Annotated in this window: 57 protein-coding genes and 1 other annotated feature (1 of these 58 running past the window's edge); of the genes, 22 read left to right on the plus strand and 35 right to left on the minus strand. The window is 45.6% G+C overall.

Going from position 1 to position 57,671, the window contains the following annotated elements; all coding sequences use genetic code 11:
- A partial coding sequence (locus tag KNP94_RS07905; RefSeq protein ID WP_215115527.1) for an RNA-guided endonuclease TnpB family protein occupies positions 1–457 on the plus strand: 457 nt, incomplete at its 5' end.
- 71 nt (positions 458–528) lie between these two features.
- Here KNP94_RS07905 and KNP94_RS07910 read toward each other — a convergent pair.
- On the minus strand, positions 529–1,839 hold the full coding sequence (locus KNP94_RS07910; protein WP_029331154.1) for a DRTGG domain-containing protein: 1,311 nt from the start codon (positions 1,837–1,839) through the stop codon (positions 529–531).
- A 153-nt stretch (positions 1,840–1,992) separates the two neighbouring features.
- Between KNP94_RS07910 and KNP94_RS07915 the strand changes: the two genes are divergently transcribed.
- Positions 1,993–3,096: a M24 family metallopeptidase gene (locus KNP94_RS07915; RefSeq protein WP_215115528.1), complete on the plus strand. Its 1,104-nt coding sequence runs from the start codon at positions 1,993–1,995 to the stop codon at positions 3,094–3,096.
- A gap of 58 nt (positions 3,097–3,154) precedes the next feature.
- On the opposite strand, the gene KNP94_RS07920 is transcribed toward KNP94_RS07915, so the two are convergent.
- Positions 3,155–3,880, minus strand: coding sequence for an SDR family oxidoreductase (locus tag KNP94_RS07920; protein WP_088837617.1), 726 nt, complete (start codon positions 3,878–3,880; stop codon positions 3,155–3,157).
- A gap of 152 nt (positions 3,881–4,032) precedes the next feature.
- Between KNP94_RS07920 and KNP94_RS07925 the strand changes: the two genes are divergently transcribed.
- Positions 4,033–4,470: a universal stress protein gene (locus tag KNP94_RS07925; RefSeq protein ID WP_088837618.1), complete on the plus strand. Its 438-nt coding sequence runs from the start codon at positions 4,033–4,035 to the stop codon at positions 4,468–4,470.
- A 90-nt stretch (positions 4,471–4,560) separates the two neighbouring features.
- Here the strand turns inward: KNP94_RS07925 and KNP94_RS07930 are convergent, their stop codons facing one another.
- The 4 genes from KNP94_RS07930 to tpx all read right to left on the minus strand — a co-directional run bounded on the left by KNP94_RS07930 (position 4,561) and on the right by tpx (position 8,632).
- Entirely contained in the window at positions 4,561–5,166 is a 606-nt protein-coding gene (locus tag KNP94_RS07930) for a 3D domain-containing protein (protein ID WP_029331158.1), read from the minus strand.
- A gap of 622 nt (positions 5,167–5,788) precedes the next feature.
- Complete coding sequence (locus tag KNP94_RS07935; RefSeq protein ID WP_088837619.1) at positions 5,789–7,000, minus strand: acetate kinase; 1,212 nt, start codon at positions 6,998–7,000, stop codon at positions 5,789–5,791.
- Positions 7,001–7,122: 122 nt separating this feature from the next.
- Positions 7,123–8,031: a class I SAM-dependent methyltransferase gene (locus tag KNP94_RS07940; RefSeq protein WP_088837620.1), complete on the minus strand. Its 909-nt coding sequence runs from the start codon at positions 8,029–8,031 to the stop codon at positions 7,123–7,125.
- Between the two features lie 103 nt (positions 8,032–8,134).
- Positions 8,135–8,632, minus strand: a complete 498-nt coding sequence (tpx, locus tag KNP94_RS07945; protein ID WP_215115589.1) for a thiol peroxidase — start codon at positions 8,630–8,632, stop codon at positions 8,135–8,137.
- Positions 8,633–8,799: 167 nt separating this feature from the next.
- Between tpx and KNP94_RS07950 the strand changes: the two genes are divergently transcribed.
- On the plus strand, positions 8,800–9,615 hold the full coding sequence (locus tag KNP94_RS07950; protein ID WP_029331162.1) for an NAD kinase: 816 nt from the start codon (positions 8,800–8,802) through the stop codon (positions 9,613–9,615).
- A gap of 247 nt (positions 9,616–9,862) precedes the next feature.
- Here KNP94_RS07950 and KNP94_RS07955 read toward each other — a convergent pair whose 3' ends face one another.
- A complete protein-coding gene (locus KNP94_RS07955; protein WP_215115529.1) occupies positions 9,863–11,428 on the minus strand; it encodes an amidohydrolase in 1,566 nt (521 codons plus the stop codon).
- Between the two features lie 67 nt (positions 11,429–11,495).
- Positions 11,496–13,202 carry a septation ring formation regulator EzrA gene (ezrA, locus tag KNP94_RS07960; RefSeq protein WP_088837623.1) on the minus strand — a complete coding sequence of 569 codons (1,707 nt, stop codon included), beginning with the start codon at positions 13,200–13,202 and terminating at the stop codon, positions 11,496–11,498.
- Between the two features lie 224 nt (positions 13,203–13,426).
- Here ezrA and KNP94_RS07965 point away from each other — a divergent pair, with 224 nt between their 5' ends.
- From KNP94_RS07965 to KNP94_RS07975, 3 genes are all read left to right on the plus strand, one after another.
- Complete coding sequence (locus tag KNP94_RS07965) at positions 13,427–13,912, plus strand: GAF domain-containing protein (protein WP_088838511.1); 486 nt, start codon at positions 13,427–13,429, stop codon at positions 13,910–13,912.
- Positions 13,913–14,137: 225 nt separating this feature from the next.
- A complete protein-coding gene (rpsD, locus tag KNP94_RS07970; RefSeq protein ID WP_026827721.1) occupies positions 14,138–14,737 on the plus strand; it encodes a 30S ribosomal protein S4 in 600 nt (199 codons plus the stop codon).
- 148 nt (positions 14,738–14,885) lie between these two features.
- A complete protein-coding gene (locus KNP94_RS07975) occupies positions 14,886–15,413 on the plus strand; it encodes a biotin transporter BioY (protein WP_088837624.1) in 528 nt (175 codons plus the stop codon).
- 51 nt (positions 15,414–15,464) lie between these two features.
- Here KNP94_RS07975 and tyrS read toward each other — a convergent pair whose 3' ends face one another.
- Positions 15,465–16,712, minus strand: coding sequence for a tyrosine--tRNA ligase (tyrS, locus tag KNP94_RS07980; protein ID WP_088837625.1), 1,248 nt, complete (start codon positions 16,710–16,712; stop codon positions 15,465–15,467).
- A 50-nt stretch (positions 16,713–16,762) separates the two neighbouring features.
- Positions 16,763–16,964, minus strand: a binding site (T-box leader).
- 152 nt (positions 16,965–17,116) lie between these two features.
- On the opposite strand from tyrS, the gene KNP94_RS07985 reads away from it, so the two are divergent.
- Positions 17,117–19,639 (plus strand): transglycosylase domain-containing protein, encoded by a 2,523-nt coding sequence (locus KNP94_RS07985; RefSeq protein ID WP_215115530.1) that lies wholly within the window; start codon positions 17,117–17,119, stop codon positions 19,637–19,639.
- A 126-nt stretch (positions 19,640–19,765) separates the two neighbouring features.
- On the opposite strand, the gene acsA is transcribed toward KNP94_RS07985, so the two are convergent.
- Positions 19,766–21,469 carry an acetate--CoA ligase gene (gene acsA / locus KNP94_RS07990; RefSeq protein ID WP_088837627.1) on the minus strand — a complete coding sequence of 568 codons (1,704 nt, stop codon included), beginning with the start codon at positions 21,467–21,469 and terminating at the stop codon, positions 19,766–19,768.
- A 145-nt stretch (positions 21,470–21,614) separates the two neighbouring features.
- Between acsA and KNP94_RS07995 the strand changes: the two genes are divergently transcribed.
- The 4 genes from KNP94_RS07995 to KNP94_RS08010 all read left to right on the plus strand — a co-directional run bounded on the left by KNP94_RS07995 (position 21,615) and on the right by KNP94_RS08010 (position 24,948).
- On the plus strand, positions 21,615–22,247 hold the full coding sequence (locus KNP94_RS07995; protein ID WP_214766586.1) for a GNAT family N-acetyltransferase: 633 nt from the start codon (positions 21,615–21,617) through the stop codon (positions 22,245–22,247).
- Positions 22,248–22,259: 12 nt separating this feature from the next.
- On the plus strand, positions 22,260–22,892 hold the full coding sequence (locus KNP94_RS08000) for an acetoin utilization AcuB family protein (RefSeq protein WP_214768754.1): 633 nt from the start codon (positions 22,260–22,262) through the stop codon (positions 22,890–22,892).
- Positions 22,889–24,082, plus strand: a complete 1,194-nt coding sequence (locus tag KNP94_RS08005; protein WP_215115531.1) for an acetoin utilization protein AcuC — start codon at positions 22,889–22,891, stop codon at positions 24,080–24,082. Before KNP94_RS08000 ends, KNP94_RS08005 begins: the two co-directional genes overlap by 4 nt.
- 110 nt (positions 24,083–24,192) lie before the next feature.
- Positions 24,193–24,948, plus strand: coding sequence for a FixH family protein (locus KNP94_RS08010; RefSeq protein WP_215115532.1), 756 nt, complete (start codon positions 24,193–24,195; stop codon positions 24,946–24,948).
- A 74-nt stretch (positions 24,949–25,022) separates the two neighbouring features.
- Here the strand turns inward: KNP94_RS08010 and ccpA are convergent, their stop codons facing one another.
- The 4 genes from ccpA to KNP94_RS08030 form a co-directional block, all read right to left on the minus strand.
- Positions 25,023–26,033, minus strand: coding sequence for a catabolite control protein A (gene ccpA, locus KNP94_RS08015; RefSeq protein ID WP_088837632.1), 1,011 nt, complete (start codon positions 26,031–26,033; stop codon positions 25,023–25,025).
- A 156-nt stretch (positions 26,034–26,189) separates the two neighbouring features.
- On the minus strand, positions 26,190–27,275 hold the full coding sequence (locus KNP94_RS08020; protein ID WP_088837633.1) for a bifunctional 3-deoxy-7-phosphoheptulonate synthase/chorismate mutase: 1,086 nt from the start codon (positions 27,273–27,275) through the stop codon (positions 26,190–26,192).
- A 184-nt stretch (positions 27,276–27,459) separates the two neighbouring features.
- Positions 27,460–28,023 (minus strand): YtxH domain-containing protein, encoded by a 564-nt coding sequence (locus KNP94_RS08025; RefSeq protein WP_214768758.1) that lies wholly within the window; start codon positions 28,021–28,023, stop codon positions 27,460–27,462.
- A complete protein-coding gene (locus tag KNP94_RS08030; protein ID WP_029331178.1) occupies positions 28,020–28,592 on the minus strand; it encodes a DUF948 domain-containing protein in 573 nt (190 codons plus the stop codon). Before KNP94_RS08030 ends, KNP94_RS08025 begins: the two co-directional genes overlap by 4 nt.
- Positions 28,593–28,732: 140 nt before the next feature.
- Here KNP94_RS08030 and KNP94_RS08035 point away from each other — a divergent pair, with 140 nt between their 5' ends.
- A complete protein-coding gene (locus KNP94_RS08035) occupies positions 28,733–29,845 on the plus strand; it encodes an aminopeptidase (RefSeq protein ID WP_088837635.1) in 1,113 nt (370 codons plus the stop codon).
- A gap of 54 nt (positions 29,846–29,899) precedes the next feature.
- On the opposite strand, the gene KNP94_RS08040 is transcribed toward KNP94_RS08035, so the two are convergent.
- From KNP94_RS08040 to KNP94_RS08070, 7 genes are all read right to left on the minus strand, one after another.
- On the minus strand, positions 29,900–30,340 hold the full coding sequence (locus tag KNP94_RS08040) for a Dps family protein (protein ID WP_215115533.1): 441 nt from the start codon (positions 30,338–30,340) through the stop codon (positions 29,900–29,902).
- Positions 30,341–30,454: 114 nt separating this feature from the next.
- Positions 30,455–30,970, minus strand: coding sequence for a DUF5698 domain-containing protein (locus tag KNP94_RS08045; RefSeq protein ID WP_088837636.1), 516 nt, complete (start codon positions 30,968–30,970; stop codon positions 30,455–30,457).
- A gap of 165 nt (positions 30,971–31,135) precedes the next feature.
- Complete coding sequence (gene murC / locus KNP94_RS08050) at positions 31,136–32,431, minus strand: UDP-N-acetylmuramate--L-alanine ligase (protein ID WP_214766592.1); 1,296 nt, start codon at positions 32,429–32,431, stop codon at positions 31,136–31,138.
- A gap of 78 nt (positions 32,432–32,509) precedes the next feature.
- On the minus strand, positions 32,510–33,301 hold the full coding sequence (locus tag KNP94_RS08055) for a hypothetical protein (protein WP_215115534.1): 792 nt from the start codon (positions 33,299–33,301) through the stop codon (positions 32,510–32,512).
- Positions 33,302–33,338: 37 nt separating this feature from the next.
- Positions 33,339–33,947, minus strand: a complete 609-nt coding sequence (gene ytpR, locus KNP94_RS08060; RefSeq protein WP_214892298.1) for a YtpR family tRNA-binding protein — start codon at positions 33,945–33,947, stop codon at positions 33,339–33,341.
- A 53-nt stretch (positions 33,948–34,000) separates the two neighbouring features.
- On the minus strand, positions 34,001–34,798 hold the full coding sequence (locus KNP94_RS08065) for a DUF1444 domain-containing protein (RefSeq protein ID WP_088837640.1): 798 nt from the start codon (positions 34,796–34,798) through the stop codon (positions 34,001–34,003).
- 55 nt (positions 34,799–34,853) lie between these two features.
- A complete protein-coding gene (locus KNP94_RS08070) occupies positions 34,854–35,162 on the minus strand; it encodes a thioredoxin family protein (protein ID WP_029331186.1) in 309 nt (102 codons plus the stop codon).
- A 126-nt stretch (positions 35,163–35,288) separates the two neighbouring features.
- Between KNP94_RS08070 and KNP94_RS08075 the strand changes: the two genes are divergently transcribed.
- A complete protein-coding gene (locus KNP94_RS08075) occupies positions 35,289–35,579 on the plus strand; it encodes a hypothetical protein (RefSeq protein ID WP_029331187.1) in 291 nt (96 codons plus the stop codon).
- A gap of 164 nt (positions 35,580–35,743) precedes the next feature.
- Here KNP94_RS08075 and KNP94_RS08080 read toward each other — a convergent pair whose 3' ends face one another.
- Together KNP94_RS08080 and KNP94_RS08085 are read right to left on the minus strand one after the other, a co-directional pair.
- Positions 35,744–36,757: a PTS sugar transporter subunit IIC gene (locus tag KNP94_RS08080; RefSeq protein WP_088837641.1), complete on the minus strand. Its 1,014-nt coding sequence runs from the start codon at positions 36,755–36,757 to the stop codon at positions 35,744–35,746.
- Between the two features lie 147 nt (positions 36,758–36,904).
- Positions 36,905–37,975 carry a M42 family metallopeptidase gene (locus KNP94_RS08085; protein ID WP_088837642.1) on the minus strand — a complete coding sequence of 357 codons (1,071 nt, stop codon included), beginning with the start codon at positions 37,973–37,975 and terminating at the stop codon, positions 36,905–36,907.
- 123 nt (positions 37,976–38,098) lie between these two features.
- Between KNP94_RS08085 and KNP94_RS08090 the strand changes: the two genes are divergently transcribed.
- Positions 38,099–38,401, plus strand: coding sequence for a PepSY domain-containing protein (locus tag KNP94_RS08090; RefSeq protein WP_029331190.1), 303 nt, complete (start codon positions 38,099–38,101; stop codon positions 38,399–38,401).
- A 58-nt stretch (positions 38,402–38,459) separates the two neighbouring features.
- The gene (locus KNP94_RS08095; protein ID WP_214810602.1) at positions 38,460–38,816 is read left to right on the plus strand and encodes a DUF1304 domain-containing protein; all 357 of its coding nucleotides are present in this window, start codon (positions 38,460–38,462) and stop codon (positions 38,814–38,816) included.
- Positions 38,817–38,887: 71 nt separating this feature from the next.
- Here KNP94_RS08095 and KNP94_RS08100 read toward each other — a convergent pair whose 3' ends face one another.
- Both KNP94_RS08100 and trmB read right to left on the minus strand, forming a co-directional pair.
- Positions 38,888–39,403, minus strand: coding sequence for a hypothetical protein (locus KNP94_RS08100; protein ID WP_029331192.1), 516 nt, complete (start codon positions 39,401–39,403; stop codon positions 38,888–38,890).
- Positions 39,404–39,519: 116 nt separating this feature from the next.
- The gene (gene trmB, locus KNP94_RS08105; RefSeq protein ID WP_088837643.1) at positions 39,520–40,161 is read right to left on the minus strand and encodes a tRNA (guanosine(46)-N7)-methyltransferase TrmB; all 642 of its coding nucleotides are present in this window, start codon (positions 40,159–40,161) and stop codon (positions 39,520–39,522) included.
- 175 nt (positions 40,162–40,336) lie between these two features.
- Here trmB and cydS point away from each other — a divergent pair, with 175 nt between their 5' ends.
- The 3 genes from cydS (at position 40,337) to budA (ending at position 43,026) form a co-directional block, all read left to right on the plus strand.
- Positions 40,337–40,438 carry a cytochrome bd oxidase small subunit CydS family protein gene (gene cydS / locus KNP94_RS16120; protein ID WP_371816015.1) on the plus strand — a complete coding sequence of 34 codons (102 nt, stop codon included), beginning with the start codon at positions 40,337–40,339 and terminating at the stop codon, positions 40,436–40,438.
- A 164-nt stretch (positions 40,439–40,602) separates the two neighbouring features.
- Positions 40,603–42,297 (plus strand): acetolactate synthase AlsS, encoded by a 1,695-nt coding sequence (gene alsS, locus KNP94_RS08110; protein WP_215115535.1) that lies wholly within the window; start codon positions 40,603–40,605, stop codon positions 42,295–42,297.
- A 15-nt stretch (positions 42,298–42,312) separates the two neighbouring features.
- Complete coding sequence (gene budA, locus KNP94_RS08115; protein ID WP_029331195.1) at positions 42,313–43,026, plus strand: acetolactate decarboxylase; 714 nt, start codon at positions 42,313–42,315, stop codon at positions 43,024–43,026.
- Between the two features lie 330 nt (positions 43,027–43,356).
- On the opposite strand, the gene KNP94_RS08120 is transcribed toward budA, so the two are convergent.
- From KNP94_RS08120 to pepV, 6 genes are all read right to left on the minus strand, one after another.
- Positions 43,357–44,154 (minus strand): phosphotransferase, encoded by a 798-nt coding sequence (locus KNP94_RS08120; protein ID WP_214769055.1) that lies wholly within the window; start codon positions 44,152–44,154, stop codon positions 43,357–43,359.
- A 51-nt stretch (positions 44,155–44,205) separates the two neighbouring features.
- Complete coding sequence (pulA, locus tag KNP94_RS08125) at positions 44,206–46,374, minus strand: type I pullulanase (protein WP_251132183.1); 2,169 nt, start codon at positions 46,372–46,374, stop codon at positions 44,206–44,208.
- A gap of 38 nt (positions 46,375–46,412) precedes the next feature.
- A complete protein-coding gene (locus tag KNP94_RS08130; RefSeq protein WP_088837646.1) occupies positions 46,413–47,279 on the minus strand; it encodes a hypothetical protein in 867 nt (288 codons plus the stop codon).
- Between the two features lie 9 nt (positions 47,280–47,288).
- Complete coding sequence (gene thpR, locus KNP94_RS08135) at positions 47,289–47,804, minus strand: RNA 2',3'-cyclic phosphodiesterase (protein WP_215115536.1); 516 nt, start codon at positions 47,802–47,804, stop codon at positions 47,289–47,291.
- A 5-nt stretch (positions 47,805–47,809) separates the two neighbouring features.
- Complete coding sequence (locus KNP94_RS08140; RefSeq protein ID WP_214802049.1) at positions 47,810–48,955, minus strand: MFS transporter; 1,146 nt, start codon at positions 48,953–48,955, stop codon at positions 47,810–47,812.
- A gap of 64 nt (positions 48,956–49,019) precedes the next feature.
- Positions 49,020–50,417: a dipeptidase PepV gene (gene pepV / locus KNP94_RS08145; protein WP_215115537.1), complete on the minus strand. Its 1,398-nt coding sequence runs from the start codon at positions 50,415–50,417 to the stop codon at positions 49,020–49,022.
- A 307-nt stretch (positions 50,418–50,724) separates the two neighbouring features.
- On the opposite strand from pepV, the gene KNP94_RS08150 reads away from it, so the two are divergent.
- Both KNP94_RS08150 and KNP94_RS08155 read left to right on the plus strand, forming a co-directional pair.
- The gene (locus tag KNP94_RS08150; RefSeq protein ID WP_029331202.1) at positions 50,725–50,943 is read left to right on the plus strand and encodes a DeoR family transcriptional regulator; all 219 of its coding nucleotides are present in this window, start codon (positions 50,725–50,727) and stop codon (positions 50,941–50,943) included.
- Positions 50,944–51,053: 110 nt separating this feature from the next.
- Positions 51,054–51,686: an SDR family oxidoreductase gene (locus KNP94_RS08155; protein ID WP_088837650.1), complete on the plus strand. Its 633-nt coding sequence runs from the start codon at positions 51,054–51,056 to the stop codon at positions 51,684–51,686.
- A 74-nt stretch (positions 51,687–51,760) separates the two neighbouring features.
- Here the strand turns inward: KNP94_RS08155 and KNP94_RS08160 are convergent, their stop codons facing one another.
- Both KNP94_RS08160 and KNP94_RS08165 read right to left on the minus strand, forming a co-directional pair.
- A complete protein-coding gene (locus KNP94_RS08160; protein WP_029331204.1) occupies positions 51,761–52,480 on the minus strand; it encodes a pseudouridine synthase in 720 nt (239 codons plus the stop codon).
- Entirely contained in the window at positions 52,467–54,131 is a 1,665-nt protein-coding gene (locus KNP94_RS08165; protein WP_088837651.1) for a putative polysaccharide biosynthesis protein, read from the minus strand. The genes KNP94_RS08160 and KNP94_RS08165 overlap by 14 nt, the downstream gene beginning before the upstream one ends.
- Before the next feature lie 379 nt (positions 54,132–54,510).
- On the opposite strand from KNP94_RS08165, the gene KNP94_RS08170 reads away from it, so the two are divergent.
- On the plus strand, positions 54,511–55,776 hold the full coding sequence (locus KNP94_RS08170; RefSeq protein WP_088837652.1) for a BaiN/RdsA family NAD(P)/FAD-dependent oxidoreductase: 1,266 nt from the start codon (positions 54,511–54,513) through the stop codon (positions 55,774–55,776).
- 61 nt (positions 55,777–55,837) lie between these two features.
- On the opposite strand, the gene KNP94_RS08175 is transcribed toward KNP94_RS08170, so the two are convergent.
- Both KNP94_RS08175 and leuS read right to left on the minus strand, forming a co-directional pair.
- Positions 55,838–56,818 (minus strand): hypothetical protein, encoded by a 981-nt coding sequence (locus tag KNP94_RS08175; protein WP_214767961.1) that lies wholly within the window; start codon positions 56,816–56,818, stop codon positions 55,838–55,840.
- Between the two features lie 132 nt (positions 56,819–56,950).
- A protein-coding gene (gene leuS, locus KNP94_RS08180; RefSeq protein WP_214767963.1) for a leucine--tRNA ligase crosses the window boundary here: on the minus strand, positions 56,951–57,671 show its end. Its footprint extends 1,685 nt past the window's final position; only the last 721 of its 2,406 coding nucleotides appear in the window; its start codon lies off the right edge, out of view; it ends in the stop codon at positions 56,951–56,953.

Genomic DNA, 57,671 nt, shown 5'->3' on the forward strand with positions numbered 1-57,671 from the left:
GAAGAACTATCAGAAGCAGAAGCGGAAGGTCGCCCGCATCCACGAGAAGATCGCGAACAAGCGAACCGATTTCCTGCACAAGGTATCGATCGAGATCGTCAAAAACCACGACGTCATCGGCATCGAGACCTTGCAGGTGAAGAACATGCAGAAGAATCGCAAGTTGAGCAAGTCCATCTTGGATGTCAGTTGGTCGGAGTTCTTCCGCATGCTCGGATACAAGGCGGCATGGTACGGGAAGACCGTCGTGAAAGTCGGCAAGACCTTCGCCTCTAGTCAACTGTGCTCCAGTTGCGGACATCAACACAAAGACGTGAAACACCTTGGCTTGCGTGAATGGACATGCCCAAGTTGCGGCATCCTTCACGACCGCGATGTGAACGCAGGACTGAACCTCAAACAAGAAGCTGAACGCCTCTTAGCTTCTTCAACCGTCGGGACGACGGGGTTAGCCTGATCAATTTTCGACCGTTAGGTCGGATCACTCAGGAACCCTCCACCTCTAAGCGAAGCCTATGTGGAGGTAGTTCAACGATCGATCAGTTGTGAAGTCACAAGTGCCTTCGCAACAATTTGGGTTCCTTGGTACATCTCGACGTCGACTTTACCGAACTTCCGGCCAACATCAAATACATTTGCCCGAATCGTAATCGTACTCTCAATCTGAACCGGCTTGATGAAATAGATGCTGACATTTTCGATGACGAGGTCACCCTTCTTCATATGCCGTAACATCCGTGTCGCACCCTCGACAAGCAGCGTCGTCAGGACGCCACTCGACGCCGTCCCCATGAAATTCGTCATCTGCGGTGAGACTTCAAGCGACAGGTACTGCCCACGATCATCTTCCGCCGTCTTAATTTGCCCTGTAATCAAATCATCAAACGTTTCGCCGACTTGCGGCTGACGATTTGCGAGTTGGAGTGCCTTCAAGACATCTTGCCGACTGATGATGCCTAGCAACCTGCCGTACTGGTCGATGACCGGCAACATTTCGATCCCTTCCCAAACCATCTGGTGCGCCGAGTTCGTTACGCTCGTCCGAATACCGACCGTGATCGGATGGCGGGTCATGACTTTTTCAACCGGCCAATCATGCGGTCGGTCAATGATGTCTTTCGCCGTGACAACGCCGACGACCTTCATCTGTTCATCGATGACAGGATACCGATTGTGTTTCGTCTGTTCGTTCAATTCATGCCATCTTGAAATCGGGTCGTTCGTCTGTAAATAAAAGGTATCATGCAACGGAATCAAAATATCGGAAACGAGCAAAATCTCTTTTTTGATCAGGCGATCATAAATCGCCCGGTTAATCATCGTCGCAACCGTAAACGTATCGTACGACGTCGAAATGATAGGAAGTTCCATTTCATCTGCCAAGCGCTTCGCATCTTCCGTCGTATCGAAACCGCCTGTGATTAAGACTGCCGCTCCCGCCTCGAGAACCAGTTCATGCGCCTTCTCTCGGTTACCGATAATGACGAGACTATCGACGTCGATGTATCGCATCATCGCCTCTAACTTCATCGCACCGATAACGAATTTCGTTAACGTCTTGTGTAGACCGTTCCGTCCGCCGAGAACTTGTCCGTCAACGATGTTGACAACTTCTGCAAACGTCAGTTTTTCAATATTTTCTTTCTGTTTTTTCTTAATGCGAATCGTCCCGACCCGTTCAATCGTCGAAACAAAGCCTAGATTTTCGGCTTCTTTAATCGCACGGTATGCCGTACCTTCCGATACCGTTAAATCTTTCGCAATCTGCCGGACGGATATTTTTGCGCCAACATCGAGATCTTCAATGTGTCGGATGATCTGTTCGTGTTTCGTAGGCATGCTGTATCCCTTCTTTTTCCTATATTCTACTCTTCTGTCATTATACTGTACTACTCGAAAGAATGAAAAGTGTACTAGTCCGATTTGCGAGAAATGTTTTCCAAAAGCAAGGATGTTATACTGAAAAGTGACTATAAGAGAGGTGGGAATAAGATGTTAGAACGTACGAATCAAATCAGCCAAGTATTAAAAGAATCAGGCATCGATGTCGCCTTGATTACTTCAAAAGCCGGTGTATTCTATTTTTCTGGTGTCTACGCTGAACCACACGAACGTGTCACGGCCGTCATCGTTGACGCGAATGGAAAACGAGCACTCTTCTGCCCAGCACTCGAAGCAAGTATCGTAGCAGCAAGTCCATGGGATGGTGAAGTCGTCACTTATGCCGATCATGAAAATCCATTCGACAAAATCGCGCAATTGCTCGGCTCGTTCGCCGTCTCAAACAACCGACTCGGGATTGAAGGGGAACACATGACGTTCAGCCGTTTCAAAGAGCTTGAGTCTCGTTTGGAAAATGCGGCAATTCTCGATATCGGAGATAAGCTCCAAGCATTACGCCTCCAAAAAGATTCAGAAGAAATCACGATTTTACGCGAAGCCGCTCAACTCGCAGACGAAGCAATCGAAATCGGGAAAAATGCAATTCGCCCCGGCGTAACTGAAATCGAAGTCATCGCACAAATCGAATTCGAGATGAAGAAAAAAGGCGTCCGCGAAATGTCTTTTGATACACTCGTCTTATTCGGTGCAAACAGCGCTGATCCGCACGGTGTCCCTGGCGACCGCGTCATTAAAGAGGGCGATTTCGTTTTGTTCGACCTCGGTGTCGTTTGGAAAGGATACTGCTCTGATATTACACGGACGTTCGTTTATGGAACTCCGAGTGCGGAACAGGAAAAAATGTATCAAACTGTTTTAACTGCGCTTGAAGCAGCGACAGATGCGAGTCGTGTCGGCATCACACTCGGTACACTCGACGAAGCGGCACGGAACGTCATCGACCAGGCTGGTTATGGCGAATACTTCACGCACCGCGTTGGTCACGGTCTTGGAATCGACGTCCATGAATTCCCGTCACTTGCATCGAATAATCTTCTGACAGCTGAGCCTGGTATCGTCTATACACTTGAGCCTGGCATCTACGTCCCTGACGTTGGTGGCGTTCGAATCGAAGACGACATTCATTTAACAGCAGACGGTCCAGAAGCATTGACGCGCTATCCGAAACACTTACAATCAATCGAAGCCAACTAAACATCTACTAAAAAAGGTTAGCTCAACCGACTGAATTCTTCGGATGAGATAACCTTTTTTATTTTCGCGACTGATGAACGACGTTGACGCCACCTGTCACATCGAGAATCGCACCCGTAATCAGACTCGCATCTTCTGCAAGTAAAAATGAAATGGCGCGGGCGATATCGCCCCCGACACCGGTCCGGCCGACAGGCGTTTGATCGTCTGCGACTGCTTCATCAATCCACTTCGTCTTGTTGTCTCCGACGATGTTTCCGGGATTGACCATATTCGCCGTAATCCCGTACTCCGCCTCTTCTAACGCAACACTTTTCGTTAAGCTGACCATCCCACTCTTCGCAGCAGCGAAAGCAGCTCGATAAATCCATCCTGGTGCTGTCGCACTTTCCGGAAAACCATATGTGATGACACGTCCATAGCGTTGCTCCCGCATGATTGGAATCACTTTCCGTAGTAACCAAAAGCTCGCCGTCAAATTCCCTGCGACGACTTCGTCCCACTCTTCGTCTGAATAATCGACGAGTGATTTCCGTTCAAAAATATACGGTCCCGCATTAAGTATCAATGCATCAATCCGCCCATGCTTTTCCATCGCTTCATCTACTGCTTTAAGCAATTCGGTTTGTTTCGTCACATCTGCTTGAATTGGATAAAGACGTTCATGTTCAAACTCCGGCTTCGATCGGTGCAATGCTGTCACATACCATCCTTCGTCTAACAGACGGCGTGTCACCATTTCTCCAAGCCCTTTCGTTCCTGCTGTAATCAACGCGTGCCTCATCTTGGCATCGCCCCCTTTCACCTTGTTCTATCTTACGATGTTCACGTTTGAAGAACAATTTTTAGAACTCTAACAATGTTCAACACTTTCCATTTGTGGGAATGGTATAATAAGGACGTAGTATCAGCCGAATACGAAGGGATGGATTCATCATGGCAATCGTATATCATAACGTACTAGTAGCAGTTGACGGATCAAAAGAAGCAGAACGTGCATTTGAGACCGCAATCGACGTCTCACTTCGAAATGACGCCAAGTTAGTCATCGCCCATGTCATCGATACACGGACGTTCGCGACTGTCGAAGCATATGACCGCACAATCACAGAGCGTGCCGAGTCTTATGCAAAAGAATTATTAGACGAATATGTCAAAACGGCGCAAGAACGTGGAGTCAAAGATGTGGAAGTCGCAATCGAGTACGGTTCACCGAAAGTCACGATCGCGAAGAAACTCGCTCCAAATCATGATGTCGATTTAATCATTTGTGGTGCGACCGGTCTGAATGCCGTCGAACGTTTCTTCATCGGTAGTGTCTCTGAAAGCATCACACGTTACGCCAAATGTGATGTTTTGATCGTCCGTCTGTAATTGAATTCATTATTTTCTCCGCACCTTCTCACGAGGGTGCTTTTTTTCGTAAAAAAATCCATCGAGCCGATGCCCGATGGATAGATGTGCTTATTTAAATTTAACGGTGACGTTACGACGTCCCCAGCTGAATGCTTCTGAGCGCGAGTAGTACAAGATATCAAGTTTTTTCCCCTTGATGGCTCCACCTGTATCCGCTGCCGTGTACGTACCTTTTAATTTCCCTTTATAATACACTTTGACCGTCGAACGAAGCGGGATGACACGCGGGTCGACCGCTACGACTTTTTTCTTCGAACTCTTGATGTTCCAACCAATCGCTGTCAAGTTGCCGCTGCCTGGATCGTACGGCGTGTAAGCTGTCGCACTGACGTTTGTTAGTGTTTTCCAACCGCTTGACGATTGTTTTTTAGAAGACGAGCTCTTGACGACCTTTGAATAACGTGCGCTTAAGTATGCTGTTTTTCCTTTGTAGCTTACTTTGTACCAGTTACCTGTTTTTGCTTTGTACGGTAAAGTTTGATTTTTATAAAGAAGACCTAATTTTTTCGATGACGTGGTTGCTTTTTGACGAACAACTAGGCTATTGACCGACGATTTAACATTCTTTTTAGTAGCAGCTTCTGCTTGAAGACCTGCAAACGAACTGAGTGCTAACAACATTGCTAAAACACTAGCGAGTATTCGTTTCATCATGTAATCTCTCCTCCATAATTGTTCCCGATTTGTTAACTGAGATTAATATACATGACAAAAAGGGGCAGTGCCGTTACATATAGACCACAAAAAAATGTCGTTACTATTACTATTATGTTACAAAAGGCTCATATTTATGTTTTCAAACCTTATTTACGACTTATTTTTGAAATGAAGACAGATTTCAGAACGTTATATGACAAGGACTGTAACATAACTAAAAAACGAGAACAAAAGTTCTCGTTAAAAAAATCATTGTTTTAGCTTTATCAATACAAAAAAAGACCGGACATGATGTCCGGTCTTCGTGTAGATAAACTCTTATGAAACGTGAACATACGATATCGAGGCGGATTGCGCTCTAAAGTGTCTGCATGACTGGATTTCCGTCATGGTATTCCCTAAAAAGCGTCATGTTTCGTTGACTCCTACGGGGAAAAGTGCGTGTTTAACGCACGTTCAGAGGCAGGCAAGACCCTGCTCGTTGTCCGCTAGGATCCAAGGAGCAACGGCTTGCGCCTCGCCCGAGGAAAGCAACGAAAAAAGACGCTTGATCTCCCGATAGCACGTTGTCTACAGTCAGAAGACCGGACATGACGTCCGGCCTTCTGCATGTTAGTACTTATGCATTTTGTTCAATCAATCCACCGACACGAACTGTGTCACGTGCGATCATCAATTCTTCATTCGTTGGAATGATGATGACTTTGACTGGTGAGTGCGGGTAGTTGATGAAGAGTTCTTCTCCACGCGCTCCGTTGTTAAGCGATGGATCCCAGTAGACGCCCATGAACTCGAGTCCACGGAGAACACGCTCACGAATCGAGTCAGAGTTTTCACCGACACCTGCCGTGAAGATGATGGCATCGACGCCGTTCATCTCTGCAGCATATTGTCCGATGTATCCATGAATCCGGTTCGCGAAAATACGAAGTGCCATTTCAGAACGGTGGTTTCCTTCTGTTGCTGCTGATTCAACATCACGTAAGTCACTTGAAAGACCAGATAATCCGTAGATTCCTGATTCTTTGTTCATGACGTTCAAGACGTCTTCTGCCGACTTCCCTGTTTTCTCCATCAGGAACGGAATCAAGGCCGGGTCAAGCGAACCAGAACGTGTTCCCATCGTAATTCCTTCAAGTGGCGTGAAGCCCATCGTCGTATCGAGTGACTCACCGCCAGCAACTGCTGCAATCGATGCCCCACTACCGAGGTGACAAGAAATCAAACGAAGGTCTTTAAGCGGACGTCCGAGCAACTCAGATGCACGTTCCGTAACATATTTGTGGCTCGTACCGTGGAAGCCATATTTCCGAATGCCGTATTCCGTATAGTATTCGTACGGAAGGCTGTAAAGGAAGTTTTCTTCTGGCATCGTTTGGTGGAAGGCCGTATCGAAGACAGCCACTTGCTCGACTTCCGGCAAGATTGCTTGGAACGCACGAATCCCAATCAAGTTTGGTGGGATGTGGAGTGGACCGAGCTCTGTATAGGAATCGATATCTTTAATGACATCTTCCGTAATCACGACAGAATCCGCATACTTTTCTTTACCATGAAGGACACGGTGTCCAACACCTTTGATTTCATCGTAAGAAGAAATGATGCCAAACTCCATCAACTTTTCAAGTGAGAGTTCTACTGCTTCTTTATGTGTTGCAAGCGGAAGGACGTCTGTATACTTTTGCCCTTCACCATATTTAATTGTAAAGATTGCATCGTCTTTCCCGACACGCTCTACTAAACCGATTGCTACTAACGTTTCACTCGGCATCTCAAGTAGTTGGAACTTAAGCGACGAACTACCAGCATTTACCGCCATAATTTTTGCCATGATCTATTTTCCCCTTTTCCATTCAAAATCAGTAGACATTCACATCTGTGTGGGTGTTCTATTTTTTCTGTCTTACATTAGAATAGTCAAATTAACAATAGAATTCAATTACTTTTCACTTTTCATTTTAATTCTGTATTAATCCATTCATCAATCTGTTTCACCATTCCACCAAATGCACGTGCATCGGTGAATGACGGGAGTTCAGCAAGTAATGCTTGTTTTGGCATCGTCATTCCCGCTAGGTGATTTCGGACGATTAAATAACTTTTTGCTGCCTGTTCTTGCTTGAACATGGTTAATGGCAGTTGCAAGATGCCGACGACATGTGCCTTCGTCTCAAAATACTGCTTCAATTTCCCTTCCGTATCGTGCTCAAATAATCCATTCGGGATGACAAAGACACCGAATCCGCCTGGTTTAACATAATTCATCGCCTGTTCAATCAAAAGAAAGTGGCTGTAACTCATTCCTTCTTCTCGTTTTAACACATACTCTTTTGATACTTCTTCGTCCGGATAGTAACCAATCGGCAAGTCTGCCATCGCGAGATCGACCGGATCTAACAGTAGAGGACGGAGTGCATCTTGATGCGTGTAAGTGACGGGATAATTGAGTAATTCCGTGATTGAAGCCGATAACCGGACTAACGTTTCATCGACTTCGACTGCTTCTGCTGCCGTCCCCGTCGGAAGTTGACTCATGACGGCATGAAGCATCCCACCTGTTCCACTACCAAGATCAAGTAACCGAGCGTCGTCCTTCTTGATTAGTTTCCCGATTAAATAACCTGCAAACAATGCAACGCTGTCCGGTGTCGGCAAATGATTCGGTTGTGCCTGTTTCATTCCTTCGAGAACAGCAAGCGAAACAGCTTTCCGAATGACTTCCGGATCGACTTTTTCAGTATGGCGGTCATTTAAGCGATCAATGACCTCCGTCAGCGCCTCTAAATAGGGCATATCAAGGTCGCGTTCTAATTTTCTCGTTTGTTGCGTTAGTTCCTTATATAATTTTTCTAATGCTTCCATCGTCAGTTCATCCTTTCAAAACGAAACGGCCCCCCATATTTCCTGGGAGCCGTTCTTCTCATTACATCCATTGTATCTGTTTTACGTCGTTTGTAAACTATTCTTACTTCGCAGCTTTTGCTGCGGCGATCGCCGCATCAAAATTCACTTCGTCTGTCGATTCTGGCATATATTCGACATAGACGACTTGATTTGCTGAATCAATAACGAATACCGAACGAGCTAGCAAACGAAGTTCTTCAATCGCGACGCCATAGCTATGCCCAAACGATAAATCACGGTGATCCGATAATGTTACGACATTATCAAGCCCGCTTGCGGCACACCAGCGACGTTGTGCGAACGGAAGGTCGTTTGAGATTGTCAACACTGTCACGCCATCGATTTGTGCTGCTTCTTCATTGAACTTACGTGTTTGAGCGTCACAGACGCCCGTATCGATCGATGGAACGACGCTAATCATACGAATTCCTTTGTATGTATCGCGCGAAACCGGCGAAAGATCGTTAGCGAGTACCTCGAAGTCTGGTGCTTGTTGTCCGACTTCAACTCGTGTACCAAGTAATGTAATATCATTTCCTTTAAACGTTGCCATGTGTATTCCCCATTTCCCCATGTTGTCTTTCAAATGCATTTCCAATCTTACTATAGGAATGTTCGCCTTATAACGCAAGCTTTCTGACGAACTTCCTAGCTATCGGTTCCCGATTTCTGAAAAAACAGTTATAATGAAAGAGTACATGAAACGCTTTCAAGGGGGAATTGACCATGGCTCGAAACAATGTCTACCTGTATTACCGAAATAAACAAAGACACGAGACGCAGGTACGTAAATTAGTTGAAGTCGGCAAGCGATACGGATTGAATGTCGTCCAGGATCATAAACAAGCAAATATCATCGTTTCAATCGGTGGTGACGGCGCGTTTCTTCAAGCAGCTCGCTTTACAGGCTTCCGTGACGATGCCATCTATGTCGGTTTCGCAGAAGGTCCAAATTCCTTTTACTGTGACTTCGACATTAATGACCTGTCCTCCGTCGAAGCCATTTTCAAAGAAACAGGCGATCGCGTCTCGAATGGCGAAATTGAAGTCCGACGTTATCCATTGCTTGAAGCATCGATCAATGGCGGGCCAGGTATGCTTTGCCTCAATGAATGTTCCGTTAAATCGAGCATCATTAAATCACTCGCAATTGAAGTCTACATTGATGGATTCTTATTTGAAACGTTCCGTGGCGATGGTATGGTCATTTCGACGCCGACCGGATCGACCGCTTATAACAAGTCCTTGTCTGGTGCAATCGTCGATCCATTGATTCACTGCCTCCAAGTCAGCGAAATCGCATCCGTCAACAATAACCGCTACCGGACGCTCGGATCGGCTTTCCTCTTGAACCGTGGTCGTAAATTATCGCTTCGCATCATCGAAGACGGAAACGACTATCCGATCATCGGGATGGACAATGAAGCGTTAAGCTTAAAACGAACGGACTCCGTCGACATCCAATTGTCCGATAAAGAATTAAAAACCGTCAAATTAACGAACAATACATTTTGGCACAAAATCCAACGGTCATTCTTATAAAACAAACAAAAACTTCCCTGTCCACCAAGGACAAGGAAGTTTTTTTATCACCTAAGGAACGTACAGAAAAGAACGTCTTGAATCGCTTTAAACCGCGAAAAGCGGATCATCGGTCATTTGATTGATAGAGGACGGAAACGTTCATCCTCGACTCCGAGGGGAAAGGAAGCGCGTCCGTCACAAGGGGTGGTGTTCATCTGACTATGAGTCATCCCCTTTTGAGGATTTACGGAACGAACGCAACCTCTTAAGTCGTTGTCAAAGATGCTTCCTGGCGATAGACCGTTTTTCCTTGTTGTACCGTTTCGACTAGTCGATTCGTAAGAATCTGTTCATCTGCAATACGATAAAAATCTTCTTCGAAGATGACGAAGTCTGCATCATATCCAGGCAATAACATTCCTTTTCGTCCATGTGTCTCTGTTGCGACATGTGGATTTTTTGTGAATAATAACAATGCTTCGTACATTGAAAGAACTTCGTTCGATTTATTAATCCGCCCTGCTTTCCCCACGGTCGCTGCATAGAGCGCTCGGCGAACATCGGGACTTGAAATCGGCGCGTCAGAGCCGCCACACATTAAGGCTCCTGTGCCCGCTAGCGACTTCAAGCGATAGGCCGAGTCGAGACGCTTCAAACCGAGACGTGCTTCAGCAAAATCAGCATCATCTAACAAGAAGACCGGTTGCACATCAATTAAGACGGGCAACTTCCGAATCCGTGCCAATAATTCAGGTCGTACGACCGTTGCGTGAATAATACGATCGCGCGTCCCTTTCGGAGCCGGATACTTTTCAAGCACATCCACGAAACGTTCGATTGCAAGATCTCCGATGACGTGCGCCGCGACAGTGAAACCGTAGCTTCGTGCTCGCTTCACGAGTTGTTCAAGTTGGTCCTGCGAGTGAACTTCAATGCCACGCGTCGTCGGGTCGTCCGAATAGCCACGATGCAATAATGCCGTTCTTCCACCGAGGGCACCATCGACAAATAATTTCATCGCTCCAATTGAGAGCGTGTCAGGGAGAACAGGGTTTGCTTGAATGAATTCATCAAGGACGAGATGATGCACGAGAAGATGGGCATGAAAACCCGTTTCTTCCGTCACTTCTTTATAAGCTGATAAGACTTCGTTTAATGCACCGTGATAAGATAAATCCTCTGTATGTGCCGCCACGATCCCATGACGATATAAGTCTTTGATTGCCGCGCGCAACGATGATTTGTTTCGTTCCGTCGATCCTGCTTGCAACGCATAGAGCGGTTCCATTGCTGCATCATAAAGAAAACCATCTGCTTCCCCTGAATCGAGCAAACCGATTTTCCCACCCTCGATGACCGTTGATGCTTTATATCCCAATTGTTCAAACAATACGTCATTGACGAGTACCGTATGCCGATCCGTCCGCTTTAGTAAAGCTGGTTCTGTCGGGAACAGTTGATTCAACCAAGCTTTTGTTGGCGCTTGATCTAGCTTGGTCTCGTCGTAGCCTTCTGCCACATGAATTCCATTGATCGCTTCCGCTTTTAAAAAGGCCTGTCCGAGTTCTTCTAGCGTCATGTAACGCGAAGCATCGACACGACCTATCGCTTCGCCATATCCAATGAGGTGGATGTGCGCATCGGTAAAGGCAGGATAGACGGCTTTGCCATTCAGATTCTCAATCGACTCGACGCGTTTACCGAAACGTCGCCGTAACTTCCCCTCATCCCCCATGGCTACAATCCGACCTGCTTCGATAAACATCGCCGGATGAACATCATGTTCATGCGCCATCGTTCGAATGATTCCGTTTACATAAAGTATTCCCATCTTAATCGCTCCTTTTTTTTACGAAAACAGGGTGACCGCGGCGGCCACCCTGAGTTGTCAGTGATGATTACATATGAATCGTTTCTTGCTTGGCACATGCTTGTTTGATTCGTTCAATTGACTGTGGATCAAATTGTTCGAGGACGCGTTCCCCTAGTAAAATCGCACGTTCGTAATCGCCAGCGAGGAACTTCGTCTCAGCAATCGTCAACGACATATGTATCTCATTATCATTGCGACGGAAACGATTCGCGTACTGGACAAGTCGTTCTGCATAAGTGACTTCGAACACTAATGTATCTATCCGTTCTTGCAATTGTTTAAACGTCAACTTGACATCTTCGCTTTGCGAAACGATGTAACCGACATTAAACGGAATCTCCTCAAAACGTGCCTCGAGCGTCTGTAACGAACGACTCGCTGTTTGAAGCGCTTCTTCGACATCTTGCGGCATCTTCGGTAACCCGAGCCGTTTTAATCGTAACCGGGCACTAGAGAATGCATGACGCCATTCATTGATGCGTTCGCGTACTTCCAGCTCTTCTTTGCGTAGTGCTTGGAGTTCGATACTGAACCGTTCGTATTGAATCGTTAATTGTTCTTCCAGCCGAATGGCATCACGCATCTGATCTTCTAACATGCTGAACGGAATGATTCGGCTAGCGATGGATTCGTCCAAATCCTTCGCTGCCCCAAACAACATCTCTTCATCGCGCTGAATCGACTCGTAATGCTCTCCTAAGTCAGCTGAAATCTCATACTGTTCACGGAGCGAACTAAATTCTTGCGCCAATTGGTGGACTTTTTCACGCATCCGCAGTGCTTTTTGTTTCAAGACTTGATTTTCTTTTTTCACATGATGACGCGCGTCGACTTCACGACGGAACGTATCGTACATCTGGTCGACATCAGCCGAAAGTTGCTGGACGCGTTCTTCTAAATCGTCCATTTCTAGAAATTCAAGTTTTTTAACTAGGTTGAGGCGTGTTTCCTCAAATCGTTTAATATCCGACTGCATGCCAAGCGGCTCAAGCGGATAGCCATCCAGCGTCATTTCATTATATCCGGCGCTCAATTGGTCGATTCGTTGACGTAACTCATGTGCCAGGACTTTCCAATGATTCGGAATCACTTCGACTAATTGACGCGTCTGTGCGACTCGTTCTTCAAGCTGAAGGCTTGTTTCATACGCTTTCGTCACTTCACCTGCTTCCTCAAAAGCAGACATTTCTGTACGCAACTGATCGATTTCTTCACTACGTTCTTCAAGTTTCGCTAATGCCGGACCAAACGACGTCGCTTGTAGGAGCAACGATTTACGGACTTGACCTGAATCTGTCTCACCTTGCGCTTTCAATGAAGTCAATGCAGATTGATTATTTTTAAACGTCTCCATCTCACGCAGCATCTCATCGATTAACCCTTCAAGCTCACCGATTAATTGTTCCGTTACTTCTAAATCATTCTTGACGGCAAGGAAATGATATTTATCGAGCCCTTCTTCCGCTCGATACAATGTTTCATCGATTTGCGCGACGTGGACTGTCAACAGTTCCTCCCAAGCCTGATGCCAGGAAGTGAATTTCGTCTCCGTCTCGCCCGCCATCGGAAGCTGCTTTAATTCTTGTAGCTCCTTCGGAATTGATGCGCTAATAATCCCCTGTTTGCGCATATCTAGCTCGTCAATTTTTGTATAATATTTTTTTCGACTAATCATGCTAAATAACATGACGAGTAATACGATGACGATGACACCAATCACCCATGCCCACATTTGTCACGACCTCCACCCTATCAAGCGATTCCATTTTTCAACAATTTCGCTTTTAATCTTATCCTTATAATAGTATAGCGCAACCGATTTGCATAGATTTACTAAGGCTTTTCCTGATTTCTTCGACAGATTACAGCGTCTCGCCGAGAAATCAATTGTTTGTCAGCATCTTTAAAACTCGGGTAAGATAGATTAAATATGATTTTTCAGGAGGAATCTTAATGATGTTTGAGACAACGACGTATGATGGTGACCGAACAAAACAATATGACATGCTGAATAAGCAACTTGATGCTTTACTGACTGGAGAAACGAATCAAATTGCCAATCTTTCAAATGCGAGTGCGTTACTTGGTCAATTTCTCGATCGAACGAACTGGGTCGGCTTCTATTTAACGGACGCAGAACAAAATCAACTCGTTCTCGGGCCATTCCAAGGCTTACCTGCTTGTGTCCGGATTCCATTCGGTCGTGGTGTCTGCGGTACAGCGGCAGAAGATCAAACGACACAACTGGTCATGGATGTCCATGCTTTCCCAGGCCATATCGCGTGTGATGCGGCAACGAATTCAGAAATCGTCATTCCATTAATTAAAGATGGAAAAACGATTGGTGTCCTCGATATCGACAGTCCTGAACTGAATCGTTTTGACGAAACCGATCAAGCCGGCCTTGAAGCCTTTAGCGAAATTCTTCTTCGTCATATTTGATTGACAGCAGGAATAAGCAGACGTATACTTGTAAAAGTGCAGAAATGATAACGATAGCGGTCAAATCGCTTGCGTATCACATTTCATGACTCGGCTTTGCCGGAGGGGCATCGTGTAACTTTGCTATCAAGCGAGGGTGCCACACCATGAAATGGGCGTAACGTGGGTTTGATGGCGTTATTATTTTTATGCAAATAATAACGAACACTAAGGAGGAGTCTTATTATGGCTCGCTATACAGGTCCAGCTTGGAAACTTTCACGTCGTCTCGGTATCTCTCTTACTGAAACAGGAAAAGAAATCGCAAAACGTCCGTACGCTCCAGGACAACACGGTAACAGCCGTCGCAAAATGTCTGAGTACGGTCTTCAACTTCAAGCGAAGCAAACGCTTCGTCACATGTACGGAGTAAACGAACGCCAATTCAACCGTATCTTCAACGATGCTGGCAAAATGCCTGGTATCCACGGTGAGAACTTCATGTTCTTACTTGAAGCACGTCTTGACAACGTCGTTTACCGTATGGGTATGGCTCGTACACGTCGTGCTGCTCGTCAGCTCGTCAACCACGGTCACATCCAAGTTGAAGGCGCTCGCGTCGACATCCCTTCATTCCGCGTGAAACCAGGTCAAACGATCTCAGTTCGCGAAAAATCGAAGAACTTTGTCGTTATCAAAGAAGCACTCGAAGTTGCACCAGCAACTAAAGACTTCGTTACTTTTGATGCTGAAAAGCTCGAAGGAACGTTCGTCCGTCTTCCAGAGCGTTCTGAATTGAACGATCAAATCCAAGAACAACTCGTCGTTGAGTACTACTCACGTTAATCTGTTGTTTTTAGCACTCACTTCGGTGGGTGCTTTTTTTGTGTCCTTTTAACATTTTTTAAAAATAGTAGTTGCATCATTTTCTTTTTGTGTTAACCTTTTATTTATATTGGTTAACACAAAAAAAGAAAAGAGGCCCTCATCCATCATGAAAACAAAAGATCTTACATTTACTGCACTCGGTGCTGCAATCATCTCAGCCATTAGTTTACTACCACAACTTCAACTCGTCGGACCTGTACCGATCACACTCCAGATGCTCGCCATCATGACGGTCAGTGCCATTCTCGGTGCGAAGCGCGGCGGGCTTGCCGTCTTGATTTTTTTGCTGCTCGCTGCTGCCGGATTACCACTTCTCGGAGGCAAAGGTGGTCTTGCGCCGTTCGTCGGACCGACCGTAGGGTATTTAGTCGCCTTCCCGATTGCCGGCTTCTTCATCGGCTATGTCGCCGAACGAACGACTCGCTTCATCCCATTGTTTTTTGGAATGGTCGTTTTCGGACTCGGTCTCGTTTACTTACTCGGAACATTCGGTTTAATGCTCGTCCTACATTTATCATTCATGGATGCCCTCGTCATTAATGTCCCGTTCATCATCGGTGATACGCTAAAAGCGTTACTTGCCACGACGATCGCCGTTCGTTTATTACCACTCCGTATTTTTAGAACAGCCTAAGCAAAAAGAACGCTGACGAGCATTCGTCAGCGTTCTTTTTTGTTATATCACTTACGCATGTTCAAGTACGAAGTATTTCTTTTTCCCACGACGGATGATCGTGAAGTCACCAATCGCATCTTGCTTCGTGATCTCTTTCGTCAACTCTTGTTCACGGTCTCCATTGATGTAGATTGCGCCATTCGTCACGTCTTCTCTCGCTTGACGCTTCGACGGACTGATTTTCGCTTCGACGAGTACGTCGACGAGATTCGTTGCTTCACCAAGCGTAAAGCGCGGCATCCCTTTAAAGGCATCTGCGATATCATCTGCCTTTAATGATTTGATGTCACCACTGAAGAGTGCTTTCGTGATTCGCTCCGCTTGTTCAAGCGCTTCGCTGCCATGAACGAGTTTCGTCATCTCTTCTGCCAGGCGGCGCTGGGCAATCCGTTTTTCAGGTGCCGTTTCCACTTCCGCTTGCAATCCTTCCAGTTCTTCGTGTGTCAAGAACGTAAAGTATTTCAGGAATTTGACGACATCAAGGTCATCGACGTTGAACCAAAACTGGTAAAACTCGTACGGTGTCGTTTTTTCGGCATCGAGCCATACTGCCCCGCCTGCTGTTTTCCCGAATTTTTGCCCGTCTGATTTCGTGACGAGTGGTACAGTGATGCCGAATGCTTTCTCTTCATGACCAACGCGTCGGATCAGTTCCATCCCTGCTGTAATGTTTCCCCACTGATCACTTCCGCCGACCTGGAGTCGGCACCCTTCGTTTTCATATAGCTTTAAGAAATCAAATGATTGTAATAGCATGTACGAAAACTCTGTGAAAGAAATCCCGTTCTGAAGGCGTGAATCAACAGAGTCTTTCGCTAGCATGTAGCTGATTGGGAAGTGTTTTCCGATATCGCGTAAGAAATCGATGATCGTTAAATCTTTTGTCCAATCCAGGTTGTTCGCAATCGTCACAGGGTTTTCGCCATCCAGCGGTAAAAAGCGTGATAATTGCCCTTTGATGCGGTTCGCAAATTCTTCGACGATATCCGACGTGTTCAGTGATCGTTCTGTCGACCGCCCACTTGGATCTCCAATCATCCCGGTTGCGCCACCGACGAGACCGACCACGTGGTGCCCCGCTTCTTGGAAACGGCGTAGAACGAGAATTGGTAACAGGTGTCCGATATGCAATGAATCTGCTGTCGGGTCGAATCCCGTGTACAGTGTTGTCGGACTTGCCAGGAGTTCTTTAATACCTTCTTCATCTGTCATTTGGCTGATTAGGCCGCGAAACTCTAAATCCTCAAGTAACGTCATCTGTTTTCCTCCTAAAAAAATTGTATAAAAAAACCGCCCCTCCGACTGAACGAAGGGACGGAATATTCCGTGGTACCACCCTAATTGCATGCAACACATGCCACTTAGATCGTCGATAACGGGACGGTCCGCCTGATTTCTCAAGAAGCTCCTGGAGACGTAATTCATGAACACGCTATGTCCTAGTTCGCAGCACCACTAGGTCTCTGATACAGGGAGCGTTCCATTACTAATTCCAATCACAGCTGATTTTTTTCGTATATTTTTCATAAGATGTTTTCATGATACGTCGAAGTAGAATCGACTGTCAAGAGACATTGTCACGTTTCAGTTGTGGTATAATACGTCTATCTGTGATTTAATGTTAATTTACACCCAAGTTTAAGATGTAAAGGAGATCATTTATGCGCGAGAACTGGTCCAAGTTTTGGAATCATCCCCGAACGAAAGCCGTTCGGCACTGGTCGAATATCACATATGACGTATCTTGGAATATCATTTTATTCCTCATCATTGCTGTCCTACTGATTGGGAGTTTTTCTGTCGGTGCAGCAGGCGGCTATTTCGCTTCGCTCGTCAAAGATACAAAAGCACCAGAATTAACGGAAATGAAGCAACAAGTTAATAGTTATGCCATTACGAGTGAAATTTACTGGGGCAGTGGCGAAAAGTTGACGAACATTTCAACAGATGAAGAACGTCAACCGGTCAACATCAAAGAAATTTCACCTTACCTGCTAGACGCTGTTCTTTCGACGGAAGATGTCGATTTTTATGAACATGATGGCGTCGTACCGAAAGCAACACTCCGGGCAGTCTTACAGGAGTTAACGAACTCGTCTTCTCGGACGGGTGGCAGTACGTTGACACAACAATTGATTAAAAACCAGATTTTAACGAATGAAGTTTCATTCGAACGGAAAGCAAAAGAAATCATCTTAGCACTTCGTCTCGAAAATGCGATGACGAAGGATGAAATTCTACAAGCCTATTTAAACGTTGTCTCATTCGGTCGAAACTCTCTCGGACGAAATATTGCCGGAATCGAAGCCGCCTCTCGTGGTGTCTTCAATAAATCCGCGAAAAAACTGACATTACCACAAGCAGCCTTCTTAGCAGGCATTCCGAAAAACCCGTATTATTACACACCCTACCTTCAAGGTGGTGTCGTCAAAGAAGATTTGACAGCAAGTACGAACCGGATGAAAACTGTTCTAAAACGGATGTATGTCGCAAAAAACATTACGAAAAAGCAATATGAAAAAGCCGTCAAATACGATATCACAAAAGACTTCGCCAAAACGTCAACACGTTCGCGTGATACGTACCCGTACGTTTACGATCTTGCTGAAAAAGAAGCCTTGAAAATCATGACGAGCTATTTCATGAAAAAGGATGGCGTCAAAGAAGATGAAGTAAAACCATCCGAACTCGCAGAAGTCAAAGCGAACTATCAGGAACAGGCTTTAGTTGCCATGCGTCAAGGCGGATACAAGATTCACTTGACACTTGATAAGAAAATTCACGAGGCGATGCAGGCACCGGCTAAAAATGCTGCCAACTTCCCTGCTTCCCCACAATACACGCAAGTCGTTGATTCAAAAACGAAAAAAACAGTCTCGAAAAAAGATCCAGAAGAAACGGCTGCTGTCATGATTCAAAATGAGACAGGTCGTATCTTAGGCTTCGTCGGTGGACGTTATACGGATGGAACGGCGGATGATTTCAACCGCGCGTTCCAGGCAAAACGTCAAATCGGTTCGACAGCCAAACCAATTCTTGTTTATTCGAACGGTATCGAAAACGGCTTGATTACACCGGCTTCGACCGTTAATGATGAAAAGTATTATTATCAAACGGTTCCACGTCAACCAGGTGACAACCCAATCAACAATGAAGGCGGGCGTTACCGAGGTAATGTGACGGTCCGTGAGGCATTGGAACTTTCACTCAACGTTCCAGCCGTGAAGATTTACGAAAAAATGAATATGTCGAACTCGATTCAAAAACTAGTCGACATGGGTATTAAAGTTCCTGACAGCATCCGGTACGCACCATCTGCTGCTCTTGGAACGATGGAAATCACACCGGTTGAGCTTGCTGGTGCTTATGCGATGCTCGCGAACTACGGTGAATACGTCGAACCGTATATCATCTCGAAGATTACGAAAGACGGGAAAAGCATCTATAAAGCTAAATCGAAAAAAGAAAAAATCTACGAAGAGCGTACGGCTTATTTAACGCTTGATATGATGCGTGGTGTCTTTGATAACGGAACAGCTCGTTATGCGAACTCGTTATTAAAAGTACCTGGCGATTGGGCCGGTAAGACCGGAACGACGAACGAAATTAAGGACTCTTACCTCGTTGCTTCAACACCAGGGGTTACACTGGCGGTTTGGACGGGGCATGATCAAAACAACTCATTGATGGGTGCAACGACATATTACCAACGTACCCAGAACCTGTGGGCACAGATGGCAAATGCAACGTATGCTGCGAACAACAGTTACTTCAAGTCAGGTGCACGCTTCAATCAACCGGCTTCAGTAGACGCAGATGACTTCAAGAACTCAGGTTCATTCAAAGAAGAAGATAAAAAGAAAAAAGAAGCGGAAGCGAAGAAAAAAGCCGCTGAAGAAAAGAAAAAAGAGGCCGAGGCAAAAGAAAAAGAAGCAGACGCGAAGAAGAAAGACGACGCTGAAGCGCAAGCAAAAGCTGACGCTGAAAAGAAAGCTGCTGAAGATAAAGCAGCCGATGCGGACGCGAAAAAAGCGGCCGATGCCAAAGCGAAAGCTGATGCAGAGGCTAAGAAAAAAGCGGCTGACGACAAGGCGAAAGCCGATGCGGAGGCTAAGAAGAAAGAAGCAGAGGCGAAGGCTGATGCTGAAAAGAAAGCAAAAGAAGACGACAAAAAAACTGAATGAAGCCATTCAAAAAAACGAAGTTCACGTAACAGTGAACTTCGTTTTTTTGTTCATATTAAAAAACTACCAACGAAGCATCGTTGGTAGTTCAAGAACAGTCAATCCTATACGTCACTTACTCTGACATCATTCTTCCATCGTCGAGAGGTCACCCGCTTCAAGATTTAGTTCCCACGCCTTCAAGACACGGCGCATGATTTTACCACTCCGGGTTTTCGGAAGCTTGTCTCGGAAGTCAATCTCACGTGGCGCCGCATGTGCTGCCAGTCCTTCTTTGACGAACGCCTGAATTTCTTGTTTCAATTCTTCAGTCGGTTCATAGCCGTCTCGTAACGAAATGAAGGCTTTGATGATTTCACCACGTACTGGATCCGGTTTCCCGATGACACCGGCTTCTGCAACTGCCGGGTGCTCGACAAGACGACTCTCAACTTCGAACGGTCCCACCCGTTCTCCTGCCGTCATGATGACATCATCGACGCGTCCTTGGAACCAGAAGTACCCTTCATCATCCATATATGCAGAATCTCCTGAAACGTACCATCCTTTGAAGAAGTATGATTCATACTTTTGTGGATTATTCCAGATTTGCCGCATCATGGATGGCCACGGTGTTTTCAAAGCTAAATTGCCCATTCTAAACGGAGGTAACTCATTCCCTTGATCATCGATGATTGCAGCTTTTGTCCCAGGAATCGGTTTCCCCATCGACCCTGGTTTGATGTCCATCGATTTATAGTTGCAAATCATCATTGCCCCTGTTTCCGTCATCCACCACGTATCATGGATGCGTTGGTCGAATGCTTCTTTTCCCCAACGAACGACTTCTGGGTTGAGCGGTTCTCCGACGGATAACACGTGCCGTAAGCTCGACAAGTCATGTGTTTGTGCGACGTCTGCGCCGGCACCCATCAGCATCCGGAATGCGGTCGGTGCACTATACCAAACCGTTACCTTGTATTTTTCAATGACACTGTACCAAAACTCCGGATTGAACCGACCACCGACGATGACATTCGTCGCACCATTTAAGAACGGGGCAAAAATCCCATAACTCGTCCCCGTCACCCAGCCCGGATCTGCTGTACACCAATAGATATCATCTTCCTGAAGGTCAAGAACCCAACGTCCGGTCATCATGTGTTGAATCATCGCATTTTGAGCGTGTAAGACCCCTTTTGGTTTTCCCGTCGACCCAGACGTATAATGTAAGATGAGACCGTCTTCCCGGTCGAGCCAAACCGGTTCGTACACATCTGACGCGGACTCGAACGCTGCCCGGAAGTCCAGTAGCCGATCTGTCGTCTCGATGTCTTCATCGACTAAAAAGACGGATTCGAGTGTCGATAACTCTTCAAGCGGAACACGTGGTAATAATGCTTTCGTCGTAATCAACATCTTTGCTTCAGAATCAAGCAAGCGGTCGCGTACAGCTTGTTCCATGAAGGCTTCAAACAACGGACCGACGATTGCTCCGACTTTCAAGGCACCGAGCAACGCAAAATAAAGTTCTGGCGAACGTGGCATGAAGATAAAAATTCGGTCTCCTGCTTTGATTCCAGCATCCGTCAAAACGTTTGCCGCTTTGTTCGTCAAACGTTTCATGTCAGCATACGTAAAAGTTTGCTCCGTCGTTCCATCAAAGTAAATCAGAGCTTTTTTATTCGCTCGTTCACCTTCAGCATGACGGTCAATTGCTTCATGGGCCATATTGACTTTCCCCGTCGTTGCCCATGAAAAATATTGTTCCGCTTCTTGCCAATCGTATGACGCCGATTCATTATAGTCGGATAACCAATGCTTACCCGGAAGCGCTTTCAAAACTTTCATCTCTCGTTCCTCCCCTTCTCTATACTCCTCTCCATTATAAGCTAGTTATGGTGTAGTTCAATCGATTGCCGTTAATTTGTTAAAAAATCCCTCTCTTTCCGCAACTCGCTTCGGCTATAATAAAGAGAAAGGTGGTGACGCTTACATGTTTGAAAAACAATTCAATCATCGTACTCATGAAACATCGCTCGGTCCAGTTGAAATCGAAGGACCTGTCGCGAGTAAACAACTCGCCACTTACCTCCTCGATGACGGTTTAACTGCCTTCAGGCAACCGAAAGAGCAGCATCAAGCGCTCCTTGAAATCGCGGATTTAGATGAAGGACGGATCATTATCGCTAGGCAAAATCAAGAAATCATCGGCTATGTCACATTCCTTTACCCTGATCCCTATGAGACATGGAGCGAAGGAAATAATCCATATATTTTAGAGTTAGGTGCGATTGAAGTGTCTGCTCGTTTTCGTGGTCAACAGATTGGTAAAAAGCTTCTCGAGGTATCGATGCTCGATCCGGCCATGGAAAACTACTTAATCTTGACGACTGAGTATTACTGGCATTGGGATTTAAAAGGCAGTGGACTATCTGTTTGGGACTATCGAAAAATCATGGAAAAGATGATGAACCACGGGGGCCTCGTCTTTTTCCCGACCGATGATCCAGAGATTGCATCGCATCCGGCTAATTGTTTAATGGCACGTATCGGGAAACATGTCGCACCAGAAGTCGTCGCTCATTTCGATGCTTTACGGCTCCGCCGTCGCTTCATGTACGATTAAAGGAGGAATAGCATGTTAATCGAACAAATCATGAAGACGAATTGTATTACGATTCAACCAACAAATTCTATTGCGCATGCCGCAGAATTGATGCAACGTCATGAGATTCGCCATATTCCCGTGACAAACGCCCGTCATGAACTTGTCGGTCTCATCGGTCTAAAAGAGCTCCAAAGTGCAAGCAGTGTCTTTCATCCAGATACCCTTCACGTTGATCAACAAAATTCCGTTTCAAGTATTATGCAACAAACTCCTATCACGGCACACCCGCTTGATTTCATTGAAGACGCCGCGATTGTATTTTATGAACATCGCTTATCTTGCTTACCGATTGTTCGGGGACGGCGTCTCGTCGGCTTAATGACAGAAACCGATTTGCTTCGGACATTCGTTCAATTAACAGGAGCGCTCGAGCCGAGCTCACAAATCGAAGTGCGTGTTGAAAATACAGCGGGTACATTAGCAAAGATTGCGAATCTACTCGCCAAAACGAATATCAATATCTTAAATGTCCTCGTGTATCCTACGCCTGATCCGTATGTCCGCATCGTCGCTTTTCGTGTCCAGACGATGAATCCGATTCGAATCATCGAAAAGTTACGGAAGGAAGGATTCGATGTACTCGGTCCCGACGTCAGCCGATGAAAGAGTTTGCTTATATTTACAGTGAGGAAGAAACGAATTATCGTTTTTCCGATACACATCCTTTCAACCCAATTCGACTGGACTTGACCGTCTCTCTCTTAGAGACGATGGGGGCACTCAAGGACGTCGACTGTATCGCACCACGTCGCGCAACGGATGAGGAGTTACGACTCGTACATGATGCCGATTATATTCAAGCCGTCAAGCTGGCGGGTCAAGGTGAACTGACGCCAATGAAGGCACAGATGTATGGGCTAGCAACAGAAGATACACCCGTCTTCCCTGACATGCATGAAGGTGCCGCACTACTCGTCGGTGGAACAATTGAGGCTTGCGAACTCGTCTTGTCCGGACGATATAAACGGACATTTCATATCGCGGGTGGTCTGCACCATGGTTTTCGTGGTCGTGCTTCAGGATTTTGTATCTACAACGATACAGCAGTCGCCATGGCGGCGATGATTGAAAAATATGCGTGTCGTATTCTTTATGTCGATACCGATGCGCACCATGGCGATGGTGTCCAGTGGGCTTTTTATAATCGTTCCGATGCCATGACGCTGTCACTGCATGAAACAGGACGTTATCTCTTCCCGGGGACAGGTATGGTGACAGAGCGCGGATCTGAAGAGGGTTATGGCTTCAGTTGGAACATTCCATTTGATGCTTTTACGGAAGACGCTTCGTTTTTACTCGCCTATCGGACTGCCTTGTTCGAAGCCTGTGAGTTGTTCCAACCTGACTTGATCATTACGCAAAATGGTGCCGATGCCCACGCGCTTGATCCATTGACTCACTTGTCGCTCACGATGAAAAGTTATGAACAAATTCCGCAAATCGCCGTCGAAGCAGCAAACCGTTATACGAAAGGCCGGATTGTCGCTTTAGGCGGAGGAGGATACGATTGGTACCGTGTCGTTCCCCGCGCCTGGAGTCAAGTCTTCGCAGCTTTGACAAATCGTGCACCATTTAGTGGGGACCTCCCGAAAGACTGGATTGAGCGATGGACAAAACAGAGTACGACGGTTCCGACCACGTGGGCAGATCAATTGCCAGCATACCCTTCGATTCCCCGTCGACCTGAAATCGAGGAAAAAAACTGGGAAACCGTTAAACGACTCCTATGGCCATTTATCGATGACGCGAAAAAAGACCGTTTATCAGAAGCTTCACCCTACTCGAGTGATTAAAAATTGTCCTGTACTTTTCACATATACTTCGTTCGGATTTCACAAGTTATTGGTATACTAAATAAGGTTTCAATACTTTACATAGTAAATGAATAATTGGGGGACTGAACATGAAGAAAATGATGGGGATGAGTGTTGCCGTACTTGCAACTGGTCTATTTCTTGCAGGATGCAACAATAGCGAAGAAAAGGCGATGGACCACGACGCGATGCAAGGTAGTGGGAAACCGGCAGTCGACGTCACAGTAGAGGTTCCAGCAAAAACGATGGCTGATGAAAAGGTCATATTTAAAGCAACTGCTGTCGAAGATAAAAAAGCAGTCAATGTAGAAGATGTGACGTTCGAGATTTGGAAAGCAGACGAAAAAGATACTGCTCATAAAAAAATTAAAGCTTCTTTGAAAAAAACGGGTTCTTACCAAGCAGAAGCAACACTCGCTGAAGGTGAATACGAAGGACTCTATCATATCAATGATAAAAAGGGTCTACACCACATGGATAAAATTTCTTTTACTGTAATGGATCATTCGCATGAAGAAGCTTCACATACTGATGCTGAGCACGATCATGCTTCGAGCGAAAACCTTGCAGTCCACTATATGGGGGCAACGAAAGTCACGGCTGGTGCGACGCTCCCTGTATCGTTTCATATCTTTGAAGATGGAAAAGTCTTAAAAGCAGACGTTCAAGTCGAAGTCATCGAAGAAGGCGTCGAAAAACATACCTACATTCCACTAACGTTGAAAGACGATATGTACGTCGGTCAAGTCAAATTAGCACAAGCTGGTCAAACGACGGTCCGGCTTCATGTTGAAAATGATCAGTTGCATCACCATCAAGATCAACTTATTACCGTGACACCTTAAATAATTTAGAACAAAACAAAAATCGTCTTTTTTCCTAGACTCGACTAGGAAAGAGGACGATTTTTGTTTGAACATCATGAACGTGTAGAGTCCCGGTGCTCAATCCGGTGCGGTAACGTTACATCATTTGTTTCAATTTCTTCTTGATTCAAGATTTTAGTCAACAGACGCATCGAAACTGCTCCGATATCATACATCGGTTGCACGACAGTCGTCAGCTTCGGACGAATCATCGTCGCGAGACGTGTATTATCGTGTCCGATGACTTCGAAGTCTTCAGGAACACGGTGACCTGCGTCCTGTAAGGCATGAATGACACCGAGAGCCATTTCATCCGTCCCAGCGAAGATTGCACGTGGGCACTCCTCACCGAGTTCAAGCAGTTGGTTCATTGCCTTCATTCCTGAATCATACGTGTAGTTTCCTAAAACGACATTTTGTTCGTCAAACGGAAGATTGGCTTCTTCCAGGGCATTACGGTACCCGGCAAATTTCTTCTCACCGTTAATCTGTTGCTCGAGTGGACCCGTGATGAACCCGATCCGTTTATGTCCATGATCGATCAATGATTTGACGGCGTCATATGCCGCACTCTCGTAATCGATGTTGACAGCAGGAAGATCATAGTCTTGATTGAGCGTCGCTGCTAATACGATCGGCACAGGGGATGTTTTGAATTCGCGGACTAAATCTTCATGAAGGCGTCCACCCATGAAAATGATGCCATCGACTTGTTTTCCGAGCAACGTATTCAAGAGATGGATTTCTTTTTCACGATTTTGATCGGAATTACATAAAATGATGTTGTATTTGTACATCGTCGCGACATCTTCAATCCCACGCGCTAAATCGGCAAAGAAAATATTTGAGATATCCGGTACGATGACTCCGACCGTTGTCGTTTTTTTACTTGCGAGTCCACGTGCGACGGCATTTGGGCGATACCCGAGTTGATCGATTGCATCCTGGACTTTCTTGCGCGTGGATGGCTTGACGTTCGGATTTCCGTTAACTACCCGGGAGACAGTCGCCATCGAAACAGCGGCTTCGCGTGCTACATCATAAATTGTAATATTACTGTTCAAAGCAAATTCCTCCTTATTTAAACAATCATTTCGTTTTCATTCTCATTTTCATTTTTAGACAACACGAAAGGAAGACAGGAAAAGATATCTTTCTTTTCCCATTCTTCCTTCATTGTAAAACGTTTTCATTCGCTATAGGTTACCCTTTTTACAAAATCATTGAACGTTTAGTGCCGGAAAAGTTGACGTTAAGTTTTCGACGAACGCATCGAATTCTTTAAAATCAAGTTGTTGGTTCGCATCAGACAGTGCCAATGCAGGGAATGGATGCACTTCGACCATGACGGCATCTGCCCCAACAGCATATGCAGCTTTCGCCGTCGGTAAAAGAATATCTTTTCGTCCTGTCGAGTGTGTGACATCGACCATGACAGGAAGATGCGTTTCTTGCTTCAGGATAGGAACGGCAGAAATATCAAGTGTATTCCGTGTCGCGCGTTCGTAAGTACGAATACCGCGCTCGCATAGGATGACTTGATCGTTCCCGCTCGCCATGATGTATTCAGCTGCGTACATGAATTCTTCGAGTGTTGCTGAAAGACCACGTTTTAAAAGAACGGGTTTGTTCGTACGCCCGACTTCCTTTAACAAATCGAAGTTTTGCATGTTACGTGCACCGACTTGAATGATATCAACATATGGTAAAGCAGATTCAACGGCACTCGGTGTCATAATTTCGGTAATGACATGTAAGTTATGCGCATCTGCTGCTTTTTTTAACATCTTCAATCCTTCTAAACCGAGCCCTTGGAAATCGTAAGGCGATGTCCGTGGTTTGTATGCCCCGCCACGCATGAAGCGAACACCATGCTTTGCAAGCTGTGCGGCTACTTCAAAAACTTGTTCCTCACTTTCAACGGCACAAGGTCCAGCAATCAGTTGTTGAGATCCGTCACCGATGACATCATCTCCAACACGGATAATCGTATTCGTTGGTTTTTGTTTACGTGACACGAGCAATTTACGTGTCCGGTCTTCCCCTTGTAGTTCAAGTGACGCTTTAAAAATCTCTTTGAACATATGCTGAAGGCGACCATTTTCAAAAGGACCATGGTTATTTTCGGCTATCGACTCAAGCATCTGACGTTCACGTACCGGGTCGTAACGGTCAAGCCCTTGCGCACGTTTTACTTTACCGATTTCGACGGCGATTTCGCCCCGCTTGTTGATTAATTCTAGTAAATCAGCGTTTACTAAATCAAGTTCATCGCGTAAACGCTTTAGTTCTGCTTGTTGATCCATCTGTCTACCACTCCCTAATCAGCATATAGCTCGTAATAGCAACTAATTATAGCCGACTTCATGCCGATTGTACATGATAGAACTACTCGAACCCATTCTTTTTTTTGATGTGCTCTTTTCAAATCAAATTATACAAAAAAATAAAACGTATTAGCTATTAAAAGCAGCTAATACGTTCAGTAAATTACTTCTTCGGCTTTTTCTCGTTTGCCATGTCTGCTTGCGGATCGTTTTCCTCAGCCTCATCTTCTTGATCTTCTTCTAAACCTTCACGCAGTTCTGAAAGATCAGCGACAGTCTCTGTATCGAGTTGTTCCGCAACAGCTGCACCGTTCATTTCCTCACCGATTTCACGTTCGATGTCTCGTACGAGTTGTTCTGCTTCTGCGAGTGCTGCGTCAATGCTTGCCTGATCTTTTTCAAAACCAGCGTATTGTGCCGCTTCTTGAACAGTTGAATTTTTTTTCGCTTTTTCGATGACCGGTGCTGCTTTATCTTTTGCCAGTTGAATCCATTCGCCGACGAGCGGCTCCGCTTTTTCACGGACCACTTGCGTCTGTTCATTCAAGCGTTGACGTGCAGGAGCTGTACGCTCATCGAGCATGCCACGCATCTCGCTTCCTGACTTCGGACTTGAAAGTAACGCAGCGGCTGCACCAATCAATCCTCCAACGATGATACCTGCTAAGAAGCCGCCACCTTTTGAAGTATTTTGGTCCTGGGCTTGGTATGGGTGTTGTTTTGTCATGATTTACGATCTCCCTTCAATTCATCTGGAATACTTTCAACATCCGGCACTGACACGACTTCCGGTGTCACCGGTGTATCTGCCTGTTTACGGAAACGGCGGCGTTGTTTTTTCTCCACCGTTGTCGTAGCCGTACTAGAAGATGAAACAGGTTGACCTGATTCCGGTTTATTCTTTTTAAAGAGTTCAACAGCGACTGAACCCCAACGAACCGCTTGAGCAATCTGTTCTTTGTTCGTATCTGCTGCCCCTGCTACTGTATCAGAAACAGTTCGAACAGAATCCGTCACTTTGTTTAGCGATGTGCCTAACTCTTCAATCGAATTTGCAACCGGCGCAAGGAGCTCTGTTTTTTCTTCGATTGTATCGACAAGACGATTCGTTTTATGTAGCAACGCCGTCGTCTCCATCATAATTCCGTCCAGCTGGCGTTCAAGCCCTGCTGTCGTGTCTGCGACATTATTTAGTGTCTTGCTTGCTGCACCAAGTACGCGCGCAAGGAAGATAACGAGCACTACGAATGCGATCGCAGCGACTAGTCCGGCGATACCGCCTAATGTGATTTCCATGATTCATGCCTCCAATTTCTTTTGCTAGTGTCTTGTTGGTAGTTCGACGTATCTCGAGTCGTTCCTGCTACTCCAATTGGTTTATTTCCGTTACAATGATAGATGAAACCTACATACGCAAATTAGAGGGGGAACTATTCATGCGCGATCCACGTCTTACACAACTTGCAACGAACTTAATTAATTATTCTGTTGCACTCGCTCCTGGTGAAAAAGTTTTAATTGAAAATTTCGGAATTGAGCGCGAATTAGTCGAAGCACTCGTTGATGCTGCCTATGAAGCAGGCGGACTTCCATTCGTCCTGTTGAAAGATAATCGTATTCTACGAAAATTATACCGAAATGCATCAGAAGAGCAACTTCAATTGATGGCTGACATCGAGCAAAAGCAGATGCAAGCGATGGACGCTTATATCGGCTTACGTGCCGGGGATAACATCAATGAATTATCTGACGTGCCATCGGACAAAATGAAGTTATACGGACAAACATTAGGGAAAATGCATACCCAAGATCGTGTTAAAGGAACGAAATGGGTCGTCCTCCGTTTCCCGACAGCTTCGATGGCTCAACTTGCCAACCAATCGACAGAAGCGTTTGAAGACTTCTACTTTGATGTCTGTACGCTGGATTACGAGAAAATGGGCAAGGCGATGGAACCACTCGTCGAGCTGATGAACAAGACCGATCGTGTCCGCCTCGTCGGGGACGGGACAGATTTAACGTTCTCGATTAAAGACATCGCCGCAATCAAGTGTGCCGGTAATGCCAACATTCCGGACGGTGAAGTCTTTACGGCCCCTGTCAAAGATTCCGTCAACGGCGTCATTTCCTATAATACACCGTCACCTTATCAAGGATTTACGTTCGAAAACGTAAAATTGACGTTCGAAAACGGAAAAATTGTTGAAGCAACGGCGAACGATACGGAGCGCATCAATCAAGTGTTTGATACAGATGCCGGCGCCCGTTTCGTCGGTGAGTTTGCGATTGGTGTCAATCCATTCATCCAACATCCGATGAAAGATATTTTATTTGACGAAAAAATTGATGGCAGTTTCCACTTTACGCCGGGTCAAGCTTACGCTGAAGCCTATAACGGAAACGATTCTTCGGTCCATTGGGACTTGGTCAACATTCAACGCCCGGATTATGGCGGCGGTGAAATTTGGTTTGACGATGTCTTGATTCGTAAAGATGGACGATTCGTCCTTCCTGAACTCGACGTCTTGAACCCGGAAAATCTAAAATAAGTAGAAAACGGATGGCCGAATCCTCTAAGGATGCAGTCATCCGTTTTTGTTCACTTATTTTTTTAGTGTCGCACGCAACATCCAAATTTGTTTTTCGATTTCTTTTGCTTGAGCCAGTAAATCATCTTCGACCGTCACGTCTTGCGCCTCTAAATGTTCAATCGCTTCAAGCATTTCTTTACGTACTTGTTGGAAGTCGCTGATGACGGATTCAACCATCTGATCGGCAGATAAGCCAGATTTTGCTTCTTCAAGCGTCGTCTGCTCCAAATATTCTTTCATTGTCGCTGAAGGATTTCCATTGTTCATCAACAGTCGTTCTGCGACAACATCATATTGCTCAGATACCCACGTGTACAATTCCTCTAGTTTAACGTGTAACGTCAAAAATTCTGGTCCTTTAATGTACCAATGATAATTATGGAGTTTTACGAATAAAACACCATAGTTTGCAACTTGTTGGTTTAGTACTGTTTTTGCGTGATTACTAATCATCTTCGATTACCCCTCTCACGAATTGTAATTTGTTCTATATCATCTTTATCCTTAAATAACATAGAGTAAACATCTTTTTGTGGAGAATCCCGTGATGTTCTTCAAAAGTTTTCATTACTTTTGACGTTTTAACCCCTTCAGCATGTATCCCCCTTTGAAGTCGACCGAATCGAAAGCAACGAGGAATGCTTTTGGCTCATATTCTTCGACTAAACCACGCAATACTTTCATCCGCGTCCGTGCAGCAAGTACATCGAGCCGGTACCGGACACCGTCTCGTCCTTGTCCTTGGTAATGGGTGACACCAAATCCGTTATCGCGGATGACTTGAATCAGTTCAGCCGGAAATTCTTGTGTATGGACTTGAATCATATTGTAGCCAATCGCAAGTTTTCTTTCGACGAAGCCACCAATTAAAATACCGAGCCCGAATCCGAGTGCGTAGACGACCATTCCGAGCGTCGTCAAGTCACGGAACACGACGCCTAAAGCAAAGATATAGATTAACGTTTCGACCGTCCCGAAGACACCGGCGATGACAGTCCGCCCTTTGACGAGCATGATTGTCCGGAGTGTCAGGACAGGCACGTAAATGAGCTGCAATAATAAAATCAAGAAAATTTGTCCCATGTGATTGATTCCTTCCTAAATTAACATACCCCCACTATTCCAAAATTCAATTCAAGATGCAATAAAAAAATGGTTCGGCGTACGTCATCTTTTCTTAACTTCACGAAATCGACAAAAAAGGCATGGATGCCTGAATGCACCCATGCCTTTTACTGATGAAACATTTTATTTTGTTCCTTCATACTGCTGTTGGTACGTTTGGATATCCCCCGCACCCATGAACAATAGAACAGCATTGTCATGTTTACTTAAAATCGAAACATTATCTCGCGTCAAGATGTCAGAATTCGGAATCTTCTCTTGGAGATCCTCAATCCGAACTTGCCCTTCTTGCTCTCGCGCCGATCCGAAAATCTCACAGAGATACGTAGCGTCCGCTTCCCGAAGCGATGTCGCAAAATCATCCATGAATGACTTTAGACGTGTGTACGTATGCGGTTGGAAAATCGCGATGACTTCCCGGTCCGGATATTTCTTACGTGCCGATTCAATCGTCGCACTAATTTCTTTCGGATGGTGTGCATAATCATCGACTAAAATCTGTGATCCGAAATCTGATTCACTAAAGCGACGTTTGACTCCTCCGAATGAAGCGAGACGTTCCGCGACATCCTCTTTGTTCAACCCTTCATACTGACAGATTGCGATGACCGATAAAGCATTCAAGACATGATGTTGACCGAATCCCGGAATCAGGAACGTGCCATAAAAATCATCCCGTAAATAGACATCGAATGATGTGCCGTCTGGTGTTGATGCGACATTTTCAGCGCGGAAATCATTGTTCTGTCCAAAACCATAGTAGAGGACAGGCACATTCGCTTGAATGTTTTGAAGATGCTCGTCGTCCCCACAAGCAACGATCGCTTGCTTGACTTGCATCGCCATTTCTTGGAACGCCGAAACGACGTCATCAATGCCTGTAAAATAATCCGAGTGATCAAAGTCAATATTCGTCATGATCGCATAATCTGGCTTGTAGTATAAAAAGTGACGCTTATATTCACATGCTTCAAATACAAAAGCTTTCGCCTCTTCGACGCCAGCCCCTGTTCCGTCACCAATCAGAAATGCGGTTGGCGTGATTCCGCTTAAGACATGTGACAACAGACCTGTCGTCGATGTTTTACCGTGTGACCCTGTGATTGCGACTGAACGATATTCGTCTGCTAGGTGACCTAAAAAATCGTAGTAATGATAAATTGTTAAACCAAGTTCATTTGCCCGCGCGATTTCTGGATGTTCATCACCAAACGCATTTCCTTGAATGATGATTTGATCTTCTTTGATGTTGTCGGCGTTGAACGGGAAAAACGGAATACCTTTCGCCCGTAAAGCGTCCTCAGTAAAGATGTGTTTTTCGATATCAGAACCTTGTACTTGATGGTTCATCTCATGTAATACTTGGGCAAGTGCACTCATTCCAGTCCCTTTAATCCCAACAAAATGATACTTTGTCATATAAAAGCCCTCCAATTCACGTTCCGGTTCGTACCATCGGGCTTGGGTACAAAACCTGTACCATTATAGCAAACCGACTTATTTTTTACCATGTAAATTATTTTGTTCACGTCGTGCACGATACATCGCCATTAAGTCTTTAGTTGTCATCACAACGTTGACAGGCGGTCCAACAGGTTTCTTGACTGCACTTGACTGTACTTGTGTTTTTTCTTCAGTCACTTCTTCAGCATTCTTTTCCGTGAAGACATGTTGTTCTTGAACGGTTTCCGTCTCAAGGACATGTTCGACGGTGTTTTCCGAAGAAAGTTCATCTCCGTTTTCGACGGGAGGTGGTACCGTGTCTTCACTTAAAGATGTCACTTCTAATGATTCATCTTGTTGTTTTAATTCAGTAACCGGTTCTTCTTCAACTGGCTCTTGTTCCGTTAGAGCTGAATCAAAAGATTCTACAGCAAATGCTTCAGTTGATGACTCGATTGATGGGTCAGGGTTGAGTAGTTCAGAATCCGTCACTGGAACAAGACCTGCGTCTACTTCGGTTAAGTCCGTCTGTTCCATCGTCTCGATCCCTGACGCTTCAATTGTTTCATCTGTCATGTTCTCAAGCGCCTCATCGGTTTTTCCCTCTTCTGATTCACTTGAAACGTCCATTTCCGATTCAATCGAAGTTACATCTTCTTGGATCGACCGTTGCTTTTTAGGCCGTTGGAATCCGTAAATAGGCGATGGAACATCCGTCAACACGAAGCGATCTTCTCGCTCTTCTTTTTTCGGTCGTTCGACTGGAGTCGTCTCTTTTTCGCCCGCTAATTCCCGTCGAATCCGTGCCGCTTGTTCCTTCAATGACTGTTCGTAACGATTGCTCATTCCTTCACCCCTCCATCTTGTTAAAAAATCGGCCGAATCAACGGCCGATTAAGAATGCCTCTCCAGTATGTGCTGAATCCTCTAATACAAGAATTCCTTTTTCTTGTGGTGCGTCTGGTAATGCGAGTTCACGGGCAGAACACAGCATCCCGCTTGACGGTATACCTCGAAGTGCAGAAGGTCGAATGATTAAACCGGATGGCATGACCGCTCCTGGTTTAGCAACGACAACTTTTTGTCCTTCTGCGACGTTCGGCGCGCCACAAACAATTTGAAGTGTGTCTCCGTCCACCTCGACTTGGCAAATCGATAGTTTATCCGCATCCGGATGTTTTTCACAAGAGCTAACGTATCCAACAACGAATTTTGGTGAGTAATCGATGTCATCGATTACAAACGTTACGCCGTTGTCCGCTAAAACGGTTTGAATTTTTTTGACGAGTTCGGGTGTCAGTTCAACTGGTCCGACTGCATTCAATTCAAATTGCTGTGACGCTTCAAAAATATTGTATCCAATCACGCGCTCATGATGGAAAATCGTCGCGACAGCACCTGCACGTTCAGCCGTAACTTCCGCTCGTGGTGCATCTGATAAGATGACCATCAAGACGTCTCCGACACCTTCTTTATTATAAAACACATTCATTCAATCCATGACTCCCTTCAGACTTTCTCACAATGCTTATTGTATCAGATTATTCAGGGTTTCGGATGCTTGTTTTTCGCAAGGACGAAGACCGGTTCAAGATTTCCGTCTTCATATAGGAATGGGAGTGCCGTAACCGGTACACGTCCATTTGTGAAGAAGTCAAACATTAGCTGTTGCAAGACATCATAGCCCGCGTCATTTCGGATATCCGCAAAAATTAAGACGTCCTGATGAGGAATCCCAATCGAAAATTCGCCTGTCACTTTGTCTGCATAATCTGCTAACAATTGTTTGTTGAGGACGCGGCTAGCCTCATAGCCATCTCCTGTACTCAAGAAATAAAAGACATTTCCTGCGACTTCATCGACCTTGAATGGTGCTTCGAGCGACTTCAAGTTGAAGCGTGCTGCTTCAGACAAGTGTTCAGTCGTCCACCCCGCCTGTTCAACTAAATCTTCATCAATTAGGCGATAGGTCGCTCCTAAGTCAAGAGCGTACATGATTTTTGTTTCACCCGTATGTGGCGTACTGATGATTCGCTTGCCATCTTTCGTTTCGTCAGCGAACGACTTCGCTCGAATGACTGGTAATACTTTTTGTTCATTTCCGACTAATGAGACAGGCTCCGTTTGTTCTAGAACCGCTTTGATGTACTCAATCGTCTCTTCAACAGCAATGACACCTCGCCGCTTTGCCTTTGCGACGAGCGGGTTTAATCCAAGGTCAACGCCCGTCCGGTCTTGTTTTCGTTCAATCCGAAGGACCGATTTTTCACGATCAAAGTACGTCGTATAACGTTCTTCTTCAAATGCTTCCGTCACCATACGGCGAATTTGTTGCAGTTCCATGGGTCATTTCCATCCTTTCTTAATGAAAAAAAGCGAGACAGCGCTCGCTTTCGTGTCAGACTGTTTCTAAAAATTCGGTCACTTGTTCAGGTGTTTTACGTTCTTTTCCGACGTAACGTCCTGTTTCTTCGTTTCCACGATAGGCAACGAAACTCGGAATGCCGAAGATGTCCATTTCCTGGGCAATTTCCATATGTTCATCACGGTCGACGTAATAAAATTCAAACTCACTGAATTTACTTTCGATTTCTGGCATGAACGGATCGAGAAAGCGGCAGTCCGGGCACCAGTTTGCTGAAAAGAGAAAAACAGCATTTCCTTGCTTCGCTGTTTCAAATAGTTGTTGAGAATCAAGTTTTTTCATGGTAGTTCCTCCTTTGATTACTTCTTAATTTCATTGGGTACATCATAGCATATTCGAATGTTTCTGTGCGTTTTCACGCTCTGTTTGCTATACTTCAACTAGAAAACGCCTTGAAAGGAAATCACTATGACGGACCAACCTATTAAACATCCATTCGAACGTTTCGTCGGCTTCGTCGGAATGACGAGTTGCCTTCGCTACGGTTACTCTTTTATCGATTCTGAACGAGGATTACCTGAGATTTTAGCATTCTTAGTTATCGGGTTTGCGATTATCCTTGTCCTTGAAGCACTCGGGAAACGTGTCGCCCGAAAGTTACCAGTCGTCCGGATGCGTTACTTGACCCCCCTCTATTTAATTTATCTCTACGTATTTCTGACGAGTTTCTACTCGAGTTCGTTCGGTTTTTCTTTATAATGACAAAAGGGACTGACTTAAAAGTGTGAACGACTTTTAATTAATTAGAAGTGGCCGAAGATCCCGTGAAAAGTGGGATCATCGGCCATTTGATCGATGAAGGACGGAAACGTCCGCCACAAGGATTATTTTTTTTGACTTATGAGTCAGCCCTTTTTTTAGATTCAATAGTCGATTTTTAAATCGCCATCCTTAATACGTCCATACCGGTACAATACCCGGTAAATTAGATAACTGATGATTGCCGGAGCGACGAAACATAGGATGCCGACAGCAAGATAATATTCTGTCGTGAAGCCCATTGTCTTCAGTACCATCAATGGACCAACTAATCCGCTCGTCCCCATTCCAGAACCCGCCGGATTACTCTCGAGACTGAACAAGACTGTCGCGAATGGTGCCAACAACGCACCGGCAAGCGTTGGGGGAATAATCGTCCACGGATTACGGATGATATTTCCGACTTGAAGCATCGATGTCCCGACCCCTTGTGCAATCAATCCACCAATCCCGTTATCACGATAACTGATGACACCAAATCCAATCATTTGGGCTGCACAACCGATCGTCGCTGCCCCTGCGGCTAATCCATCCAGTCCTAACATGATGCCTAAAGCAGCACTTGAAATGGGCGCTGTCAATGCGAGTCCCATGACCGTCGCAACAAAAATCCCCATCAGCAGCGGTTCGCGTTCCGTTCCCCAGCGAATGACTTCCCCGAGATCCGTCATCAACGTTCCAATCCAAGAACCGATATACTTCCCACTTAAAAAGCCGATCACTAACGTAAGTAAAGGTGTCACGATAATATCGAGACGCGTCGTTTTTGAAAACAGTTTTCCGGACTCCGTCGCAATCAACGCCGCGATATAGCTCCCGGCAGGTCCGCCTGCTTCATAACCGAACGCTCCGACAACGACTGCTGAAAATAAAATCAACGGCGGTGCCTCTAAAGCGAACGCGACAGCAACACCAATCGCTGGTCCTGTCAACGCAATCGCTTGATCCCCAATCGTGACGAGAATCGATGCATCGACTCCACGTGTCATCAAACCGTCGCCAATCGTTTTCAGAATCAATCCCATAATCAACGAGCTAAATAAACCGAGCGCCATATAACTGAGCACTGTAATGAAATAAATCCGAGGGCTTAATGATATTCCTTTATCTTTTAACAAGTCGCCACGTCCTTTTCGTCAAATCAACGTTATTATAACAAATTTCCCATAAAAGAAAACACAAATGTTATTTCATCTGACAAGACATGTGTTTCGCGAAAAAGAAGGTGAATTTGTCCATAGAGACAAATCCACCTTCCGGATTGCTTACTTCACTTGTAGTGTCGCGAGCGTTGTCGCATCCAATTGCGTGACGAGTTTTTTCAACAACTCTTTCGCCGCATCGTAGTCATCCGTATGCATGATTGAAGCATGCGTATGGATATAGCGAGCCGGTAAGCCGACGACCGTCGTCGGAATCCCATTGTTCGAACGATGAATGACACCGCCATCCGTCCCGCCCGCTCCAACATAATACTGATACGGAATCTGATTCGATTCTGCCGTATCAAGTACATAATCCGTCATTTCCTTCGATAGAATCATGACGCTATCCTTGATGCGTAACAAAGGACCTTGACCAAGTTGACCAAACTCCGTTTTATCGCCTGAAGCATCGTTCGCTGGTGAAGCGTCGACAACAAATGCGACATCCGGATCAATCATGTTCGTCGCCGTCTGTGCTCCGCGTAATCCTACTTCTTCTTGGACAGTTGCACCAGAGAATAAGACATTCGGATGATCGGCTGCCTTCGTCTCTTCAAGCAACTCAATCGCCATACCGACCCCGTACCGATTGTCCCAGGCTTTCGCCATGATTTTTTTCGGATTCGCCATCGGTGTGAACGGGAAGAATGGAACAGCCGGAATTCCTGGTCGAACGCCAAACGATTCCGCTTCTTCTTTTGAATCCGCCCCGATATCGATAAACATGTCTTTGATCGCCATTGGTTTATTCCGCACTTCCTCTGTTAAGAGATGTGGCGGTGTCGATGCGATGATTCCCGGAATGATTCCATGATCGCCGCAAATCGAAAAGCGTTGTGCAAGTAGAACTTGACTCCACCAACCACCGAGCGGCTGAATCCGAAGCATCCCGTTCTTCGTGATTTGTGTGACCATGAAGGCAACTTCGTCCATGTGACCTGCGACCATCACTTTCGGACCATCGGCCTGACCCGTCCGTTTACCGAAAATCGATCCGATACCATCTGTAACGATTTCATCCGTCACCGGTGTAATCCGCTCTCGGACGAACTGTCTGACTTCATGCTCAAACCCCGGAGCCCCGTTCAATTCCGTCAATGTTTTAAATAGATCTTTTGTCTTTTCATTCACTATGTATCGCCTCCTATTTTTCTATTATACAAAAAAATGCTTCAATCACTTAAGCTTTTGTTTCTATCTTGACGAATTATTTGGTACAGTAGGTATAGAAACCTGTAAGGAGGGGAAATTTTAATGAAAAAACGCTATTGGATTATCGGTTTGGCAGCAGCTGTCGTTGCAACTTTCGCAGTTAAGAAGGCTGTCGACAACAAACAACTATCTGCCGAGGAAGCTCTCGAAATCACGAAACGCACATTTTCAGCAAAAGGACGTGTCCAAGGTGCATGGATCTCTGCAACACCAGAGGCGTACGCATATGAGTCACGTGACTACCAAAGCTACAAAGGTGGCATCTCGGTCCTTGAAGGTGACGATGAAAAAACGTATCAATTCACAGTTGATGCAGAAACAGGCGCTTTACTCGAATACGCATAATATCGGGACCATACTTCGTCAGTCGAAGTATGGTCTTTTTTTTAAGGAGCGAACTTTCATGAACCCACTCGGAACGATTCTTGTTTTACTTGTTGCCCTTGAACATTTCTATATTTTAGCTCTTGAAATGTTTTTCTTATCTTCAAAACCAGCGCTTCGTACGTTTGGACTGACGAAGGAAATCGCAGCAGATCCACGCATCAAAACATTGTTTGCCAATCAAGGATTATACAATGGTTTTCTTGCTGCCGGATTGATTTTCGGTCTTGTCCTTGATTCATCTGTCATTCAACTGTTTTTCTTAAGTTGTGTCATCATCGCCGCCCTGTACGGTGCAGCGACAGCAAATGTCTCGATTCTCTACAAACAAGGACTGCCTGCCATTTTGGCATTTCTCGTCGTATTATTTTTTTAGTTCAAAAAAACACCCACCTCTTCGGAATCTTACTTCCTCTTAGGCGGGTGTTTCGTTTTGTCCGACAACGATTAACGTGGGTTATCGTTACGTTCGTAGATCGGGTTCATGTATTCACTTGTCGAATAAAGACGTGGTACGACGACATAAAGTACAATTGCTGGTACGGCAATCAACAAGATCATCAATAACATCGGTAACCAGTAGACTACTTTCTGCTGTAAGTTGTTCGAGTTTTTGTCGATGTATTCTTTGACGCCATCTACTTTCGCAGCATCTGCGTTCGTCAACATCTCTTTACTCTCCGTGTTATAGAAGTGGATTTCACGTTTGATTGTGATAAAGATGCCATCACGGACTGTCTCGATGACAGCGATTCCGCCGATGATTTCTTCACCTTTTTCACCAGTGAATGTTTTCGGGTCCTCGATTTCTACAGAACCTTTTTTATAATCGTAATGCGAACTCTTTAATTCCTCGTCGAGAGCCTTTTCCATTGCTGACGTATCAATCGCAGCGAATACCGATTGACCGATACTCAGCGCGAGAAAGAGTGCTGTTACGAAGGCTAAGCTTTTTTGCCACATCCCCAAATTCCCCCTTTACCTGTAAGTACAAGTTCTTCAGTCAACAACATTGTACCAATTAATAAGAAAAAAGTGTGAAAGAAATACCAGGAAAATAAGAAAACTTTTTGTCTAAATCATTTTCCGTACGTTGCTTCCATCCGATAAATCGGTTGACCAAGTGCTGAAAAACGTTCTTCGTACTCCGTTCTGACGTTATCTTCCGGCTCATTAACGTGTAAATCAAGCGACATCCAGTCGAATGTCATACCGTAAGCTGACATCGTCATCAGGCTCGATTCAAATAGTTTACGGTTATCCGTCTTAAAGTGAATCTGACCTTGCTCCGGCAAAATGTCTTCGTACGTCGCGAGGAACGTCTTATATGTGAGACGTCGTTTCGCATGACGCGACTTCGGCCAAGGATCAGAGAAGTTTAAGTAGACACGAGTGACTTCTCCCTTTTCAAAGAAGTCACGTAAGTCTTTTGCATCGACCGTCAAGACACGGACGTTAGGTAGTGGCTCTTCGACCAATTTTTGAACGATTGCAACCGCAACACTTTCAAATAATTCAATCGCGATGAAGTTGATATCCGGGTGTTGCTTTGCCATACCCGTGATGAATGCCCCTTTTCCGGAACCTACCTCAATGTATAGTGGATGTTCATTTTTAAATTCTTCTGACCAGTTTCCTTTTAAGGTCGCCGGGTCCGCGATATAGATCGATGCCTGTTCTTTCATATAATCCAGCGCCCAAGGCTTGTGGCGTAAACGCATATTGTTCATCCTTTCAATTCTTAAATTATCCGCAGATAAGTTTATCATGATTCGGGTAATTATATAAGATGTTATTCGTTTAGCAGAGTCGAATGTTCAGCAGATCGTCACTTGAGAATTACTGAGCAATCTACTACACTTACTATACGGACTATCCCTAAAGGAGGTTTTGACATTGGAAAATTTCTTAATCATGTGGGCATCACCGATCGTTCTCGTCATGGGCGTGACTGCTCTTTTCGTTTGGGCGACATTCGGTAAAGTTGACGCTAAATAATCGCGATTCAGTAGGCATCTTGTGTTCTGTCACAAGATGCCTTTTTTACTTTCTAAAGGATTATGGTTGGTTTCTGACTAAAACAGATGTATAATTTCGATGAAACAGTTTTTATATTACAGCTATCAATCGACAAAATACGTTGATAACGAAGGAGAATTGTAATGAACAAAAACGAAAACAGCGAAAATGAAAATTTAGTACAGAAAAAAACAGGAGCTGATTTGGTCGTTGATACGTTAATCGAGCAAGGGGTCGAATACATCTTCGGAATTCCCGGAGCAAAAATCGATTCTGTTTTCAACGTCTTACAAGATCGTGGTCCTGAATTAATCGTCGCACGTCACGAACAAAATGCCGCTTTCATGGCCCAAGCAATCGGACGTTTGACAGATAAACCAGGGGTCGTCCTCGTTACGTCTGGTCCTGGCGCATCAAATCTCGCAACAGGTCTCGTGACAGCTAACTCGGAAGGCGATCCGGTCGTCGCGATTGCCGGTGCCGTCTCACGTGCCGATCGACTCAAACGGACGCACCAATCGATGGACAACCAAGCACTCTTTACGCCAATCACGAACTTCAGCGCAGAAGTTCAAGATGCGGATAATATCCCAGAAGTCCTCTCGAATGCTTTCCGGACTGCCGAAACGACGTCCGGTGCTGCTTTCGTCAGTATTCCGCAAGATGTCGGTTTGAACGAATCAAACGTCACATCCTTTAAAGCCGTACCGACACCAAAACTCGGGATTGCTCCAGAAGAATGGGTCGAAGAGACGGCCACACTGATCGAACAAGCGAAACTCCCTGTTCTCCTGCTCGGTATGCGTTCCAGTCAACCGGACGTCGTCAAAGCGATTCGCACTTTATTGAACCGTGTTTCGATTCCCGTCGTCCAAACGTTCCAAGCTGCGGGGACTTTGTCACGTGACTTAGAATCTAATTTTTATGGTCGTGTCGGTCTATTCCGCAACCAACCAGGTGACGCGTTGCTCGCTGAAGCGGACCTCGTCTTATCCATTGGTTATGACCCGATCGGCTACGATCCGAAGTTTTGGAACAAACCAACGAATGAACGGACATTAATTCACATCGACCAAATGCGGGCTGAAATTGATCACTTCTATCGTCCTGATCGCGAGCTTGTCGGTGACGTCGCGAAAACGATTGATGCGTTATCCGATCGTCTGAAGCCACTCGCCTTGTCAACAAGCACGGCTACATTCTTGAATGGTCTTCAACAACGGCTCGTCGAGCGGGACGTCCCGCCGGTCGTCGAAGACTCGCTATTGACGCATCCACTTTATTTCATGAAGACATTACGCGAACAGATTGCAGATGACGTTACCGTAACGGTTGATGTCGGTTCACATTATATCTGGATGGCGCGTCACTTCCGTTCATACGAACCGCGTCACCTCTTGTTCAGTAACGGGATGCAGACACTTGGTGTTGCATTACCTTGGGCCATCGCAGCGACACTCGTCCGTCCTGGTAAAAAAGCCGTCTCGATTTCAGGTGACGGCGGGTTCCTTTTCTCTGCAATGGAACTTGAGACAGCCGTCCGCTTGAATGCTCCAATCGTCCATTTCGTTTGGCGTGACAGCGGCTTTGATATGGTCGCGTTCCAACAAGAAATGAAATATAAACGGAAATCAGGCACATCATTCGGCGATGTCGATCTTGTGAAGTATGCGGAAAGTTTTGGTGCAAAAGGCTTACGCGTCAATCATCCGTCTGAACTCGTCGCTGTCATGGAAGAAGCTTGGAAAACAGAAGGACCTGTCATCATTGATGTTCCGATCGATTACAGCGATAATGCTGCGCTCGGAAAAGAAGTACACTTGGATCAATTAAACTGATAAGGAGATGAGCAGATGACGAACGATGATACGTTACTTCAAATCTCGACGATGATGGCGTTACTCGACGGCGTCTTCGAAAGCGAGGTCAGTTATGCGTCCGTTCTTGACGGGCGCGACTTCGGCATCGGAACCTTCGACCATCTCGACGGAGAAATGATTGGTTTTGATAATACCTTTTATCAATTGCGTTCTGACGGGAGCGCCCGCCCGCTCGACCCCGAAACGACGACACCGTTTTGTACGTTGACTCGATTTACTCCGACACAGTCGATTCAAATCGATCAAGAAATGACGAAACAAGACTTCGAGCATTGGCTAAGCACGCAACTCGCGACAATCAACAGCTTTTATGCCGTGCGAATCGATGGAGAGTTCACGGAAGTCAAGACACGGACGGTCGCACGCCAAGAACAACCATTCGTCCCGATCACGGAAGCCGTTGCGACACAAAGTGCACGGACGTTCGAACAGACGGAAGGGACACTTGCCGGCTACTATACACCACGCTTCGGTCACGGGATTGCCGTCGCCGGATATCATCTACACTTCATCGATCAAGCCCGCGAAGGTGGCGGGCACGTCTTCGATTACACGGTCAAGAACGTCACCGTCTCATTCGAAGAAAAACCACGCCTTGATTTACGTCTACCGACAACAGCTGCTTACCGAGAAGCAGATCTTGAAAGTCATGACATCGAACAAGAAATAAAAATAGCAGAAGGTTAATGTTCAGGCTGTAGACAAAGTTCTATCAGGAGATAAAGTGTCACGTTTCGTTGCTTTCCTCGGTCGAGGCGAGACAGGGCAACGCGAATTGTTTGCATCTCGATATAGCATGTTCACTCTTTATAAGAGTTTGTCTACAATCTGTGGTTAATTTTTTCGCTTCAACTAAAACCGCCAAAGCGCTTATTGCACTTTGGCGGTTTTTTAGTTATTTTCATTTTCTGTGACTCCTGCGGGAAACGAATGTTTTAACGGTATCACAGAAAAAAGATGGTCGATCACCCGCAAGTGATGCCCACCTTTTCTCACTGGTCCAACCGCCCCTGCCGATTACATTTCATTTTCGAGCAACTGCGCGAGAAAAACATAACTTTCTGGCGCATCTGGATGTTGTGCATCTTCATACCAGTAAATCGACAAAATCGCTTGCGCCACCACGTACCAATGCATGCGCTGTTTTAATTCAAGGGTCAACGGATGACCGTAACTCGCAAACCATTCCGGCCAGTATTCCTCGTCAACATAACTATAGAGCATCATCCCTAAATCATAAGCACGATCGGCGATGATCGCATCATCCCAATCATTTAGATAGAGATGACCATCCGCCCCCGTCAACCAATTGTTGTGATTTAAATCTGAATGACAAACGACTTGCTCATCCGTTCGGACAAGCGCTAAATGCGTCTCTAAATAACCAATCGCCTGTTCAATCAAGTTTGCTTCACGTAGCTCTGCCGGTTGAAAATAGAGCCGGCATTGACGCAATAGCTCGTCTGGTTCAATCGGTCGTTGATCAAGTTGTTGTAACATGAACAACAACTCTTTTGAATCATGTATTTTCCCTAGTAATCGGGCCACCTCTGGACGCTCCATCATTTCCGGTTCGAGCTCGTTTCCTTCAATGAATTGTTGCGCACTGATGACATCCCCACTGTAAATTCGTTTAGTCCAAAGCAACTTCGGAACGATTCCATCCGCCGATAAAATGGCTAAGAACGGAGAAGAGTTCCGCTTCAAAAATAATTTTGACTGTCCAGTCGAAGCGACGTACGCTTCACCTGTAATGCCGCCTGCTGGCGTAAGCGTCCAGCCTTCGCCAAGCGCATCTAAAATATCTAATTCCATCATAATCCGCTCAACTTTTTAATAGATTTGCCATAAGGCACAATGAATATCTTAACATGTCGCAATCGTCGTTGACAACGGAAGCACTTTAATCTTGGCGACGCCTTTTTCGATTGGGGTGACGGATGCTTCATCACCTTGAACATGAAGATTCCACATCGGGTGATCGAGCGCAATCTCGATTGTTTCATCCGTCACATTATGCACGACGAGTGTTCGCTGCCAGGCATCATAAGAGTGAATCGCATCCACTTCGTAAGCGATGACACCCGGTCGCATCGGTAAAAAATGAAGCGATTCTTGAATCTGATTCGCCCAGTGCAAGCGGAAACCACCGTGCATCCGTCTAATCTGTAAGATATTTTTAATATAGTCGACCATCTCAAAATGACGATCCCGCAATGTCCAATCCAATCGATTAATGGCATCGGGTGCATTATAACTGTTTTCGACACCTTGTTTCGTCCGACCAAATTCTTGCCCGGCATGAAGAAATGGAATTCCCTCTGCTAAAATCACAATCGTTTGTGCAAGACGACTCATTCGTAGAAGTTGGTTTTCATCGAGATCCGGTCTAGCAAGGCTCAATTTATCAAACAGCGTATGATTGTCATGTGCTTCGACGTAGTTAATCGAGTAGGTCGGCTCTGGGAAACGACCGTACGTTTGATTCTCAAGCGTCACACTTCCGGCTATTCCGTTTCGAACCTCTCCTTCTTTCCAAAGATCGCCCGACACAAATCCACGGTCATGTTCATTAAACGTTGATCCCTTCAGTGCATCCCGAAAGACATCATTAAAATGACCAATCCCAGGCATCCGTGCAGCAGAGGAGCTAATCGCTTTTCGCCGTGCGGGTAACGGTGTCGCAAGATCCCATCCTTCCCCGTAGATGAGGATTGTCGGATCAATCGCATCAAGAGCCGTCCGAAGGCTGTTCATCGTCTCCACGTCGTGAATTCCCATCAAATCAAATCGGAAGGCATCAATTTGGAGTACCTCCGCGAAATAGGTCACGCAGTCAACAATCAATCGTTTCATCATAAAACGTTCTGATGCTGTATCATTTCCGACGCCCGTTCCATTCGCCAGCGTCCCGTCGAGTTCATAACGGAAGTAGTAACCAGGGACAAGATGTTCGAGTGCAGCCTGCTCACGAATATAGACATGATTCATGACGACATCAAACGTGACCCGGATACCGGCAGCATGCAGCTGATCAATCATCTCGACGTACTCGAAAATCCGCGTTCGCGGATTTGTCGCATCACTCGCATAGCTACCCGCCAGTGCGAACCAGTTTACGGGGTCGTATCCCCAATTGTATGGTGAGCGTGTAATTTCATCCGTCGAACCGAACAAATGTACCGGTAGAAGTTGAACGTGTGTTACGCCCAAGTCAAGCAAATAATCGAGTCCCGTCTTCTTCCCAGCCGGAGAACGCGTCCCCCGCTCGGACACACCCAGGTATTGTCCCGGGTGCGTCGATCCTGATGTCGCATCAATCGTGAAGTCCCGGATATGCGCTTCATAAATTACTGCATCCGTCGGTTTCACAAGAATCGGACGTTTTTTCCGCTTCGGAAATCGCTGCCTGATTTCTTGATCGACATCTGACAGGACGCCGAACCGTCCGTTCGCCGTCACTGCTTTTGCATATGGATCGACGACTTCGGTCGTCCCTAAGTACGTCGTCACGCGATAACGGTATCGGGCGTGTTCATATTCGCGAGCTAACGTAATTTGGTAAACACCACGATCGCCCCGTTTCATCTCGCTCGTTTTCAGAACTGTTTCTGTTGTATCGTAGATGACACACTCGATACGTTCCGCAATCGGTGACCAGACAAAAAGCGATAACATCCCATCATCCATCATGACGCCAAGCGGTCCTTCGTAACTATATTTACGATCGAACAACGATGTTTGAACAACACGCCCCGGAAAGATTCGAATCCGTCCCTGTGTCGCACTCACTAATTCATACACACTCCCTAACTCAATCGCTCCCTCTACTTCTAAAATGAGACGTGCGACTCCTCCGTCTTGTTGTTGCGAAATGACAGCATAATCGATGATTGCCTGATTTGAAACTAACTGCACGTCTTCTTTAGTGAATGACTGTTTCGATTCGACCAAAATCGATTGAAACGTCAAAAATTCCGCTGAAATTAATTGTGGGTGCATCAGCGCTAGTTCGCTACTTTTCATTTTCGTCATATGTGCGCGACAACATCAAAATTTTTGCCGCTCCCTCCTCACGTCTGAATCCGTTCATTCTCTTGATCATTGACCGCCATTTGAAATGTAATCGATGACGTTTCTTTTAGTATCTTTTCACAAACTCGCATTTGAAAAGCTTTTGTATAGGGGGCGGATGTATTCATTTTGTGTAACCAGTGTGCAAAATCGACTTTACTTACATAAGTAGTTTTCGACTCTTTCGGCAGTTGATCAAAATAACCTTTCGACGCAATGACGACTCGTTCGATTGGTAGTTCAAGTTCACTTCCTAAAACAAGCCGTAAAATATCTTCTGTCCGTTTCAAACTGATCAACGGATTCAGAATGTTTTTCGTCGGTGCCTTAAACGGCTGCTCACGCCATAATTTCTCTCGTTTAATATGATAGATGCTCTCTTCTCCATCCAACCAATCGAGTAAATAAATCGCGGATGGGCCGACGGCAAAGGAACTTAACTCGACTTCTCCTTGTTGATAATGAATGACAGCACGATAAAACAAACCGTATTGATCATTTAACAGATGGACCATCTGATAAAAGTCGAGGTGTCGCCGAAGCGGCAATTTCCATATCTCATCTTCAGTTGCCCCGCCCGCTACATAGAGCAACTTTTGAATCTCGACTCGTTTTTTATACCATTTATCAAACGCTGGCTTTGAGATCTGTTTCCCTGGTAACTGGACGACGACAGGAGATTTGAAAAATTGCCACCATTTCTTAGGACGGACGATTGTCTCGCCCGGAAACAAGTCTCCAGCTTCCCACTTATGGAATAGATTCTCGTAGTCTAACTGCCGTTGCTCTTTGTAGCGTTTTGAGACTTCGAGCGGGTTCTTCTCATACTTACTCTCTAAATCATATAACTTCATCAATAACGCCATGAGATCACCTCACTGTTCTTTCCCGCATCTAGCTAAGGTATTGATTCGATATCTCGGACGATCAGCTGGATGGATTTCATATAAAATAAGTTCCGTGACATTAATTTTCGCTTGTAGCGTCATGTCTGGCAATGGTTCTTCACAGTCTGCATTCCAGCGTTTCGCAAGTGTGATATGAGGAACGAACGGTTTATGTCGTTCCGGAGCCAGTTGATTCGCGAGTCGTAATAAAGAAGTCGTCTCTTCCACCCCCGCAGCGAAAACACGTGGACGGTCCTCATTACCGAACGTAACGAGATGATTGATAGTCAAAGTGAACGGTTGAACAGTAGCTGCAATTTCTTTAAGACGACATTGCCACTCATTCAATTCGCGCTCCGTCAATCCACCTAAGAAATGTAATGTCAGATGAAAGTCTTCCTGGCCGTAGACCTGTTGATAGTAATGACCAAGATTAACCGCTTCAGATAACTGCTTCAACTCGAGGAGCGGTACAGGAATCGCGATAAAATAATGTCGGTCCAATTTAATCACTCCTTGATCCTTCCACTTATCAGATAGAGCACTGCCCCAAGCAAGCTACTACTTGTATATACCCAAAAGACACTATAAATTGTCCATTGTTCGAGGACAACGCCACTCATCAAATTGAAAATCGCGGTCGCAAGTCCCGTCGTAGTAGCCATATATGTACTGACAGCCGTAGCTACCATTGATGATGGGACAAGCGAACGCACATAGTCCAGCGCAACGGGAATCAGTAATCCAACAATCATCCCTTGTAGTGCCGCAAGGATCCATAACGAGAAGACCGGTGGTTCTAAAGCAAGCAATCCCGTCCGAACAGCAGATAAAATTGAGACAAACGTGAGGACAGGAATCGCGCCAAATCGCATTAAGACACGTGTCGCAATTCGCATGAACGGAATTTCGCAGAGGACAGCTACAAAAAATAAGGTCCCGACGAGTGCCGTCGATTCGCCTCGAATCGTAACATAACTTCCGAAATAATAGTTGTTCGCAAAAATCGGACCAAAGACGAGACTTCCACCTGCTAAAAATAACAGGAAGCGCTTATTTGAAAATAGTCGTGAAACGGGCATCCGTTCACTGACCGTCAACTGGACTGGAGCTGCTTCGATACCAATCAATACTAAGAACGCTAAAATCAGCGCTGCTCCACTTGCATAAAAAATCGCTCCGAGCGTCCCCCCTTCTGTCACCTGCCCAAGTACGAAGACAGCAAGCGCAAAACCAGCTGAACCGAATAAACGAAGTGCGCCATAATCGACTGATTTCCGCTTCGAAAATTCAATGGCGAGTGTATCGACTAACGGAATATGTGCACATTGGAATAAGGCCCATAAACATGCAATCAATAAGAGCAGGATGTAGACCGATGTCAGTAAATAACTGACAGTAAATCCTGCTGCTGCGAGGAGCGCAACGAGCAACAAACGTTTCGGTCGACCAAAACGATCAGCCGCGAGTCCCCATAGTGGTTGCAACAAAATCGATAAAATCGGACCGATCGCAACAATCGTCCCGATTTCTGAACCAGATAACTGAAACGCATCATTCGAAAAATAAAGCGTTAAGTAGGGAATGAGCGCACCTTGCCCGAAGAAGATAAAAAAGTAGAGTGCCTGAAAGTGATATTTTTGACGATTAATCACGCGGTGTACTTCCTTTCAAGAATCAATCCCCCGTCATCGATGTGCCGGGGGATTCATGTCCATATTATTTGGCTAGTTCATAAATCGCTTCTGCATAAATCGCGACCGCTAACAATAACTCTTCAAAATCAACGTATTCATCGACTTGGTGCGCGACTTCCGGACCACCCGGGAAAACTGGACCGAATGCAACACCTGCTGTTAACGAACGCGCGTACGTGCCTCCACCAATTGCAATCAAATCCGCTTTTTGATTCGTGTGACGTTCATAGACAGCACTGAGCGTCTGAATCAATTCATGTTCTGGATCAACATGGTGCGGCGGCATGTGCGTCCGCGTCTGAAGGTCGAAACCATAGGCCGAAGCCGCTTCCTTGATCAACTGTAGACGCTCCGTGAAATCAGCGCTGTGCGGATAACGAATATTGAGTGACGCCGTTCCTTGTCCCTCTTCATAGCGGAAGACACCACCATTGATCGTTAAATCCCCCGTTTCATCTGATGCCGCGACACCCAATGCGACACCGCGTGAATCACGGAACATATGCATGACGAGTTCGATGTAACGCCGTCCATTGTAGTCGAGGTGAAGCGTACTTAAGAAACGAGCAAGGTGTAATGCCGCGTTTTTACCATTATCCGGCTCCATCGCATGCGCTGCTACTCCGAAGACGTCAAAGACAAGACCTTCTGCCGTTTGCTTCACTGTCCCTGTCAATCCTTGCTCTTCCAGGTAGGCATGGAATGAAGATTCAATCGATTCGTGTTCAGCTACATGGACTGTCGCTGTCGCATGACCCGGTACCATGTTCGGACGTTCTCCGCCTACGAACGTTACGAGATGATAACCTGTGTCTGCAGTTTGTGCTGGTTTCCCTTGGATCAAAAGGCCATCATATAATCCTTTTTCAGCATTGATGATTGGAAAATCAGCGTCTGGTGCAAATCCAATCGTCGGCATCTCTTCATGCTTGAAGTAGTGATTGACACAACGCCATTCGCTCTCTTCATCTCCACCAGCAATTAAACGAATCCGTTTCGATAACGGTAACCCTAACTCTTTGACGATTTTTAACGCATAGTATGCCGCAATCGTCGGTCCTTTATCATCAATCGCACCACGTGCATATAGTTTTCCGTCCGCTAGCGTCGGATTGAACGGTCCATACGTCCAGCTGTCCCCTCCAGCAGGAACAACGTCGAGATGGCAAAGAATCCCGAGCAGTTCTTCACCTTCACCATATTCAAGGTGCCCTGCATAACCGTCGACATTTTTTGTTTTGAACCCATCGCGCTCCCCAGTCGCTAACATCCAATCAAGTGCACGTTTGACTTCTAGACCAAACGGCGCCCCTTCTTGAATTGTTGTTTCATCGAGTATACTCGGTATGCGTAACAACTCTTTTAAGTCTGTCAAAAGTGCTTCGCGTCGCGTTAAAACTTCTTCTTTCCAATTTACCATATGACACCTCTCCCTTATCCGTTAATACGTTCACCTTTTCAGTATAGCGAATGTTCGGCGATTACGAACATCCAAAATCTTAATTCTTCCATTTCTCTTATTAAGACGAACATTAAAAAATAATAAAACGATTACATTCGTTAATCAATGTTCAATTTGTATGTTTTTTTCAATAACGTTCGGTTAAATTACTTGCATTCTATACTGAAAGAGTTATACTAAAGACGAAACAACTTGATATATCACCGTCTATTGTCACCCGAAGTTTTAGAACACTATTCTATCCATTGGGGGAGTGGTTATACCAATGAAAGATTCTACAGACCGTATGTTGACCCGAATTAAGTCGATCTATCTCTTTATCAACGAGAACGGAGCTACTACGACAGCAGAGTTGGTTGAAGAGTTTGGCATCACATCAAGGACCGTTCAACGGGATTTGAATGTGCTCGAATACAACAATCTCATTGTGAGCCCAAGACGTGGTACTTGGACATCAAGTAAAAAGCAACGCCAAGCCGGTTAATCAAGCAGTTTCAACACTATTTTTCTTTTACGACGCGAATCCTTCGCGTCTTTTTTTGTTTTTATTTTTAACAGACGGGTATACCTAGTCTAGAGAAGGAGATGATTTGAATGAATATCATTATTATTGGAGCAAACGGAACAACAGGTCGAAAAATGGTTGAATTGATTGCAAAACAAGGACAACATCAAGCGATTGCTGTGGTCCGAGAAGAAAATCAAATAAACGATTTAATCGCTCTTGGTGCATCTGAAGTACGAATCGGTGATTTAACAGAAGACATGTCGAATGTCGTTAAAGATGCTGACGTTACGATTTTCGCAGCAGGTGCCGGTGGAGCATCGGACGAATTGACTCGCGCTGTCGATAAAGATGGAGCCATCAAAGTCATCGATGCATCAAAAGCAAACGGAATTGAACGCTTCATCATGCTCAGCTCTGTCGGTACGGATAATCCGCGTGGCGAACTAAAAGTTTATCTCGAATCAAAGGCCGCTGCCGACGAACACTTAAGAGCGAGTGGACTTGATTACACAATCGTCCGCCCTGGTCCATTGAGTGATGAGGACGCAAGTGGTACAGTCGAAATCAAAGAACACTTTGAATCGTACGAAGATCGTAAAGTCCCACGTGCCGATGTCGCCACACTGCTCGTGACATTAGTCGACCACAAAACACAATCACGTCAATTCGAAGTATTAAGCGGTCCTTTCCCAATCGCGGAAGCACTCCGGAACGTTTAATCTGCTCTTCAATTGATGGAATCCAAATAAAAAAACGCTTCTGCCAAGTGCAGGAGCGTTTTTTGACACGACACTTATTCCGGTGTCCAGTCGAACAGCGCTAACTCGCCACGCGTCAGTTCACGGTACTCACCTGGTTCGAGTGTCGAATCAAGTGGCAATTCACCAATCGATAGACGTTTTAAATACGTCACTTCTTTTCCTAACGCCAGCATCATCCGTTTGACTTGATGGAACTTGCCTTCTGTAATCGTCAGTTCCAGAGTCGATGTCTCATCCGTTGCCTCTAAGATTACGAGTTTCCCCGGTTTCGTTTTATATCCATCCTCCAACGTGACACCTTCTTGTACTTCAATCACGTCTTCTTCCGTCAACGTACCGATGACTTCTGCATAGTACGTTTTCGCAACATGTTTTTTCGGTGACATCAACGCATGATTAAATGAACCGTCGTTCGTCAACAGTAATAAACCTTCCGTGTCTTTATCCAGTCGCCCGACCGGGAATGGTTTGAAGTACGTCACGTCCTCGAACAATAACTCAATCACTGTTTGGTCCCGCTTGTCTTCCGTCGCACTGATTACACCAGGCGGTTTGTTCATCATCAAGTAGATATATTTTTGATAAACGACAGGTTCACCATACATGAGAATATCTTGTGTCTCGACATCGACATGCTGTTTCGGGTCGAGTACAATCTCACCATCTACTTGAATCGCACCGGATTTTAAGAGTTGTTTGACTTCTTTACGGGAGCCTGCCCCCATATTGGATAACAATTTATCTAGCCGCATTGCCACGTCCTCGTTTCATTGAAAATTTTCTTCCTAATACTGCTTCTGCCAGTCCCGTCCAAATGGCTAATCCGGCAAAAATCACGATGCCAAGTCCCGCACCGACGATTAAAATCGCGAGCGACGCAAGTGTCGTTTCTGGCAAGAATGCAACCATTCCCCATTTCACGAGTGCAACACCGATGCCCATTATGGCACTGATGATCGTGATTAACGATGTCCGGCGCAAGACACTACTGAACGGAAAATCGACCGTTTGGGTGATGCGGAAGAACATTAACCCTGTCGCGACGAGGTACCCGAGAATCGTTGCATACCCGGCACCCGTTCCGTCACCTGTCAAATGAATCAACGGTGCGTTTAGTAAATACTTCGTCACTAGTCCGGCAAGTGTCGCAATGATTGTAAAGTATTGGCGATTGATTCCTTGTAAGACGGCTGCCGTTACAGAGTAAAGCGCTAGGAACAGCGCACTTGGAGCATAACTTAAAAGATACACCCATGCCTCCTGGTCTTTCGGGAAGAGGACATGGAATGTCTCTTGACTCAATAAAATCATCCCGACGACGGCTGGAATCGTGACGAAAAATGCCAATTGATAAATTTGTGAAATTTGTTTTTTAACTTTTTTCATGTTGCCTTGCGTGAATGATGCTGTCAACAACGGCGTTGCCGACAACGACAATCCGGTTGCGACCGAAACAGGAATCAGGACGATTTTATGACTGTCGGCAATTAAATACGCTGTCGCGTTACCCGCTGCCTCAAGTGTATACCCGATACTTTGCAAGGCTGCGTTCATCGTATTTTGATCGATGACTTGATAAAGTGGCGTCGATAACCCGACCATGACGATCGGAATCGCATATGTCAAAAGTTCTTTGTAAAGATCTGTTAACGGCCGTTCCGGTGATTGAACCGTTTGACTGTCACGTAATTCTTGTAATCCGGGAGCACGCTTCCGGAAATAGTAAACGAGGATTGCCACACTTCCGATTGCTCCAATGAATGCACTGAAGGTCGCAATCGTTGCGGCCCATGCTGCATCCGCATCGAAGATATAAATCGCAATGCTAACACCTGCCAGTAAAAACACAATTCGAACGATTTGTTCAAGAATTTGCGAAATTGCTGTGGGTCCCATCGATTGGTAACCTTGAAAATATCCGCGCGTCATGCTCATCGGTGGGATGAGTAATAACGCGAAGCTGACCCCGCGAATCGTCATCGTCACGGCATCGATGTAAGAATCCGAATTGACGTCACCGCCAGGAATTGCCCGATGTGCAAGATAGGGGGCAAGTAAGAATAAGGCGATGAACGAAACGATACCGGTCAAAGACATGATCTTTAATCCAGAACGATACAGACGTTCACTCGTATCGTATTCGCCAAGTGCATTATATTTAGCGACGAATTTAGAGACGGCGACTGGAATACCCGCTGTCGCCAGCCCGATCATGATTGCATAGTAGTTATACGCATACGTATAAAACATGATGCCGGTCGCACCGACCATAAACTGAAAAGGAAACAGGTAAATCAGACCAAGGGCTCGTGAAATCAGTGATGCTCCAGACAAGAGCATCGTTCCACGAACGAATCCCGAGTTACTGGATGAAGTCGATTGCTTTTTGTTAACAGTGGCCATGGTAACTTCCCTCACGCTTTCTTTTTTTATTAAAATTAGACGAGAATACTCCCACTTTTAAACGTTCAGCGCGTAGTCCTAGTGTGAGTGGGAGATGAATCGTCTTCGGGCAAGACGTGTCTTCCGACACGTCAATTGTCCGACACTCTTAGTTTGAAAACAACCAAGATCAGGAATCCTCTACCTCTAAGCGAAGCGTAGGTGGAGGTAGTTCAACGCTTGACAACCCATAATATATTGTCTCAATTAACAAGTTCTATGATGCACAATTGCAAATCATTATACCGCTCCCCTCTCATAAAAGAAAGAGACGGTTTGTTTACAGACCGAACTTCTGCTAAAGTGGAACAAGCAGAAAACTATTCAATGAGGTGACAGCATGTACGATGTAATCGTAATCGGAGGCGGACCGAGCGGCTTGATGGCAACGCTCGCCTCTTTACAAGCAGGCGCGAAAACACTCCTGCTCGATAAAGGAAATAAATTGGGAAGAAAACTTGCGATTTCCGGTGGTGGGCGTTGTAACGTCACGAATCGTAAACCGCTCGACGAACTCGTCCAGTCGATCCCAGGAAACGGACGTTTTTTATACAGCGCCTTTTCACAATTCAGTAACGAGTCGATCATCGACCTGTTCGAAGGGTTTGGTGTGGCGTTAAAAGAAGAAGATAACGGGCGGATGTTCCCTGTCTCGGATAAAGCAGCTGACGTCGTCCGTGTCTTGATTGATCAAATCCGAGCGCACGGTGCCGAGATTCAAACGAATGCAGAAGTCGCGTCGCTCGAGTTTCACACAGACGGTTCATTTGCAGCCGTTCTCATGCAAGACGGCACACGCCTTGAAGCGAACAGTTGTGTCGTTGCAGTCGGTGGACAATCCGTGCCCCATACGGGTTCGACCGGTGACGGGTACCCATGGGCTGAAAAAGCTGGTCATACGATTACCGAACTTTTCCCGACCGAAGTCCCGATCTTACTGAACGATGCTTTTATTCAAGCGAAATCACTTCAAGGGCTCTCGCTCCGCGACGTCGCTTTGACGGTTCACGGAAAAAAAGATAAAGCCATTAAAACACACACGGGTGATTTGCTCTTTACGCATTTCGGGCTGAGCGGTCCGATCGCACTACGTTGCAGCCAATATACAATCAAGGAACGCAAACGCTCCGGCGAACGAATCGTTCATTTATCCGTCGACTTATTCCCAGAAGAATCAATCGGAGCATTGACGGAACGTTTTCAGGCTGCGCTTGCAGCCAATCCGAAAAAAACCGTCCGAAACGCCTTAAAGGGATTCGTACCGGAACGTTTGCTTGAATTACTCTTCACACAAATCGGTTTTGGTGACGAAGTTTGTACGCAAGTGAAGAAACAAGATTTCACGCAACTGCTGACAACATTAAAACGTTTCCCACTTCATGCGACCGGGACACTTGATTTTGATAAAGCCTTCGTCACGGGCGGAGGGGTCTCAATCAAAGAAATCCATCCAAAAACGATGATGTCGAAAAAAGCAGACGGTCTATTCTTTGCCGGAGAAATTTTAGACATTCATGGTTATACCGGCGGCTACAACATTACAGCTGCTTTTGTAACAGGACACTGTGCCGGAACGAATGCTGCTCTACTCAATCAAACGACGTAATTTAAAAAAGGTGTTCGTTCGTGATTTTTTTCACGAACGAACACCTTTTTAATTTTTTTGATCAATCGATCGGGGTAAACGAACGGCTCGAAAATTTATCTGTTTCGACCAAAGCAAACAGTTCATTGTCTTGAACAAAGATTCCTTCTGCCCCGTATACTTTCGGACTTGCAGATTCTCCCGTGATCGTCTTATCCTTCGCATCAATCGAATAAAGATACAAGGAATCGGAGTCCAACGTATAAATGCGCCCTTGTCGTTCTGCGAGTCCAATCGGACGGAAATTTTCTTCAAATGCTTTTTTTGCATCTGCCCGCATACCATCTGCAGCATCGATTCGATCTCGCGTAACAACCGTCAAATACGGAGGTTTCTGCTTTTTCTTGAGTTTCTTTTTCTCTTTTGCTGTCGCATCAGGATCAATTTTAATTTCATCTTGCTTCATTTTAAAATACGTCAATTCGATGCGCCCTAACGACCGGATGTTATTGATCGTGTAAAATTCTTTTTCTTCAGCATCGTACCCAAGCCCATGAAAATTATCTCGAATGGTCGTGCCTTTGATTTTTTCACGCGTTTCTTCCGACCATGCACCGTCTTTTCGCGTAATCGTCACAAGAATTTGATTTGATGTCAGCAATGCAACCGTTTCACCATCAACGAGTGCCATTCCATCAAGCCCTGCGAGTAACAGTTTGCCATCATTCTTCAATTGGAAGGAAGCATTGATTCGCTCGCCCGTCCCACTGACTTCAAAGAAATGATAATCTTCCGTCACAACAAGATAGGAACCAATCGAATCATCATATAACATCTGTTGAACATCCTTGATTAATGGTTCTTCCGGATTCGGAATCGAAGAAGGAAGGCTTGGCGGCACTTGTTTGACAGCCGCTTGGTGTTTTGATTGCGTCTCGATTTTTGTGAAGGTCTCTTGAATTTGCACTAACGTCTCTGGTTTTGAGAAGACGAGTAGAATACAAAGGATCAGACCGGAGACGACGGCAAAAATCGTTGTATAGACTATATAGGATCGTTTCATTTACACAAATCGCCTTTCTCTCTCGGTTTCTGATTCAGTGTAGCAGAAGGCGCACTAAAAAAAAAGCGGACGCGAGACTGAATTCAAAAACAATCCCCTTCCCCCATGACTACATGGGCAAGGGGATTCGTATTAGTTTGCTACGATATTGATGAGCTTTTTCGGTACGACGATGACTTTACGAACCGTCTTGTCGCCAATCCACTCTTTTGTTTTTTCATCTGCAAAAGCGAGTGCTTCGATTTCTTCTTTTGTTGCGTCGATACTGATTGTCAATTTTGAACGGACTTTTCCGTTGACTTGAATGACGAACTCTATCGTATCACTGACGAGTTTCGTTTCATCATATGTCGGCCATGCCGCATACGTTAATGTCTCTTCAAACCCTAGTTGCTCCCATAACTCTTCCCCGAGGTGAGGTGCGACTGGTGTCAACAACTGAATGAATCCACGAAGGAAGTGACGCGGTAACACTTGCTGTTTGTTCGCTTCGTTGACGAAGACCATCAACTGCGAAATCCCTGTGTTGAATTGAATGTTCGAGAAGTCTTCCGTCACTTTCTTGACGGTCTGGTGATAGACACGTTCAAAGTCGGCATCAACCGTCTCGACATCTTGAATGTCTGCAGTCCGTTCGAACAAACGCCAGACGCGGTCAAGGAAGCGACGTGCACCGTCGAGCCCATTTTCCGACCAAGATACGGACGCATCGAGTGGTCCCATGAACATTTCGTACAGACGAAGCGTATCTGCTCCGTGTGATTTGACGATTTCATCCGGATTGATGACGTTCCCGCGTGATTTAGACATTTTTTCGTTGTTTTCGCCAAGAATCATCCCTTGGTTATACAGC

Source organism: Exiguobacterium sp. s80 (assembly GCF_018618725.1).
Lineage (GTDB): Bacteria > Bacillota > Bacilli > Exiguobacteriales > Exiguobacteriaceae > Exiguobacterium_A > Exiguobacterium_A oxidotolerans.

Excerpts from the sequence above, each read along its gene's own strand:
- KNP94_RS07935 (WP_088837619.1), bottom strand. The coding sequence starts at position 7,000 with ATGGCAAAAATTATGGCGGTAAATGCTGGTAGTTCGTCGCTTAAGTTC.
- trmB (WP_088837643.1), bottom strand. The coding sequence starts at position 40,161 with ATGCGTTTACGCCACAAGCCTTGGGCGCTGGATTATATGAAAGAACAG.
- KNP94_RS07995 (WP_214766586.1), top strand. The coding sequence starts at position 21,615 with ATGTTTGAAAAACAATTCAATCATCGTACTCATGAAACATCGCTCGGT.
- ytpR (WP_214892298.1), bottom strand. The coding sequence starts at position 33,947 with ATGAATGTGTTTTATAATAAAGAAGGTGTCGGAGACGTCTTGATGGTC.
- KNP94_RS08155 (WP_088837650.1), top strand. The coding sequence starts at position 51,054 with ATGAATATCATTATTATTGGAGCAAACGGAACAACAGGTCGAAAAATG.
- budA (WP_029331195.1), top strand. The coding sequence starts at position 42,313 with ATGACGAACGATGATACGTTACTTCAAATCTCGACGATGATGGCGTTA.
- KNP94_RS08070 (WP_029331186.1), bottom strand. The coding sequence starts at position 35,162 with ATGAAAAAACTTGATTCTCAACAACTATTTGAAACAGCGAAGCAAGGA.
- rpsD (WP_026827721.1), top strand. The coding sequence starts at position 14,138 with ATGGCTCGCTATACAGGTCCAGCTTGGAAACTTTCACGTCGTCTCGGT.
- KNP94_RS08130 (WP_088837646.1), bottom strand. The coding sequence starts at position 47,279 with ATGGCGTTATTGATGAAGTTATATGATTTAGAGAGTAAGTATGAGAAG.
- KNP94_RS07955 (WP_215115529.1), bottom strand. The coding sequence starts at position 11,428 with ATGGGAATACTTTATGTAAACGGAATCATTCGAACGATGGCGCATGAA.
- KNP94_RS07985 (WP_215115530.1), top strand. The coding sequence starts at position 17,117 with ATGCGCGAGAACTGGTCCAAGTTTTGGAATCATCCCCGAACGAAAGCC.
- KNP94_RS07975 (WP_088837624.1), top strand. The coding sequence starts at position 14,886 with ATGAAAACAAAAGATCTTACATTTACTGCACTCGGTGCTGCAATCATC.
- KNP94_RS08170 (WP_088837652.1), top strand. The coding sequence starts at position 54,511 with ATGTACGATGTAATCGTAATCGGAGGCGGACCGAGCGGCTTGATGGCA.
- pepV (WP_215115537.1), bottom strand. The coding sequence starts at position 50,417 with ATGGTAAATTGGAAAGAAGAAGTTTTAACGCGACGCGAAGCACTTTTG.
- KNP94_RS08005 (WP_215115531.1), top strand. The coding sequence starts at position 22,889 with ATGAAAGAGTTTGCTTATATTTACAGTGAGGAAGAAACGAATTATCGT.
- KNP94_RS08025 (WP_214768758.1), bottom strand. The coding sequence starts at position 28,023 with ATGACAAAACAACACCCATACCAAGCCCAGGACCAAAATACTTCAAAA.
- KNP94_RS08100 (WP_029331192.1), bottom strand. The coding sequence starts at position 39,403 with ATGTGGCAAAAAAGCTTAGCCTTCGTAACAGCACTCTTTCTCGCGCTG.
- KNP94_RS08165 (WP_088837651.1), bottom strand. The coding sequence starts at position 54,131 with ATGGCCACTGTTAACAAAAAGCAATCGACTTCATCCAGTAACTCGGGA.
- KNP94_RS08160 (WP_029331204.1), bottom strand. The coding sequence starts at position 52,480 with ATGCGGCTAGATAAATTGTTATCCAATATGGGGGCAGGCTCCCGTAAA.
- KNP94_RS08090 (WP_029331190.1), top strand. The coding sequence starts at position 38,099 with ATGAAAAAACGCTATTGGATTATCGGTTTGGCAGCAGCTGTCGTTGCA.
- KNP94_RS08055 (WP_215115534.1), bottom strand. The coding sequence starts at position 33,301 with ATGAGCAATCGTTACGAACAGTCATTGAAGGAACAAGCGGCACGGATT.
- KNP94_RS08045 (WP_088837636.1), bottom strand. The coding sequence starts at position 30,970 with ATGGGACAAATTTTCTTGATTTTATTATTGCAGCTCATTTACGTGCCT.
- ezrA (WP_088837623.1), bottom strand. The coding sequence starts at position 13,202 with ATGTGGGCATGGGTGATTGGTGTCATCGTCATCGTATTACTCGTCATG.
- KNP94_RS07965 (WP_088838511.1), top strand. The coding sequence starts at position 13,427 with ATGTTTGAGACAACGACGTATGATGGTGACCGAACAAAACAATATGAC.
- KNP94_RS07950 (WP_029331162.1), top strand. The coding sequence starts at position 8,800 with ATGGCTCGAAACAATGTCTACCTGTATTACCGAAATAAACAAAGACAC.
- KNP94_RS08075 (WP_029331187.1), top strand. The coding sequence starts at position 35,289 with ATGACGGACCAACCTATTAAACATCCATTCGAACGTTTCGTCGGCTTC.
- KNP94_RS08030 (WP_029331178.1), bottom strand. The coding sequence starts at position 28,592 with ATGGAAATCACATTAGGCGGTATCGCCGGACTAGTCGCTGCGATCGCA.
- KNP94_RS07910 (WP_029331154.1), bottom strand. The coding sequence starts at position 1,839 with ATGCCTACGAAACACGAACAGATCATCCGACACATTGAAGATCTCGAT.
- acsA (WP_088837627.1), bottom strand. The coding sequence starts at position 21,469 with ATGAAAGTTTTGAAAGCGCTTCCGGGTAAGCATTGGTTATCCGACTAT.
- KNP94_RS07940 (WP_088837620.1), bottom strand. The coding sequence starts at position 8,031 with ATGGAAGCATTAGAAAAATTATATAAGGAACTAACGCAACAAACGAGA.
- KNP94_RS07915 (WP_215115528.1), top strand. The coding sequence starts at position 1,993 with ATGTTAGAACGTACGAATCAAATCAGCCAAGTATTAAAAGAATCAGGC.
- alsS (WP_215115535.1), top strand. The coding sequence starts at position 40,603 with ATGAACAAAAACGAAAACAGCGAAAATGAAAATTTAGTACAGAAAAAA.
- KNP94_RS08095 (WP_214810602.1), top strand. The coding sequence starts at position 38,460 with ATGAACCCACTCGGAACGATTCTTGTTTTACTTGTTGCCCTTGAACAT.
- KNP94_RS08175 (WP_214767961.1), bottom strand. The coding sequence starts at position 56,818 with ATGAAACGATCCTATATAGTCTATACAACGATTTTTGCCGTCGTCTCC.
- KNP94_RS08035 (WP_088837635.1), top strand. The coding sequence starts at position 28,733 with ATGCGCGATCCACGTCTTACACAACTTGCAACGAACTTAATTAATTAT.
- tyrS (WP_088837625.1), bottom strand. The coding sequence starts at position 16,712 with ATGACGTTACTTGAGGATTTAGAGTTTCGCGGCCTAATCAGCCAAATG.
- pulA (WP_251132183.1), bottom strand. The coding sequence starts at position 46,374 with ATGACGAAAATGAAAAGTAGCGAACTAGCGCTGATGCACCCACAATTA.
- KNP94_RS08040 (WP_215115533.1), bottom strand. The coding sequence starts at position 30,340 with ATGATTAGTAATCACGCAAAAACAGTACTAAACCAACAAGTTGCAAAC.
- KNP94_RS08010 (WP_215115532.1), top strand. The coding sequence starts at position 24,193 with ATGAAGAAAATGATGGGGATGAGTGTTGCCGTACTTGCAACTGGTCTA.
- KNP94_RS08150 (WP_029331202.1), top strand. The coding sequence starts at position 50,725 with ATGAAAGATTCTACAGACCGTATGTTGACCCGAATTAAGTCGATCTAT.
- murC (WP_214766592.1), bottom strand. The coding sequence starts at position 32,431 with ATGACAAAGTATCATTTTGTTGGGATTAAAGGGACTGGAATGAGTGCA.
- KNP94_RS08020 (WP_088837633.1), bottom strand. The coding sequence starts at position 27,275 with ATGGATCAACAAGCAGAACTAAAGCGTTTACGCGATGAACTTGATTTA.
- KNP94_RS08000 (WP_214768754.1), top strand. The coding sequence starts at position 22,260 with ATGTTAATCGAACAAATCATGAAGACGAATTGTATTACGATTCAACCA.
- KNP94_RS07920 (WP_088837617.1), bottom strand. The coding sequence starts at position 3,880 with ATGAGGCACGCGTTGATTACAGCAGGAACGAAAGGGCTTGGAGAAATG.
- KNP94_RS08120 (WP_214769055.1), bottom strand. The coding sequence starts at position 44,154 with ATGGAATTAGATATTTTAGATGCGCTTGGCGAAGGCTGGACGCTTACG.
- KNP94_RS07930 (WP_029331158.1), bottom strand. The coding sequence starts at position 5,166 with ATGATGAAACGAATACTCGCTAGTGTTTTAGCAATGTTGTTAGCACTC.
- KNP94_RS07925 (WP_088837618.1), top strand. The coding sequence starts at position 4,033 with ATGGCAATCGTATATCATAACGTACTAGTAGCAGTTGACGGATCAAAA.
- KNP94_RS08065 (WP_088837640.1), bottom strand. The coding sequence starts at position 34,798 with ATGGAACTGCAACAAATTCGCCGTATGGTGACGGAAGCATTTGAAGAA.